This window comes from Kribbella sp. C-35 (assembly GCF_046549195.1).
Taxonomy (GTDB): Bacteria; Actinomycetota; Actinomycetes; order Propionibacteriales; family Kribbellaceae; genus Kribbella.
On record NZ_JAJPWG010000007.1, the window covers coordinates 170,665 to 228,335 of the forward strand.

At 67.8% G+C, this 57,671-nt stretch carries 45 protein-coding genes (2 of these 45 only partly in view); 29 read left to right on the forward strand and 16 right to left on the reverse strand.

Annotation, left to right across the window (positions count from 1 at the left end; all coding sequences use genetic code 11):
- Together ACLJOO_RS38390 and ACLJOO_RS38395 are read left to right on the forward strand one after the other, a co-directional pair.
- Positions 1 to 230: the final stretch of a pectinesterase family protein gene (locus ACLJOO_RS38390; protein ID WP_410792723.1), read on the forward strand. The gene continues 2,203 nt to the left of window position 1, outside the view; only the last 230 of its 2,433 coding nucleotides appear in the window; its start codon lies beyond the left edge, outside the window; the stop codon is at positions 228 to 230.
- 6 nt (positions 231 to 236) lie between these two features.
- Positions 237 to 1,460: a hypothetical protein gene (locus tag ACLJOO_RS38395; protein ID WP_410792725.1), complete on the forward strand. Its 1,224-nt coding sequence runs from the start codon at positions 237 to 239 to the stop codon at positions 1,458 to 1,460.
- 3 nt (positions 1,461 to 1,463) lie between these two features.
- On the opposite strand, the gene ACLJOO_RS38400 is transcribed toward ACLJOO_RS38395, so the two are convergent.
- From ACLJOO_RS38400 to ACLJOO_RS38410, 3 genes are read right to left on the reverse strand one after another with little or no spacing between them, the layout of a single operon-like run.
- Complete coding sequence (locus ACLJOO_RS38400) at positions 1,464 to 2,738, reverse strand: glycoside hydrolase family 28 protein (protein WP_410792727.1); 1,275 nt, start codon at positions 2,736 to 2,738, stop codon at positions 1,464 to 1,466.
- Positions 2,735 to 4,126, reverse strand: coding sequence for a glycoside hydrolase family 28 protein (locus ACLJOO_RS38405; protein ID WP_410792729.1), 1,392 nt, complete (start codon positions 4,124 to 4,126; stop codon positions 2,735 to 2,737). The genes ACLJOO_RS38400 and ACLJOO_RS38405 overlap by 4 nt, the downstream gene beginning before the upstream one ends.
- 11 nt (positions 4,127 to 4,137) lie before the next feature.
- The gene (locus tag ACLJOO_RS38410; protein ID WP_410792730.1) at positions 4,138 to 5,538 is read right to left on the reverse strand and encodes a glycoside hydrolase family 28 protein; all 1,401 of its coding nucleotides are present in this window, start codon (positions 5,536 to 5,538) and stop codon (positions 4,138 to 4,140) included.
- 157 nt (positions 5,539 to 5,695) lie between these two features.
- Here ACLJOO_RS38410 and ACLJOO_RS38415 point away from each other — a divergent pair, with 157 nt between their 5' ends.
- From ACLJOO_RS38415 to ACLJOO_RS38440, 6 genes are all read left to right on the forward strand, one after another.
- Positions 5,696 to 7,081 carry a glycoside hydrolase family 28 protein gene (locus ACLJOO_RS38415; protein WP_410792732.1) on the forward strand — a complete coding sequence of 462 codons (1,386 nt, stop codon included), beginning with the start codon at positions 5,696 to 5,698 and terminating at the stop codon, positions 7,079 to 7,081.
- A gap of 26 nt (positions 7,082 to 7,107) precedes the next feature.
- Positions 7,108 to 8,109 (forward strand): LacI family DNA-binding transcriptional regulator, encoded by a 1,002-nt coding sequence (locus tag ACLJOO_RS38420; RefSeq protein ID WP_410792734.1) that lies wholly within the window; start codon positions 7,108 to 7,110, stop codon positions 8,107 to 8,109.
- A 127-nt stretch (positions 8,110 to 8,236) separates the two neighbouring features.
- Entirely contained in the window at positions 8,237 to 10,234 is a 1,998-nt protein-coding gene (locus ACLJOO_RS38425; RefSeq protein WP_410792736.1) for a beta-galactosidase, read from the forward strand.
- Positions 10,231 to 13,215, forward strand: coding sequence for a glycoside hydrolase family 2 TIM barrel-domain containing protein (locus ACLJOO_RS38430; RefSeq protein ID WP_410792738.1), 2,985 nt, complete (start codon positions 10,231 to 10,233; stop codon positions 13,213 to 13,215). Before ACLJOO_RS38425 ends, ACLJOO_RS38430 begins: the two co-directional genes overlap by 4 nt.
- Before the next feature lie 77 nt (positions 13,216 to 13,292).
- Positions 13,293 to 15,119, forward strand: a complete 1,827-nt coding sequence (locus ACLJOO_RS38435) for a DUF222 domain-containing protein (RefSeq protein ID WP_410792740.1) — start codon at positions 13,293 to 13,295, stop codon at positions 15,117 to 15,119.
- Positions 15,120 to 15,544: 425 nt separating this feature from the next.
- Positions 15,545 to 16,126, forward strand: a complete 582-nt coding sequence (locus ACLJOO_RS38440; protein WP_410792742.1) for a GNAT family N-acetyltransferase — start codon at positions 15,545 to 15,547, stop codon at positions 16,124 to 16,126.
- A 21-nt stretch (positions 16,127 to 16,147) separates the two neighbouring features.
- On the opposite strand, the gene ACLJOO_RS38445 is transcribed toward ACLJOO_RS38440, so the two are convergent.
- From ACLJOO_RS38445 to ACLJOO_RS38465, 5 genes are read right to left on the reverse strand one after another with little or no spacing between them, the layout of a single operon-like run.
- Positions 16,148 to 16,615, reverse strand: coding sequence for an HIT family protein (locus ACLJOO_RS38445; RefSeq protein ID WP_410792744.1), 468 nt, complete (start codon positions 16,613 to 16,615; stop codon positions 16,148 to 16,150).
- Positions 16,616 to 16,617: 2 nt separating this feature from the next.
- Positions 16,618 to 19,368: a glycosyl hydrolase family 95 catalytic domain-containing protein gene (locus ACLJOO_RS38450; protein WP_410792746.1), complete on the reverse strand. Its 2,751-nt coding sequence runs from the start codon at positions 19,366 to 19,368 to the stop codon at positions 16,618 to 16,620.
- Positions 19,365 to 21,794 carry a glycosyl hydrolase family 95 catalytic domain-containing protein gene (locus ACLJOO_RS38455; protein ID WP_410792748.1) on the reverse strand — a complete coding sequence of 810 codons (2,430 nt, stop codon included), beginning with the start codon at positions 21,792 to 21,794 and terminating at the stop codon, positions 19,365 to 19,367. Before ACLJOO_RS38455 ends, ACLJOO_RS38450 begins: the two co-directional genes overlap by 4 nt.
- Positions 21,764 to 22,555: an amidohydrolase family protein gene (locus ACLJOO_RS38460; RefSeq protein ID WP_410792750.1), complete on the reverse strand. Its 792-nt coding sequence runs from the start codon at positions 22,553 to 22,555 to the stop codon at positions 21,764 to 21,766. The genes ACLJOO_RS38455 and ACLJOO_RS38460 overlap by 31 nt, the downstream gene beginning before the upstream one ends.
- On the reverse strand, positions 22,548 to 23,663 hold the full coding sequence (locus tag ACLJOO_RS38465; RefSeq protein WP_410792752.1) for an FCD domain-containing protein: 1,116 nt from the start codon (positions 23,661 to 23,663) through the stop codon (positions 22,548 to 22,550). The genes ACLJOO_RS38460 and ACLJOO_RS38465 overlap by 8 nt, the downstream gene beginning before the upstream one ends.
- Before the next feature lie 177 nt (positions 23,664 to 23,840).
- On the opposite strand from ACLJOO_RS38465, the gene ACLJOO_RS38470 reads away from it, so the two are divergent.
- The 14 genes from ACLJOO_RS38470 to ACLJOO_RS38535 all read left to right on the forward strand — a co-directional run bounded on the left by ACLJOO_RS38470 (position 23,841) and on the right by ACLJOO_RS38535 (position 40,634).
- Entirely contained in the window at positions 23,841 to 25,145 is a 1,305-nt protein-coding gene (locus tag ACLJOO_RS38470; RefSeq protein WP_410792753.1) for an ABC transporter substrate-binding protein, read from the forward strand.
- Positions 25,146 to 25,168: 23 nt separating this feature from the next.
- Positions 25,169 to 26,011 carry a carbohydrate ABC transporter permease gene (locus tag ACLJOO_RS38475; protein ID WP_410792754.1) on the forward strand — a complete coding sequence of 281 codons (843 nt, stop codon included), beginning with the start codon at positions 25,169 to 25,171 and terminating at the stop codon, positions 26,009 to 26,011.
- A complete protein-coding gene (locus ACLJOO_RS38480; RefSeq protein WP_410792755.1) occupies positions 26,008 to 26,886 on the forward strand; it encodes a carbohydrate ABC transporter permease in 879 nt (292 codons plus the stop codon). The genes ACLJOO_RS38475 and ACLJOO_RS38480 overlap by 4 nt, the downstream gene beginning before the upstream one ends.
- On the forward strand, positions 26,883 to 28,802 hold the full coding sequence (locus tag ACLJOO_RS38485) for a hypothetical protein (protein ID WP_410792756.1): 1,920 nt from the start codon (positions 26,883 to 26,885) through the stop codon (positions 28,800 to 28,802). The genes ACLJOO_RS38480 and ACLJOO_RS38485 overlap by 4 nt, the downstream gene beginning before the upstream one ends.
- Before the next feature lie 8 nt (positions 28,803 to 28,810).
- Positions 28,811 to 29,605 carry a hypothetical protein gene (locus tag ACLJOO_RS38490; protein WP_410792757.1) on the forward strand — a complete coding sequence of 265 codons (795 nt, stop codon included), beginning with the start codon at positions 28,811 to 28,813 and terminating at the stop codon, positions 29,603 to 29,605.
- 28 nt (positions 29,606 to 29,633) lie between these two features.
- Positions 29,634 to 31,493, forward strand: coding sequence for a right-handed parallel beta-helix repeat-containing protein (locus tag ACLJOO_RS38495; protein WP_410792758.1), 1,860 nt, complete (start codon positions 29,634 to 29,636; stop codon positions 31,491 to 31,493).
- A gap of 5 nt (positions 31,494 to 31,498) precedes the next feature.
- Positions 31,499 to 33,331: a right-handed parallel beta-helix repeat-containing protein gene (locus ACLJOO_RS38500; RefSeq protein WP_410792759.1), complete on the forward strand. Its 1,833-nt coding sequence runs from the start codon at positions 31,499 to 31,501 to the stop codon at positions 33,329 to 33,331.
- 6 nt (positions 33,332 to 33,337) lie between these two features.
- On the forward strand, positions 33,338 to 34,084 hold the full coding sequence (locus ACLJOO_RS38505; protein WP_410792761.1) for an SDR family NAD(P)-dependent oxidoreductase: 747 nt from the start codon (positions 33,338 to 33,340) through the stop codon (positions 34,082 to 34,084).
- Positions 34,081 to 35,265 carry a CaiB/BaiF CoA transferase family protein gene (locus ACLJOO_RS38510; RefSeq protein WP_410792763.1) on the forward strand — a complete coding sequence of 395 codons (1,185 nt, stop codon included), beginning with the start codon at positions 34,081 to 34,083 and terminating at the stop codon, positions 35,263 to 35,265. Before ACLJOO_RS38505 ends, ACLJOO_RS38510 begins: the two co-directional genes overlap by 4 nt.
- Positions 35,262 to 36,038: an enoyl-CoA hydratase/isomerase family protein gene (locus ACLJOO_RS38515; RefSeq protein WP_410792765.1), complete on the forward strand. Its 777-nt coding sequence runs from the start codon at positions 35,262 to 35,264 to the stop codon at positions 36,036 to 36,038. The genes ACLJOO_RS38510 and ACLJOO_RS38515 overlap by 4 nt, the downstream gene beginning before the upstream one ends.
- A 3-nt stretch (positions 36,039 to 36,041) precedes the next feature.
- Positions 36,042 to 36,980 carry an MBL fold metallo-hydrolase gene (locus ACLJOO_RS38520; RefSeq protein WP_410792767.1) on the forward strand — a complete coding sequence of 313 codons (939 nt, stop codon included), beginning with the start codon at positions 36,042 to 36,044 and terminating at the stop codon, positions 36,978 to 36,980.
- A gap of 119 nt (positions 36,981 to 37,099) precedes the next feature.
- On the forward strand, positions 37,100 to 38,125 hold the full coding sequence (locus tag ACLJOO_RS38525; protein ID WP_410792769.1) for an ABC transporter permease: 1,026 nt from the start codon (positions 37,100 to 37,102) through the stop codon (positions 38,123 to 38,125).
- The gene (locus ACLJOO_RS38530) at positions 38,122 to 39,018 is read left to right on the forward strand and encodes a carbohydrate ABC transporter permease (RefSeq protein ID WP_410792771.1); all 897 of its coding nucleotides are present in this window, start codon (positions 38,122 to 38,124) and stop codon (positions 39,016 to 39,018) included. Before ACLJOO_RS38525 ends, ACLJOO_RS38530 begins: the two co-directional genes overlap by 4 nt.
- Positions 39,015 to 40,634, forward strand: coding sequence for a hypothetical protein (locus tag ACLJOO_RS38535; protein WP_410792772.1), 1,620 nt, complete (start codon positions 39,015 to 39,017; stop codon positions 40,632 to 40,634). The genes ACLJOO_RS38530 and ACLJOO_RS38535 overlap by 4 nt, the downstream gene beginning before the upstream one ends.
- Before the next feature lie 86 nt (positions 40,635 to 40,720).
- On the opposite strand, the gene ACLJOO_RS38540 is transcribed toward ACLJOO_RS38535, so the two are convergent.
- The gene (locus tag ACLJOO_RS38540) at positions 40,721 to 41,956 is read right to left on the reverse strand and encodes an SGNH/GDSL hydrolase family protein (RefSeq protein ID WP_410792774.1); all 1,236 of its coding nucleotides are present in this window, start codon (positions 41,954 to 41,956) and stop codon (positions 40,721 to 40,723) included.
- A 131-nt stretch (positions 41,957 to 42,087) separates the two neighbouring features.
- On the opposite strand from ACLJOO_RS38540, the gene ACLJOO_RS38545 reads away from it, so the two are divergent.
- On the forward strand, positions 42,088 to 44,589 hold the full coding sequence (locus tag ACLJOO_RS38545; RefSeq protein WP_410792776.1) for a DEAD/DEAH box helicase: 2,502 nt from the start codon (positions 42,088 to 42,090) through the stop codon (positions 44,587 to 44,589).
- Here ACLJOO_RS38545 and fabV read toward each other — a convergent pair.
- Both fabV and murA read right to left on the reverse strand, forming a co-directional pair.
- Positions 44,576 to 45,748, reverse strand: coding sequence for an enoyl-[acyl-carrier-protein] reductase FabV (gene fabV / locus ACLJOO_RS38550; protein WP_410792777.1), 1,173 nt, complete (start codon positions 45,746 to 45,748; stop codon positions 44,576 to 44,578). The genes ACLJOO_RS38545 and fabV overlap by 14 nt on opposite strands.
- Positions 45,749 to 45,761: 13 nt before the next feature.
- Positions 45,762 to 47,048: a UDP-N-acetylglucosamine 1-carboxyvinyltransferase gene (gene murA / locus ACLJOO_RS38555; protein WP_131291374.1), complete on the reverse strand. Its 1,287-nt coding sequence runs from the start codon at positions 47,046 to 47,048 to the stop codon at positions 45,762 to 45,764.
- Between the two features lie 49 nt (positions 47,049 to 47,097).
- On the opposite strand from murA, the gene ACLJOO_RS38560 reads away from it, so the two are divergent.
- Positions 47,098 to 47,679, forward strand: coding sequence for a cob(I)yrinic acid a,c-diamide adenosyltransferase (locus ACLJOO_RS38560; RefSeq protein WP_410792778.1), 582 nt, complete (start codon positions 47,098 to 47,100; stop codon positions 47,677 to 47,679).
- On the opposite strand, the gene sppA is transcribed toward ACLJOO_RS38560, so the two are convergent.
- The 4 genes from sppA to ACLJOO_RS38580 are packed head-to-tail and all read right to left on the reverse strand — an operon-like array spanning position 47,676 to position 51,318.
- Positions 47,676 to 49,328 carry a signal peptide peptidase SppA gene (sppA, locus tag ACLJOO_RS38565; RefSeq protein ID WP_410792780.1) on the reverse strand — a complete coding sequence of 551 codons (1,653 nt, stop codon included), beginning with the start codon at positions 49,326 to 49,328 and terminating at the stop codon, positions 47,676 to 47,678. The two genes, ACLJOO_RS38560 and sppA, sit on opposite strands and share 4 nt — an antisense overlap.
- A gap of 32 nt (positions 49,329 to 49,360) precedes the next feature.
- Positions 49,361 to 50,341, reverse strand: a complete 981-nt coding sequence (locus tag ACLJOO_RS38570; protein ID WP_410792782.1) for a CU044_5270 family protein — start codon at positions 50,339 to 50,341, stop codon at positions 49,361 to 49,363.
- Positions 50,338 to 50,943: an RNA polymerase sigma factor gene (locus ACLJOO_RS38575; RefSeq protein WP_410792784.1), complete on the reverse strand. Its 606-nt coding sequence runs from the start codon at positions 50,941 to 50,943 to the stop codon at positions 50,338 to 50,340. The genes ACLJOO_RS38570 and ACLJOO_RS38575 overlap by 4 nt, the downstream gene beginning before the upstream one ends.
- Positions 50,944 to 50,985: 42 nt before the next feature.
- Positions 50,986 to 51,318, reverse strand: coding sequence for a hypothetical protein (locus tag ACLJOO_RS38580; RefSeq protein WP_410792786.1), 333 nt, complete (start codon positions 51,316 to 51,318; stop codon positions 50,986 to 50,988).
- A 142-nt stretch (positions 51,319 to 51,460) separates the two neighbouring features.
- On the opposite strand from ACLJOO_RS38580, the gene ACLJOO_RS38585 reads away from it, so the two are divergent.
- The 5 genes from ACLJOO_RS38585 to ACLJOO_RS38605 all read left to right on the forward strand — a co-directional run bounded on the left by ACLJOO_RS38585 (position 51,461) and on the right by ACLJOO_RS38605 (position 56,444).
- Positions 51,461 to 51,784 (forward strand): STAS domain-containing protein, encoded by a 324-nt coding sequence (locus ACLJOO_RS38585; RefSeq protein ID WP_410792787.1) that lies wholly within the window; start codon positions 51,461 to 51,463, stop codon positions 51,782 to 51,784.
- Positions 51,785 to 51,859: 75 nt separating this feature from the next.
- Positions 51,860 to 53,839 (forward strand): protein meaA, encoded by a 1,980-nt coding sequence (locus ACLJOO_RS38590; RefSeq protein WP_410792789.1) that lies wholly within the window; start codon positions 51,860 to 51,862, stop codon positions 53,837 to 53,839.
- A gap of 10 nt (positions 53,840 to 53,849) precedes the next feature.
- A complete protein-coding gene (locus ACLJOO_RS38595) occupies positions 53,850 to 54,668 on the forward strand; it encodes an aldo/keto reductase (RefSeq protein WP_410792790.1) in 819 nt (272 codons plus the stop codon).
- Between the two features lie 4 nt (positions 54,669 to 54,672).
- A complete protein-coding gene (locus tag ACLJOO_RS38600; RefSeq protein WP_410792791.1) occupies positions 54,673 to 55,644 on the forward strand; it encodes a Dyp-type peroxidase in 972 nt (323 codons plus the stop codon).
- Entirely contained in the window at positions 55,641 to 56,444 is an 804-nt protein-coding gene (locus ACLJOO_RS38605; protein ID WP_410792792.1) for a family 1 encapsulin nanocompartment shell protein, read from the forward strand. Before ACLJOO_RS38600 ends, ACLJOO_RS38605 begins: the two co-directional genes overlap by 4 nt.
- Here the strand turns inward: ACLJOO_RS38605 and ACLJOO_RS38610 are convergent, their stop codons facing one another.
- A protein-coding gene (locus ACLJOO_RS38610; protein WP_410792794.1) for a glycosyltransferase crosses the window boundary here: on the reverse strand, positions 56,445 to 57,671 show its end. It continues 1,572 nt past the right edge of the window; 1,227 of the gene's 2,799 nt are visible here — the last part of the coding sequence; its start codon lies off the right edge, out of view; it ends in the stop codon at positions 56,445 to 56,447.

Sequence of the window (57,671 nt, forward strand, 5' to 3'; positions counted from 1 at the left end):
GCCACGTGAAGAAGACCGGCTGGCAGATCACCAGCCCCAACGACTGCGCAGCCGCCGGCCAGGTCCGGTTCTGGGAGTACCACAGCACCGACCTGGCCGGTCAGCCGCTCGACACCACCGCACGACTGGCGTGCTCCCGGCAGCTCGGCGACGAGGAGGCAGCGCGGCTGCGCGACCCGTCGTTCGTGTTCGGCGGATGGCACCCGGTTGTTCCCCGCCTCGAAAGGTGATCCAAGATGAAGAACGTCAACCGTCGGACCGTGCTCGGAGGTGCTCTCGCAGTGAGCGCGACAGGCTGGCCTCTCAATGCGTCCGCGGCGGAACAGCCGGCGGGCGGTGTGCAGCCGCATCCGGCGCCGCGGCCCGTTGCGCCGGTGAACGCTGAGATCGCGGCTGCCCACGCGGCGACGTACAAGACGCTTCCGCAGGTCGTCGTCGGAGTGGACGTCGAGGAACTGATGAAGATCCACACCGTCGCCGACGCGGACGCACTGCGCCCGCAGTTGGTCGCACAGGTGTGGAAGGACACCGGCGTGCTGCCGAGCGGGTTGCCGACGGTACGGCGGAACGTCGGAGTGCCACCGGAGCTGCCCGAGTTCACCGGCGTACGGCGCTACGACAAGCTCGACGTGGCGATGCCGTTCGGGTACGTCGCCACAGTGTTCGTACTCGAGCCGGCGCAGAGCACGCACCGGCGGGTCGGGTTCTACCACAACGGGCACGGCGAGGGTCTGGACACGATGCAGCGCGTCGCACAGGGCCTACTCGACCACGGGTACACCGTGCTGCTGTTCGCGATGCCGTTCTACCACTGGAACCCGAAGACGCTGCAGGACCCGGCCGACCCCACCAAGCAGCTGCAGCCGTCGCACAACGATCTGCCGCAGTGGGCCTCGGACACGTACTCGCCGCTCGCACTGTTCCTCACACCGTTGGCTGTGGCGATGAACTACGTGCAGGCGACGTACCGTCCGTCGTCGGTGCAGATGATCGGGCTGTCCGGCGGGGGCTGGGCGACGAGTGTGTACCCGGCGCTGGACACGCGGATCACCCGGTCGTACCCGACGGCCGGCTCGCTGCCGTTCTTCGTCCGGCCGGGGTCGCCGAAGCCGAGCCCGACGCGCGGCGACTGGGAGCAGCGGCTGGACGTGCAGCCCGGGTTCTACGGGCTGGCCGACTTCCCGGACTTCTACGCGCTCGCTTCGGTCGGGCGGCACCGGCGACAGATCCAGATCCTCAACCGGTTCGACGAGTGCTGCTTCAACGGTGTCGGGCACCGGTCGTACGAGGCTGCGGTGCGGCAGCGGATCGCGGTGATCGGGACCGATGCGGTGAGCAACGAGTCGAACGGCCACTGGGAGGTGCTGGAGGACGCGACCCACGGCGACCACACGATCAGCCCGTACGCGCTGTCGGTCATCCTGTGGGACCTGGACACCCACTGCGCGCATCTCCCGTAAGGGTCAGCGCACTTGGTGGACATCCTTCACTGACTTCCCGTTGATGGTGACGTTCTCGAAGGACAGAGCCGCGTGGTGGATCGTGCTCGGCTGGTCGACGATGAAGGTGCAGTCGACCAGCCGGAAGTCCTCGATCCGGGAGTTCCGGTAGCCGCGGAGCAGCAGCGCGTTGCGCGCGCGCTCGACCGTCACCCCGCGCAGTTCCACGTTCCGGACGTACGGCGTGAGCGGGCCGGCGTCACCCTCACCGCGGTGGAAGTTGCACTGGACAACTTCCTTCAAGACCTCGGAGACCGTGATGTCGCGCAGGTACACGTTCTCCACGAAGCCGCCGCGGACCGCATTCGTCTTGATGTACAAGGCGAAGTACGGGCCACCGATCCGGCAGTTGCGGACGTACACGTTGCGGATACCGCCGGTGAGGTCCGAGCCGAGCGTGATCGCGCCGTACTTGACCCGCAGCTCGCAGTCCTCGATCAGCACGTCCTCGGTGGGTACGTCGACCCACAGGCCGTCCGCCTCGCGACCGGACTTGAGCGCGATGCAGTCGTCGCCGGCGTCGATGACACAGCCGGAGACGACGACCGAGCGGCACGACTCGAGGTCGATGCCGTCGTTGTTCGGTCCCTGCGAGTCGATGACCAGGTCGCGGATCGTCACGTTGCGGCAGAGCACCGGGTGGATCTGCCAGAACGGTGAACGGACGACGGTCACGCCCTCGATCAGCACGTTGCTGCAGTTGTACGGCTGCACGAACGACGACCGCAGCCGGTCGCCGGCATCACGGTCCGCCAGCGGTACGCCGTACCAGCTCTGCTCGCGGAGTCGTTTGAAGTCCTCGTCGCACTCGTGGAACCACTGCCACCACGTGTCCCACGATCCCTGCCCGTCGAGCGTCCCGGTGCCGGTGATCGCGATGTCGGTGCAGCCGTTCGCGTAGATCATCGGGGAGTGGTTGAGCACTTCGAGACCTTCGTACCGGGTCTCCACGACGGGCAGGTAGTCGGCCGGATCGGTGCTGAAGAGCAGCGTGGCGCCCTCGCTGACGTGCAGTTCGACGTACGACAGCAGGTGGATCTTCTTGGTATGCCATTTGCCTGGCGGTACGACGACGCGCCCGCCACCGGACTCGTGGCAGGCCTGGATGGCGGCCGCGATCCCCGCACCGGCGTCGCATTCCACCGCGCCGTACGAGGTGATCGGGAAATCGACAGCAGGAAAGACAGGCGGTCGGACGTCGGCCAGGATGCGGTCGGCTTCAGCCCAGCCGGCGGTCACGTGAGCTGCGCCGGATCGGTGATGAGCTGACCATTGACGTGGAAGTTCTGGAACGTCAGCTCGGTGTCCTGGATCGAGCTCGCGGCGTCGATGCTGGTGTACGTGCAGTCGATCAGCCGGAAGTCCTGGATCGGCGACCGCGGGTACCCGAAGATCGAGAACGCATTCCGGGCGTGCCCGACGGTGACGTTGCGCAGTTCGACGTTCCGCACCCGCGGCGTGAGCGGGCCGACGTCGCCCTCGCTGCGGTAGAAGTTGCAGGAGACGACTTCCTTGGTCAGGTTCGAGATGTCGAGGTCGCGCAGGTAGATGTTCTCGGCGAAGCCGCCGCGGACCGAGTTCGTCTTGATGTACAGGCCGAAGTACAGGTTCGGGCTGCCGATCGTGCAGTTGCGGACGAACACGTTGCGGACGCCGCCGGTCATCTCGCTGCCGATCGTGATCGCGCCGTACCGGATGTTCAGCGTGCAGTTCTCGATCAGGATGTTCTCCGACGGCACGTTCACCCGCAGACCGTCGGCGCCGCGGCCGGACTTGATCGCGATGCAGTCGTCACCGCAGTCGAGCACGCAGTCCTGGATGTGCACGTACTGCGAGCTCTCCGGGTCGATGCCGTCGTTGTTCGGGCCGCGGCTGTCGATGTGGATGCCGCGCACGGTGATGTTGCGCGACAGCACCGGGTGCACCTCCCAGAACGGCGACCGCAGGATCGTGACGCCCTCGATCAGTACGTTGCGGCAGGATTGGGTCTCGATGAACGCGGCGCGCAGGTGGTGGCCGTCACCGAACACGCGGTCCTCGACCGGTACGCCGTCCGTCGCCATCTGATGTAGCGCCTGGGCGTCCGGCCCGGACGGGGTGACCCAGGACCACCAGTTGTCCCAGGACGCGCCGCCGTCGAGCGTGCCGTTGCCGGTGACGGCGATGTTCTCGCAGTTGCGGGCGTAGATGAGCGGCGAGTAGTTCATGCACTCGGCGCCTTCGAAGCGGGTGAGCACGACCGGGAGGTACTGCGCGGGGTCGGTGCTGAAGAGCAGCGTCGCGCCGTCGGAGACGTGCAGGTTGACGTTGGACTTGAGGTGGATCGCGCCGGTGAGGAAGGTGCCGGCCGGTACGACGACGCGCCCGCCGCCGGAGCGGTGACAGGCGTCGATCGCCTTCGCAATCGCGTCGGTGGCGAGGGTAGTGCCGTCGGCAACCGCCCCGAACGCGGTGATGGAGAAGTCACGAGCCTGAAACCGCGGCGGCTGCGTGTTCCGAAGAATCTCGCCGACGTGACCCCAGCCAGGGCCGGGATCCAATGGACTTGCCTCGGCAACAGATGGCATGAGAGAAGACGCGAGCGTGGTGCCTGCCGTCAGTTTGAGGAAGGTCTTTCGGGTGAGCATCTGAGGCTCCTTCAGTTGTCGACGCGGGCGCCGTTGATCCAGACCTGGTTCAGGCGCAGGCCTTCGACGTTCTCGATCACGTTGTCCTCGGTGATCGCGTCGAAGCGGCACTGGTGCAGGCGGATGTCCCGCAGCGGGTCGTCGGTGAGGCCGAGCAGGTTCAGAGCGCGCGGCGCGGACGCCACGGTGAGCTGGCTGATCGTGATGCCGTGCACGTCCGGCGGGTACGCTCCGGTCGTCACGTTGGCGTAGTTGAGCACGATCTCGATCGCCGAGTCGGCAGCCTGCCCGACCGTCACCCGGCGTACGTCGATATTGGTGATCGTCCCGCCGCGGTCCGGGTTGCTCTTGATCCGGATCGCGCGCTCGAGGTGCGGGCTGCTCATCCGGCAGTCGCGGACGAAGATGTCCATCACGCCGCCGCTGGTCTCGCTGCCGGCCGTCACGCCGCCGTTCCCGTCGGCCATCTCGCAGTTCCGCACGACGGCGTACCGGGCCGGCACGTTCACCCGCCGCCCGTCGGCGTCCTTGCCGGACTTGAACGCGATGCAGTCGTCACCGGTACTGATCGTGCAGTTCTCGATCAGTACGTCGGTGCACGACTCCGGGTCGATGCCGTCGTTGTTCGGGCCGTTCGGGCTGTCGACGGTGACGCCGCGGATCGTGACGTTGCGGCAGAGGACCGGGTGGATGTTCCACATCGGCGAGTCCTTGACCGTGATGCCGTCGAGCAGCACGTTCTCGCAGCGGTTGAACTGCAGCAGATTCGGCCGGAGGTTGTGACCCGCGCCGAACACCCGCTCCTCGACCGGAACGCCCGCCGCGGCCATCTGGATCAGCAGCGTCTTGTCCGGTCCCTCGTTCGGCGGCGGCCCGCCGGTCCAGTCCCACCAGTGCGTCGCGTCGGCGCGGCCGTCGAGCACTCCCTGACCGGTGACCGCGATGTCACGCTGACCGTACGCGTAGACGAAGGCCGAGTAGTTGTAGCACTCCGTCCCTTCGTAGCGCGTCGCGACGACCGGGAGGTACGCCGCCGGGTCCTGGCTGAACGCCAGTCGCGCACCGGCCGCCAGGTGCAGGTCGACGCGGCTGAGCAGGTGTACGGCGCCGGTCCGGTAGTCACCCGCCGGTACGACGACGTGTCCGCCGCCGCGCCGGTGACAGGTCTCGATCGCTGCGCGGAGTGCCGCCGTACAGTCGGTCGCATCGTCGCCGACGGCGCCGAAGTCGGTCACGTCGTACCAGCGGTCCGGGAAGCGAGGCGGGCGGATCCTGCCCAGGATGGTGGCGATCTGCGCGTCCGGTGCTGTTTCGGCGGCGGCCGGGGCGGTACTGCCGCCGAGAAGAGTTCCACCGGCGAGAGCAGCTCCACCGGCGAGCAGGACGGTACGGCGACTAACGGGGGCGGTCATCCGCGGCTCCTTGCGTGCAAACGATTGCAACCGATCGTGCCCGTCACGCGTTGGGCTGTCAACGGGTGGCTGTGGACAAAGACTTGACCGCCCCGAAATCTCTTGGATACTTGCGGGCAAAGCTTTACCTCATCCGGCCCTGAGGAAGGTCCTCGCCATGCGCCCCACCCGTCGTCAGCTGCTCGGCGTCTCGCTCGGAGGAGTGGTTGCTGCAGGCATCGGGCTGCCCGCGGCCGCTGCTGATCGCGAGGCTCTCGTCAGATCGCGGATCCGCCCGCCGAGGTTCCGGGACGCCTGGTTCCCGATCACGGCGTACGGCGCGACGCCCGACGACGCGACCGCAGGGATCGCGGCGGCGATCTCCGCCTGCCATCACGCCGGCGGCGGGCATGTCGTCGTACCGCCGGGGGTGTGGCAGACCGGTGCGATCAACCTGCTGAGTCACGTCGACCTGCATCTGGAGGAAGGCGCGACGCTACGATTCAGCAACGACCCCGCGGCGTACCTGCCCGTCGTGCGGACGCGGTGGCAGAGCGTCGAGGTGTACAACTACTCGTCGCTGATCCGCGCCGAGGGGCAGACCGATATCGGCATCACGGGCAAGGGCGTCCTCGACGGCGCCGGCGACAACGAACACTGGTGGTACCTGATCGGCAGCGGCCAGTACGGCTGGCACACCGGCCTGCCGAACCAACGCGCCGACTGGGGCGAGCTCGAACGGATGAACAACGAGCAGGTCCCGGTCGAGCAGCGCGTCTTCGGTGCCGGGCATTACCTCCGCCCGAGCTTCATCCAGCCGTTCCGCTGTACGAACGTGCTGATCGAGGGCGTGACCGTCAAGGACTCCCCGATGTGGACGATCCATCCGCTCGAGTGCCGCAACGTGACCGTCCGGGGCGTCACGGTCAGCAACCTGGGCCCGAACGGCGACGGCTGCAATCCGGAGTCCTGCACCGACGTACTGATCCGCGACTGCACGTTCGCGACCCACGACGACTGCATCGCGATCAAGTCCGGCCGGGACGCCGACGGCCGCCGGCTCGGGCTGCCGTCGCGCGGGATCATCGTCGAGGACTGCACGTTCCTCAGCGGCGGCGCCGCGGTGGCTGTCGGTAGCGAGCTGAGCGGTGGCGTCGAGGACGTGTTCGTACGGCGTTTGCACGCGCCGGCCGACCCGGCCGCGGACGAGGCGTACCTGCAATGGCTGCTCTGTGTGAAGTCGACCTCGACCCGCGGCGGCTATGTGCACAATGTCGATGTCCGCGACGTGGATTCGCGAGCCTGGATGTATCGTCCTTTGGAGGTTACTTTCAGCTACCAGGGAGGTGGCGACCAGTCGCTGTTCCCGGACGTGCGCGACATCCGCTTCGACCGGGTCCGGGTGGCCCGCGCCGAGCGGGCGTACCGCATCGTGGGAGCGGAGACGAAGCACATCACCTCGGTGGCGATCACCGACAGCCGGTTCGACGAGGTCGCGGCGGACGCTGTCGTACAGTACGCCGACGACGTGACGATCCGGAATGTGCGGATCGGCCAGACTTAAGGGTCACCAGGGCTGAAGGGAAGACAGTGGCGGAACGGGTTCGGTTGATCGATGTGGCACGCGAGGCCGGCACCTCGGTCTCGACGGTGTCGCGGGCGCTGAACGGTTCCGACCTGATCTCGCCCGAGGTGGTCGAGCATGTGCGCGCGGTGGCCGGCCAGCTGGGATATCGCGCCGACAAGCGGGCGCAGGAGTTCAAGCTCGGCCGCCCGCTGACGGTCGGCGTGACGGTGCCGGACCTGACGAACCCGTTCTTCTCCGAGGTCCTGAAGGGTCTCAACGCCGCCGCGCGCGCCGGCGGGTACCGGCTGCTGATCGGCGAGAGCAGCGAGGACCCGGCCGAGGAGCTGCGACTCGTCGACGAGCTCGTCGACTACTCCGGCGCGCTGGTGCTCTGCAGCTCGCGACTGACCCGCGCCGGGCTGGAGAAGGCGCTGGCGCAGCCGGTGCCCGTGGTCTGCATCAACCGCACCGTGAAGAACGCCGGCGTGGTCGCGATCGACTATCGAGCTGCTTCGCGATTGCTGCTCGAGCATCTCACTGGTCTCGGCCATCGCCGGGTGCTGTACGTCGGCGGTCCGGCGGCGTCCTGGTCGGACGGAGAGCGCCGCCGGACGTTGCGTCGTACGGCGCGTGCGCTTGATGTGACTTTGGACGAGATCGACGGGGGCTGGTCCGGCAACCACGGGTACGACGCCGGCCCGACCGTGCTGCACAGCCGGGCGACCGCGGTGATCACGTTCAACGACTTGGTCGGGATCGGCCTGCTGAGCTGGATGTACGACAACAGCGTCGAGGTGCCGTCCGAGCTGTCGGTCGCGTCGTACGACGACATTCCGATCGCGGCGTACTCGCGGCCGCCCTTGACCTCGCTGCGCAACGAGCGCGCCAAGCTGGGCGAACTGGCCTGGGAACAGCTCACCAAGCGGCTCGCCGGCGCCGACTGGCCCGCGCCGGACCTGCTCACACCGGACCTCGTAGTACGCGCCAGCACCGGCCCGGCCAGGCGCCGAGCCCGCATCCGCTGACCTGAACCCCTGCGCACAACTCCTCGCGCGCACCCCCTGCGCCCACCTCCCGCCCGCACCTCCCGGGGTTGAACTCCCCGTGTGCAAACGATTGCACGAGTGTTGTGGTGTCGGTTAGCGTTGGTGCATGTTGCCGCCGCGTGTCGTGCTGGGGACGGCCTACTACCCGGAGTACCTGCCGCGTTCGCTCGGTGATCGGGTGCCGACCGACCTGGATCTGATGGTTGCGGCCGGCATCACCGCCATCCGGGTCGGTGAGTCGGTCTGGTCGACCTGGGAACCACGGGACGGCGTCTTCGACCTCGAATGGATCCGCCCGGTACTCGACGGCGCTCGCGACCGCGGGATCGGCGTGATCCTCGGGACACCGACGTACGCCGTACCGCCGTGGCTGCAACGCGCGCACCCGGAGATCGCGGCCGAGCGGCAGACCGGCGTACCGGTGCCGTGGGGGATCCGGCAGGAGATCGACTACGGGCAGCCCGCGTTCCTGTTCCATGCGGAGCGGGTGGTGCGGCGGATCGTGGAGCGGTATCGCGATCATCCGGCGGTGATCGGGTACCAGGTCGACAACGAGCCTGGTGTGCTGCTGGCCCACAACGCGTCCGCGTTCTCGGACTTTGTGGCTCGACTGCGTCGGAAGTACGGCGATGTCGAGGCGCTGAACGAGGCGTGGGGCTTGACGTACTGGTCGCATCGGTTGAGCGACTGGTCGGAGCTGTGGCGGCCGGACGGGAACAGTACGCCGTCGTACGACTTGGCCTGGCGGCGGTTCCAGGCGGCGCGGACTTCTGAGTTCATCGGGTGGCAGGCTTCGTTGCTGCGGGGGTTGCGGCGGCCGGGGCAGTTCGTGACGACATGTCTCGCGTACGACCGGCCGGCGGTGGCCGACGTCCCGTTGACGTCGCAGCTGGACGTTGCAGCGGGCAACATTTATGTCGATGTGCAGGATGGATTGGCGCGGCCTGCTTCGGTGTCGCCGCTCGATCCTGGGTGGATCGCGCGGAGTGTCGCCGAGCTGTTCCTGGCGGCGGATCGGGTGTACGGGTCGCGCGGGGAGCCGTTCCTGGTGACCGAGACGAACGCGACGTCGATCGGCGGTTCGCACCAGAACCGCCCGCCGTACGACGGGCAGCTCCGGCAGCTCGCGTGGGCGATGGTGTCGCGTGGTGCGCGGATGGTCGAGTACTGGCACTGGCACTCGATCCACCACGGGGCGGAGACGTTCTGGGGCGGGATTCTCGGGCACGGGCTGGAGCCGGGTCGGGTATACCGCGAGATCGCTGCGATCGGTGCTGAGCTGGCGGCGGCCGGGTCGTCTGTGGTGGATCTGACGCCTGATGTGGACGTCGCGGTGCTCTGGTCGAACGAGAGCGACTGGGCGATGCAGTGCCAGCCGCCGTTGGCCGCGCAGGGCGGTATACCGGACAAGGCGTCGTACCGGACGATCGTGGAGGCCTTCTACTCGGGGATTCTGGACGCCGGGTTGCGGCCTGGGGTGGTGCCGGTCGAGCGGCTGGAGGCCGCGTTGTCGGCTCCGGTGGTTGTTGCGGCTGGGCTTTACGTCGCGTCGGACGCGGTGCTGGATCGGTTGGTCTCGTATGCGCGGGACGGTGGGCATCTGATCGTTGGCCCGCGGACCGGGTATGCGGATCTGGAGGCTCGGCCGCGTGCCGAGGTTGCACCGCCGCGGTTGCGGGAGGCGGCCGGAATGGCATACCAGGAGTTCGAGAACCTGGAGTCGGCGATGCCGCTTCGTGGGTTGGCCGGGCATGCGACGCGGTGGGCGGAGACGTTGCTCGTCGACGATGCCGACGTACTGGCGTCGTACGAGCATCCGTCTGGGCCGCGGCCGATCGTCACCAGCAAGCGGTTCGGAGCTGGGCGGGTGACGTACGTCGGCACGGTGCCGGATCGTGCTTTAGCCGCGGCGCTCTTTGGGGAGTCGCGGTTGTGGGCTCCGTCGGTGACCGCGCTGTCCGCGGTGAACGCGGCGGGGGAGCGCCTGTGGTTCGTCCACAACTGGTCGGGAACACCGGTGACCGTCGAGCCGCCGGTTCCGGTGGAGTTGGGGCAGATTGAGTTGGAGCCGTGGGATGTTCGGGTGCTCAAGGAGGCGCAGTGAGGTACTTCGAGGATCTGACGCCGAGCACCGGGGCGCGCGAACCGCGGGCCTGGCTGCGGTCGTCCCGGCCGCGGATCAGCCTGAACGGGCGCTGGAACTTCAAGCTCTGGGAGAGCGCGCCGAATGGTATGCCAAAGGTCGAGGTGGACTGGGGCGAGCTGACCGTCCCCGGGCACTGGGTGCTCCAGGGACACGACCGGCCGCGGTATACCAACACCGCGTTCCCGTTCCCGATCGATCCGCCGTACGCGCCGGACGCGAACCCGACGGGCGACCATGTCCGTACGTTCGAGCTGCCGGACGACTGGCCGATCGACGGCGCGGTACTGCGGTTCGAGGGCGTCGACTCGTGCTTCAAGGTGTGGTTGAACGACGTCGAGGTCGGGTCCGCGAAGGGGAGTCGGCTGCCGAGCGAGTTCACGGTCGGGCACCTGCTGCGGCCGGGGCGGAACACGCTGGCTGTGCGGGTACACCAGTGGTCGTCGGGTTCGTACCTCGAGGACCAGGACATGTGGTGGTTGCCGGGTATCTTCCGGGACGTGACCCTGCTCGCGCGCCCGTTGATCGACGACGTTTTCGTACACGCGTCGTACGACCACCTGACCGGCGCCGGCACACTGCGAGTCGACGTCACGTCGTACACGGTGCTGGACTCAGTGCGGGACAGTTCGCGGGACACGGCGCTGGACGCGGTGCTGAACTCTGTGGGGGGCTTTGCGCCGGACGCGGTCGTGCGGGTGCCGGAGCTCGGGATTGTCGCTGAGCCGGGTGTACCGGTGACGATCAGTGCGGTCGAGCCGTGGTCGGCCGAGCTGCCGCGGCTGTACGACGCGACGGTCGAGGTGCCGGGGGAGACGGTTGAACTGCGGATCGGGTTCCGGACCGTGGCGATGGTCGACGGGCTGTTCACCGCGAACGGGCGGCCGTTGTTCTTCCGCGGCGTGAACCGGCACGAGCACGACGAGCGGCGAGGCCGAGCGATGACGGTCGACGGGATGCGCGAGGACCTCGTGCTGATGAAGCAGCACAACATCAACGCCGTACGGACCGCGCACTACCCACCCCACCCAGCGTTCCTGGACCTGTGCGACGAACTCGGCCTGTGGGTGATCGACGAGTGCGACATCGAGACGCATGGCTTCATCTACACCGACTGGCGCGGCAACCCGGCTGACGACCCGGACTGGGCGCCGATGATGCTCGACCGGATGCGCCGGATGGTCGAGCGCGACAAGAACCATCCGAGCGTGGTGATCTGGTCGCTGGCCAACGAGAGCCACCGCGGTCGGAACCTCGGCGAGCTGGCGGCATGGACGCGGCAGCGGGATCCGGAGCGGGCGGTGTTCTACGAGCGGGACCGGACGTACGAGTTCTCGGACTTCTACAGCCTGATGTACCCGCCGTTGGAGGATCTCGAAGCGATCGGGACGCGTACGGAGGACGTACCGGAGGAGACCGCGGACCATCCTTCGCTCGAGGCGCGGCGGCGGGCGCTACCGTTCATCCTGGCCGAGTACGCGCATGCCATGGGCAACGGTCCGGGCGGGCTGGCCGAGTACCAGCGCATCCTGGAGCACTACCCGCGCCTGCAGGGCGGCTTCCTCTGGGAGTGGATCGACCACGGCCTACTGTTACCCGGCGCAACCGACCACGTCTACGGCGGCGACTTCGGCGAACGCCTCCACGGCACCAACTTCTGCATCGACGGCCTCCTCTTCCCCGACCGAACCCCGTCCCCAGGCCTCACCGAATACAAGAAGGTCCTGGAACCAGTACGCATCACGGGCCCAGACCCCCTAACCATCCACAACCACCGAACCCACACAGACACCACCGACCTCCACTTCCACTGGACCCTCAACCAAAACGGCCAAGAACAAGCCACCGGCCACCTCCCCCTCCCACCAATCCCCCCAGGCCAATCCCTCACCATCCCCCTCCCACCCACCGCGCCCGCCACCACCCCGGGGGGTGGTCTCGTCGCTTCATCTTCTGATGGAGAGCGGGTGCTGACCGTGCGTGCGGTGCTGGCCAAGGACGAAGCGTGGGCTACTGCTGGGCATGAGGTCGCCTGGGCGCAGTTCGTGCTCGACCAACCCGACCAGACACCTGCTCTCGCAGAGGCTCCTGTCGTGGACAGCGGAGAGCTGCTGACACTCGGCGGAGGTGAGTTCGACCGCACCACCGGCAAGCTGACCCGACTGTTCGGACAGGTGGTCGACGGACCGGAGCTGGACCTCTGGCGTGCCCCCACCGACAACGACAACGGGCAGGGCGGCCGGAACGGCGTAACCCAGGAGTGGCGCGCCGCCGGCCTCGACCGCCTGCTACACCGAGTCGACGCCGTAGAAGTACAAGACAACGAGCTAATCGTGCGTACGAGAGTCGCCCCCGAGGGCCTCGGCGTCAGCGTGCGTACGACGTACCACTGGACCGCCAACGAACACAGCCTCCAACTGACCGTCGACGTACAGCCGGAGGGTGAGTGGGCCGGCGCAGCGGTCACACCACGCTGCAGCAGCTGGCCGCGCGTCGGCGTACGGCTGACGCTGCCCAAGGAGCTTGAGAACGTGCAGTGGTACGGCGGCGGCCCGGGCGAGGCGTACGCCGACAGTCGCGACGCCGCCCGAGTGGGCCGGTACGCACGCACCGTAGACGAGCTACAGACACCGTACGTCGTACCGCAGGAGAACGGCTCCCGCATCGACGTACGCTGGGCCGAACTGACCGATGCCAACGGCAACGGCTTCCGAGTGACCGGTACGCCGCACTTCCAGCTCACCGCGCGCCGCTGGACCACCGAAGCCCTGGAACGCGCCCGCCACCGCTCAGACCTCACGCCCCACGACCACATCTACCTGAACCTCGACCTAGCCCAGAACGGCCTAGGCTCAGCCTCCTGCGGCCCACCCGCCACCCACCAACACACCCTCGACGTAGCGCCCTACACGTTCACCCTCAGATTCCACCCATACAGTTGAGAGCTGCACCGAATCTCCTGGAAAATAAGGGGTTCTGGCTTTGAAAACTGTCGGTGGGGGTGTCTAGGCTTTGATGCATGGAGAAGCCGCCTGAGTTGATGAGCGACGCCGAACTGGCGCACGCCCTCGACCAGTGCGACGCGGATCTGGCCCGGGTCGAGACGCGTCGGCTGCGGATCGTCGCGGCAATGGACAAGTCCGGGTACGCCGAACGGGTTGGCGCTCGTGACGTGGTCCAGTACATGGAGTACCGCTACCGCCTCGATCACTCTCGCGCCTTCCGCGATGTCCGCCTGTCCCGCGCTCTGCCCAAGTACCCGGCGGTCGCCGCGGCCCTGCCCGGTTTCGTCGACGCCGGTGAGGCGTCCGAACTCGAATCGGATCCCGACTCCGGCGAATTGCTCGACGACAGCCGGCCCGAGGTGCTGTTGCGCCCGGCCCAGGCCGAAGCGATCGTGACCGCGCTGGAAAAGGTGCCGACGACGGTGCCGGTCGCTGACGTCGAGTTCGCCGAACAGGAACTGGTCCGCCTAGCGCGCCACCTGGCACCGACCGATCTGCGCAAGGCCGCCGACCAGTCCCGCGACATCCTCGACACCGACGGCCCCGAACCCGAAGAACACAAGGCCTACGCCCGCGAATCCCTCACCCTCAAAACCGCGGACCGAGGTGTGAAGTTCACCGGCTACCTCGCCAACGAAAACGCCGAACTCCTCCGCACCCTGATCACCACCGGCGCCCGCCCCCACAAAACCATCGACGGCGACCCCGACCCGCGCTCGCGAGAGAAGCGTCAGGCGGATGCTCTCACCACCACCCTGACCCTCGCCGCCACAGCCCTCGACGCAGGCATCCTCTCGCCCACGATGCCCCGCCCCACCAATCCACCAGCCAGCTCCCCGGCCGGTTCAACGGCAGCTGGCTCTACGGCGGCTGGCTCTACGGCGGACGGGACGGCCGACGCGGAGCGCGGCTCGGATGATGCCCCGGTCGACGAGCCGGTAGCTGGCCAGGGCGGTGGTGCGGACGGTGCTGCGGTAGCAAGCCAACAGCCCGGTGTGGATGGTGGTGTGGTGGATGGCGTGGGTCGTGGTGCTGCGAGGGGCGTGGGTGGTGATGTGGTGCCTGGGTTCGGGGCGAAGGCGAATATCACCGTGACGATCGACCTGCAGGATCTGAAGGCGGCGACTGCGGACGCGATCGGGCAGACCGTGTACAGCAACGGACTGTCTGCGGCGACCATCCGGCGGCTGGCGTGTGATGCGAAGGTCATCCCGATCGTGCTCGGCTCCAACTCTGAGCCCTTGGATGTCGGCCGGTGCGAACGCCTGGTGACCCGTGCGATGCGGCGCGCCCTGAACACCCGCGACCGCGGCTGCGTCGTGTGCGGAGCCCCACCAATCATGTGCGACGCGCACCATCTGATCTCGTGGATCGACGGCGGTGAAACGAAGATCTCCAACCTGGTGCTGCTGTGCCGTCGTCACCACTCCGACCTGCACAACGGCCACTGGAACATCACCATCACGAACAACAAAGTCCACGTAGCCCGCCCGCACTGGGCCGACCCACCACCCCGTCCACGCAGACCATCGGATGACGCATCCCGGGCAGACGAGCCGCCGGGTGAGCGCCCCGCGCGCCCAGACGCATCCGTCGGACACCGGGTCGGCGAAGTTCCGCCGGCTGTGATGGGCACCGGTAGCTCAAGGCCCCAGACGTCGGGCCCGGCAGTCGATCCGTGGGGTGGGACAGCCGTGCCTGCGGCCGCCGCACCGGGTGGAAGCCCGAGGCGTTGGCAAGCCGACGAACTGACGCGTGCGGAAGCAGCCCGGTTCGCGGTATGGGGTGAGCGCGCCACCAACGAATCAGGCGCCGGCCCACCATCCTTCGCCACCATCTGATCTCACCGGGTCCGCGTGATCCCCGATGCTGGCCGGGCCAGCAGCCCCGGGACGTTCGGTGCCCCGGAGGTGCGCGGTGCCCGGGGTGGGCGATGTCCGGGGTGGGCGATGTCCGGGGGTGGGCGATGTCCGGCGTGTGCCGGGGGGTGGGCGGTGTCCGGGATGCGCGGGATGCGCGGTGCCTCGGATGCGCGGTGCCTGGGGTGCTTGGTGCGTGTGGGTGGGGTTGGGGAGGTGCTGCGCCAAGCGGGGCTGTGTGTGCCCGGGTCGCAATGGGAGTGGGCCGCATGCGCCGTCGTGGAGCGGAGAGCGACTGGCCCACCTGCACCGGGCCTGAACAGGCTTGCGGGTGGCGGCCGACGTCCTGCGAGGGCCGGGCCGGGATGGGAATATCCGGTGGTCTGGCTGACCTCTGAGGACGCAAGATGGTGCGCGTGACTCTGGCGACCCCCACACTGCACACCGCTCGCCTGCGACTGCGGCCCTTCACCGACGCCGACGCGGGCCCCCTCTTCGCGATGCACAGCAGCACCTCTGTGATGCGCTACTGGGACTCCCCGCCGTGGACCGAACTGGCCCGCGCCGAGCGCTTCCTTGCGATGTGCCGGACGATGGCGGACGAAGGGACCGGGGCGCGGGTGGCCATCGACCGTGCTTCTGACGGGGCCTTCGTCGGCTGGTGTGGACTGACCAGCTGGAACCCGGACTACCGCAGTGCGTCGTTGGGCTACTGCCTCGACGAGTCGATGTGGGGCCACGGCTTCGCGACGGAGGCCGCGCACGCGTTGCTGCAGTGGGCATTCGACACACTGGACCTGAATCGTGTTCAGGCCGAGGCCGATACGCGCAACGTGGCATCGGCCCGGGTTCTGGAGAAGGTCGGATTCGTCCGTGAAGGGACGTTGCGGGAAGACTGCGTCGTCAACGGCGACGTGTCCGACTCGTGGGTGTTCGGGTTGCTCAGGCGAGAGTGGCAGCCGTCGGCCGTGGCGATTCCAGCCTCCTGACAGCTCCGAACCACCTCATTGTCAGGGGTGGGGGTTGAGGTGTGTTCGCAGGCGGTGGATGTAGGGGGCTCGTTCGGCGGGAGTGGCGGGAGTGTCCAGGTGGCGGGTGTTGTAGAGGTTGTCGTTGGGGTACCGGGGGAAGACGTGGACGTGGTAGTGCCAGGCGTCCTGGTAGCCGGCGGGTTCGTTGTGTTGGCGGGTCGAGGTTCCTTCGCAGTTGTAGGTGCTGCGGATGGCGATGGCTATCTCGCGGACGAGGTCGTGGACGGCGTGGCCGGATTCGGGAGTGAGGTCGTACAGGTTCTCGTGGTGGGCAGTCGGGACCACGAGGACGTGGCCTTTGTTGTTGGGCCACCAGCGGGAGGCGACGAAGGCGAGTGCGTGCTCACGGCGCAGCACGATGTCGTGCTGCGCCGTGAGGTCGTCCTCGCCGCCGGCGGCCAGTCGGCAGAACGGGCAGTCGTAGCCGTCAGGCGCGTGGTTGAACATGCTCAGCGTGGTACCACGAACGTGATGTAGGTCGAGTTTCCCTTGCCGGAAACACCGGAGTTCGGGCCCAAAAGAACCTCCCCGGCGGGTACGTCGCGTTTGAAGAGGATCAGGCGCTGGTCGGTGGTCCCCACTGTCTCACCAGTGCGAGTGAACGAGGACAGCCACGACGGCCACCACACGTTCTCGCCGCGAGGATCGAAGGCGACGTACACGGTCGCCGGCCGGGTCAACCTCAGCGTCAGGTAGTCAGGTGGAGTGGTCGCCTTCGAGTCGTCGTTGGAGCCCTGTACCAAGGCCTGCCCGCTCAACGCCCCAGGCAGCTCAGTGACCGTGTAGCTGCGATCAACGTAGACCGGTGCACCGACTTGAGCCTTGACGAGGTTGGTCAGCTTCTCCGGCGACTGCACCGACACCAGGTCGCTCTGCAGCGGCGGTTCGCTCTGCTGGACGCCCAGCACCCGGTTGCCGACCGTCTTGACCTCAGACGCCGGCTGACCGGTCAGTGGGGCGAAGGCGAAGGACGAGAGCGGTACGGCGACGCGCTCGAGCGTGTACGACGCACCAGGAGCCGTCTGCAAGGTGATGGGGTCGAGAGAGGTCACACCGACGACAACCCGTCCATGCGAGTCGACCACGCGGACCTGCTGACCCGGCCAAGGGTTGCGCAGCTTCAACGTGTCGCGGCTGCCGGACTGGATGCCGACCGCGTTCGGTACGCCGTCGTGGACCTCGGTGCTGATCCGGTGCCCGCCCTCGATCTGCACCGACCCTGCGACGTCCCAGTCACGCGGCCACGCGGGCGCGACGTGCACGACCCCGTCGTACGACTGGACCAGTGCCTCCTGCAGACCGGTGGTGAGTACGCCGCCCCACTCGTTGTAGAAGCTGTGGTTCCGGACTGCTTCCTGGCCGGTGCGGTGCACTGTGAAGCCGTTCGGGTAGATCTGGAAGTCAGCGATCCCCTTCAGCAGCAGGCGTTTCACCTCGTCCGACAGCCCGAGCCGCGCGGCCCAGGTGCTGTCCATGCCCCAGTCCTTGTCCTGCGGGTACACGCGTTGCCGGTACGTCGCCTGCATCAACGCCGACGTCTCGTCGAACACGCCCCACGGCCAGAGCGCCTCCATCTCCGGGTTCTGCGTGTTGTGCGACTCCTCGTCGGTACCGGACCACGCCAGCACCTCCTCACCACCGCGCTGCACGGTCCGGAACGGCGGGAGCTTGCCGACCGCATCCTTCAACCGACCCGCCAACTCGGTGTCCCCATGCGATACAGCCAGATCGGCGACGATCGGGAAGATCACCCGCATCGCAGCCATGTCAGGCACCGGGTCGCTGGTGTCCCACTGCACCTCCAGAGCGTTCACGTGCTCCAGGTGCAGGTAGCCGTCCGCACCAGTGGTCATGGCCGACAGGTAGAACCGCGCCACGTCCCGCATCAGCGGATAGCTCCGGTTCAGCAGTGCCTTGTCGCCGGTGTACCGGTACTGCTGCCAGATGTTGTTCACCAGCTCCGGCCCACTGGTCAGGATCCGCCTTGTCCAGCTGGGCTCCTGCATGTTGTCGCAGCCGTCGCCAGTGCCGTCGTACCGCATGAACTCGGGCAGGCAGAGGCCCTCGCCGCCGATCCAGTGTGTTCGTGTCCACTCGCGCATGAGCTCGGCGCGGTCCAGATAGAACTTGAAGTACGGCGAGTTGAGCTCACCGATCCCCGCGCCGAGGTTGGCGGACACCAGCATCCGCAGGTTGAAGTGCCAGTACGAGTCCTGCGCCCAGTCCGCCTGGTCTCCCGAGGACGAGAACATCCGCACCACCGCACCATGCGTGCTCGGTACGTCGCCACGCATCGACGCGGCCATCGTGTACAGCTGCAGCGTCCGCAGGTTCTCGACGTACTCACCCGACCCGTCCGCAGACGTGATCCGCATCGGGGCCGCCTTCGCCCAGAACGCGTGCCACCAGGCAAGGTGGTGACTGGGCGACTCGACCACGGCACGTCGCGCGGCTGCCCGTAGCTCTCCACCGCGGTACGACGGTACGCCGACCACGAGCCGGAAACTGCCGTCCGCACGTGGCCGGAACGTCAGCCGCACCGTCAGTGGGTCCACCACCGACGCGGTGACGCCCTGCGCCTGTGCAGTCAGCGCAGCAACCGCACCGGTGATGCTGCCGGACGCCTCGTCGTGGAACGTCTCCGCGAGCGCAGCAATCCCATTCGCAGCACTGACCGCCGGCGTACGACCGGCCCACAACTTCAGATCAGCGGTCTGCACCAGCGAAGGATCCGCACCGGTCACCTCCAGAACGAACTGGTCGGAGTCAGCACGCACATAGGAGCGCGCAGTCATACCGCCACCGCTCTGCACGACCTGACCGTCGTACAGCGCCAGCCGCCCGCTGTAGTCGTCAGAACGCATCAGAGCGTCCAGACCGGGTACGACGAGGCGCCCGGCGGACTTGAGGTCCGGGAACGTGTCCACGCGGTTGAGCTGTGCGCTGTAGCCCTTCTCGGCCCAGACCGAAGCACCGAGCACACCGTTCCCCAGCGGCATCGCCTGGTAGTAGCGCCAGGCAGGACCCTCTTGGACGAGATCGGACCGCGACACCAGTCCTGCTGTGTCGCCCTGCAGCGCACCGTCACGCCAGGCGGTCGTCTCCTGCTCGGAAGGCGTACTACTAGCAGCTGGCACAGAGGTGGCGCCGACAGTGAGCAGCGCAGCCAGCAACGGCAGCGTCAGTCGAAAACCAGTCACGGGCGCACCTCGACGAAGTAGTCGACACCGCGGCTGGTGCGGAACTCCACAACGCCATCCTCAGGGCGAGCGAACGCCACCGGGCCAGCGGACGACTTCACGTCCATGACAGCGCCGGTCCGCAGCCGTAGCCGGTTGCCGAGCAGGGAGCGGATCTTTGCCTTGGTCAACTTCCCGTCGGACCACGAGAACTCCAGGTCGAAGCCGCCGCGGGCACGCATGCCCCGCACGCTCCCGGTCGGGAACGCCGTCGGCAGGCACGGGAGCAGTGCCACCTCACCGGAGTGGCTCTGCATGATCATCTCGGTGATCCCGGAGACGCCGCCGAAGTTCCCGTCGATCTGGAACGGCGGGTGCAGGTCGAACATGTTCGGCGCGGTCCGGCCAGGTGCGAGCAGCTGCGTCAGGTGCTTGTACGCGTTGTCCGGCTCGAGCAGCCGGGCGCGGAGGTTGAGCTTCCACGCCAGCGACCAGCCGGCGGTCACGGCCGGCCCGCGCAGCTCCAGCGACTTGCGGGCCGCGTCGGCGAGTTCCGGCGTACTGCGTGGTGTCACCTGGTCGCTCGGGAACACGGCCCATAGGTGTGAGACATGTCGACTCGACTCCAGGGCGGCCTCCTCCCAGTCGATCAGCCACTCCTGGATCTGGCCGAGGTACCCGATCTGGATCGGCGCCAGCTTCGACCGCGCGTCCGCGGCAGCCGCGGCCATCCCACCATCGACACCCAGCACCGCAGCGGCCTGTCCGAACACCTTGAACAGGTCGTGCAGGATCTCGGTGTCCATCGTCGGGCCCGCGCACATGCTCACGCCGACGTTGTCGTAGTCGTGGTGCTTGACCTCGGGGGAGTGCGACGGGCTGGTCACCAGCCAGCCCGTCTTGGCGTCGGTCTGCAACTGGTCGAGGAAGAACTCCACCGAGCCGCGCAGGACCGGGTAGTACTTCCGCAGCATCTCCAGGTCGCCGGTGTACTCGTACCGCTCCCAGAACAGCAGCGACAGCCACGCACCGCCGGTCGGCCAGACCCCGTAGTACGCGAAGTCGACCGGTGCGGTCCCGCGCCACCCGTCCGTGTTGTGGTGCGCTACCCAGCCAGGGGCGTCGTACATGGCGGCCGCAGTACGGGCGCCGGACTCGGACAGCTCGCCGATCATCTGGAACAGCGGGTCCCAGCACTCCGCAAGGTTGGCCGGACCGGCCGGCCAGTAGTTCATCTCGGCGTTGATGTTGAGCGTGAACTTGGACTGCCACTCAGGCAGCATCTTGTAGCTCCAGATGCCCTGCAGGTTCGCGGGCTGGCCCGGCGTGCGGGAGCTGGAGATCAGCAGGTACCGGCCGAACTGGTAGTACAGCGCCGCCAGCTGCGGGTCGCCGCCGTTGCGGAACGCCGTGACCCGCTGGTCGGTCGGCAGCGCGATCGAGTCCGACGTACCGAGGTCCAGATCGAGGCGGCCGAAGAGCCGCTGGTAGTCCTCCACGTGCTGGTGCCGCAGCGCGCCGTACGCCGGGCGCCCGACCGCGGCCAGTGGTGCTACGGCGCGAGCGATCTGGTCCGCGCCGACGTCGAGGTAGTTGCGGTAGCTGGTGCCGACCGAGAACAGCAGCGTCACCTCGTCGGCACCTGCGACCGAGAGCTTGCCGTCAGCAACCGTAGTGGATCCACCTACAGCAAACGCCCGTAGCAGTGCGCAGAACTTGACCGAACCGGTCAACCCTTCGGCGTCGCCGCTGATGCCGTTGAGTGCCAGCGTCTGCTTGTCGTACGCCGCAGGTGCCGCAGCCTGCTCCGTGCTGTACGTCGCGTCGAACGTGAGCGCCCCGCGCTGGCTGGCCGTCAGCCGCATCACCAGCACCTGTGCGGGATGGCTGACGAACACCTCCCGGGTGTAGCGCACCCCTGCGTGCTCGTAGCTGACCGACGTGATCGCCGTGGTCAGGTCGAGCTCCCGCCGGTACGCCGTGACCGCGGTCGCGTCGATGCCCGGAAAGTCCAGCGAAAGGTAGCCGACCGGCTGGTACTGCATCTGCTCGTGCGGGAGTCCCATGAAGTGCGCGTCGGCGAGGTTCTGCGCGTCGAGGTACTTCTCCTCGGCGATCAGCCGGCGGATCTCCGGAAGGACGTCCTTGCCGACCGGGTCGTCGTACTGGTGCGGACCACCGGCCCAGATCGAGTCCTCGTTCAGCTGCAGCTGCTCGGTCGCGGTTCCGCCGTACACCATGGCGCCGAGGCGGCCGTTGCCGATGGCAAGTGCCTGGAGCCACTCGGTGGCGGGCTGGGTATACCAGAGCTTGAGCGGGTTGGTGTCGCTGCCCGGAACGGCTGCGGCACTGGCGGTCAGGGGAGTGGTGAGCGAGCCGGCGACGACTGCGGTGCCGGCTGCGGCGCCGGCGGTCTTCAGGACCTGCCGGCGGGTGTATTCGGACATTGGGCGGTCTCCCTGGGGCGGTAGATGCGCTGGGCGGTGCCACGGAACACGTCGTTGTGCGTGGCGAGTGGCAGCAGTGCGGTGGTACGGCGGATCACCTCGGCGCGGGTGGCGGCCAGCGTGCACACGGGCCAGTCCGAGCCGAACAGCAACCGTTCACTGCCGAAGAGTTCGAGGGCGACGTCGACCAGTGCGCGGAGGTCGTCGGTCGCGAGGTGGGCGGTGCCGGAGAGCTTGACGGTCACGTTCGGGCACTCGGCGAGGGCCTGCATCCCGGCACACCACTCGGTTGTCGCAGCTGTTGGGTTGCCGAGGTGGTCGAGAACGAGACGGGCATCCGGTACGGCGGAAGCTAGTCGAGCGGCGCCGATCAGGGCGGAGGGGCGGAGCAGGAGGTCGATAGCGAGGCCGGCGTCGGCGGCGGCCCGCACGCCGCGCACATGCGCGGGAGCTGTCAGCAGGTCAGGGTCGGTCTGGTCGACCGGTGGACTGCGCACACCAACCAGCCGCGGGTCGTCCGGCAGGCGGTCCGGAAAGTCGAGCAGGTCGAACCAGCCGACCACACCAACCACACCCGGGTTCCGCCGAGCCAGAGCCAGCAGATCACCCACCTCAGCCGGATCAGCATCAGCCTGAACAAGCATCAGTTGGCCGTCAGCTACACCAGAGAGAGTGAAATCGCGGCGGAGTGGGTCGTCGGGAGCCAGCCAGGGGAGGCGGCGGCGGGTCAGGTCCCAGACGTGGACGTGGGCGTCAATCATGGTGGCCGGCTGGTCTGGTGATGGAGCTTTCTCCTCGGGCGTGGGCGGCGAAGAGGCGGGCTGAGTCTTCGGGGTCGGTGCCGGCGAGGACCTCGATCAGGTCCAGGTGGCGGCGGGCCATCAGGCCCCAGTCGCCGGCGTACATGGCGTTCGAGACGACCTGCAGGCTCCACAGCGCCGGCTCGAGCGTCCGCCATACGCGGAGCAGCATGGAGTTGCCGCTGGTTGCCAGCACCTGCCGGTGGAAGCGCAGGTCAGCCTCACGGAATGCACCGATGTCGTGGTGGCCGGCTGCCTCGATCATCCGCTGCACCTCGATCCGGAGCAGGTCCAGCTCCTCCGGCGGTGCGTGACCGGTCGCCCGGCGCGCGGCCGCGGACTCGAGCAGTACGCGGACCTCCCGCGCCTCCCGGGCCTCGACCTGCGAGATCTCGGTGACGAAGTTCCCCAGCCGCGGCCGGTACGTGACGAGACCTTCGTGCGCCAACCGCCGTACCGCCTCCCGGGCCGGGGTCTGGCTGGTGCCGAGCACCCGGGCGATCTCGGACTCGACCACGCGCATCCCGGGCGCCAGCTCGCCGGACAGTATCCAGCCGCGGATCGCCTCGTACACCCGGTCCGACAGCAACTCTGTGTCACCGGACAACGGCGGAGCCGGACGACTGGTCGCCACGGCGATTCCAGCACCGGAGCGGTAGTGCTGGACCTCCTCCCGGCGCCGCCGCGAGACCGTCGACTGCGAGACGCCGTACGCCGCGGCCAGCTCGCGGGTCGAAGGGCGCTGTCCGGAATCGGCCATCGATGTTGTCGCAACGGCACCTAATTGCACCCGGTCGACCATCCGCGGCCGTCCGCTGCGCATCCCGTCGTCGAGGCCGGCCATCCCCATCCGGAGGAACCGGCGGCGCCACTTGCCGACCGTGCCCGGGGTGACCTCGAGCAGGTCCGCGACCGCCTTGTTCGAGCGTCCCTCGGCGCTGGCCAGCACGATCCGGGCCCGCAGCCGCATCGCGGCGCTGGTCCGCTGGGCAGCCGCGAGCTGGCTGAGCGCGGTCCGCTCGGCCACCGACAGGGTCAGCGGCGACTTCGGTCTTCCGGCATCGGGCATGGCTGCATGGTGACCCCGTTCACAACGTTCTGCCAACCCTATATGGCACGGACTTCTGACTCATAACGTCCACTTTGCCGTTTAAACGTTGACACTTGAGCGTCCCGCTCTGCATCGTCACTCGATAACGACGCCCGGCCGCCCCCGACGCCGGGACGATCCGAGGAGGACCCGGAAATGGCTCGTTCGCAACGGCGCAAACCAGGACACACACCAGGACGCACTCCAGGGCGCACGCTGGGCCTGCTGACATCCGTCGTGATCCTGGTGGGCGCGGCGGGCTGCGGCGGCGGCTTCAGCGACGACAAGGGTGCTGCTGGTGACAGCACCGGCGAAGTGCGGATGCTGGTCAACATCACTCCCAACCTGACCAAGAGCTACTGGGAGGGCCTGGTCAAGCCCTTCGAGGACGCCAACCCGGGCGTCGACGTGAAGATCGAGGCACCGACCGGTTCGGGTGTGAAGGACACGCTGCCGCAGCTGCTCGCGGCCGGCAACGCGCCGGATGTCGTCGAGACGCTGATGGCCGACAAGGTGCTGGCGCCGCAGATGCTCGACCTGACCGACCAGGCGTGGACGAAGGACACCCCGCTGGTGGAGCAGGCCTCGCTGGACGGCAAGGTGTACACGGTCGGTGTCGGCCAGCAGGCCCAGTCGCTGGTGTTCTACAACAAGGACGCCTTCGCCAAGGCCGGCATCAGCGCCCCGCCGAAGGACCTGGACGAGCTGACCGCGGCCATGGGCAAGCTCAAGGCGGCCGGGTACCTGCCGCTGCAGACCGCCGGCGACTACGTGACCGGTCTGCAGTTGCTGCAGCTCAGCGACCCGTCGATCGCCACCAAGTACCCGGACTGGTACCAGCAGATCAGCTCCAAGCAGGCCAAGGCCGGCGAGACGCTGCTGCCGCTGTTGGAGCGCTACGAGTCCTGGATCAAGAGCGGGTACGTCGACAAGAACGCACTCGGTCTGAAGGACGTCGGTGCGCAGACCAACTTCCTGTCCGGCAAGGCCGGCATGTACATCATGGGCAGCTGGTTCGTCCGCACCGCCGACGACGCGAAGCCGAAGTTCGACCTCGGCGTGTTCGCGGCCCCGACCGAGAAAGGGCAGCCGTCACCCGGTCCGCAGGGTGTCACGATGGCCGCGCCGTACATGGTGCTGAAGTCGACCAAGCAGCGTGACCTCTCGGTGAAGCTGGTGCAGTGGCTGGTCACGGACAAGACCGCCGTCCAGAGCCAGCTCGCGCAGGACGGCAACTTCCGCAAGGGCTACACCGACAAGCTGTCGCCGCTCGGCAAGCAGGTGCAGGACATCCTCGACCAGGCGCCGAAGCAGGTCGCCCAGGGTGAGGGGTACGGCGCCAACACGCTGCCGCAGGGCTTCAACGGCGAATGGAACAAGGCGGTCCAGAGCCTCTACACGGGGAAGAATGCGAAGGACGTCGCTACCCGCATCGACAGCTGGATGGGCTCGAAGTCGTGAGAGCCCGTCTGACGACTCTCAGTATGGTCGGACCCGCCCTGGTGCTGTTCGTCGTCATGCTGGTCGTCCCGGTCGGTCTGTCGCTCTACCTCAGCCTGACCGACTGGGACGGCTACAGCGCGAACCCGGCGTTCGTCGGCCTGAAGAACTACGTCAGCCTGACGCACAGCGCCGAGGCGATCCGGGCGGGCTGGGTGACGCTGCTGATCGCGGCTGTCGGCACTGTCCTGCTCAGCGTGTTCGGACTCGGGCTCGCCCTGCTGGTGAACGGTGCGTCCCGGCTGAACGCGTTCTTCCGCATCGTGCTGTTCTACCCGCACGTGCTGAGCGCACTGGTCGTCGGCTTCCTGTGGAGCGCCGTGCTGGGTACGTCGGGTGTCGTCAACGGCTGGCTCACGTCGAAGGGCGCCGAGGTACTGCCGTTCCTCTCCGACCCGAAGTGGGCTCTCGCGAGTCTGATCGCCGTACTGGTGTGGGCCGGGTTCGGTGTGAACGTAGTGCTCTACCTGGCCGGGCTGCAGACGGTGTCGAAGGACCTGCTGGAGGCGGCGCGCATCGACGGTGCCTCGAAGCGGCAGACGTTCTGCAACGTCACGCTGCCCGCACTGGCACCTGTGGTGACGGTGAACCTCGTGCTGTCGCTCGTGACGCTACTGAAGACGTACGACCTCGTGGTGTCGCTGACAGGTGGTGGCCCGGCCGGGTCCACCCAGACCGCGGCGTACCTGATCCTGTGGGACTCGTTCCACAACAACGCGCTCGGGTTCGGCTCGGCGCAGAGCGTCGTACTGATGGTCATCACCGCAGGTCTCGCCCTGACTGTCGCCCGGCTACGAGCGCGTGCTGACCGAGGGGTGCAGGCATGAGCGCGCTCCGGATGCCACGGGTGGCCAGCGTGCAGTTCAAACCCTTCAAAGCAACGGGCTGGGGACGGATCGCGTTCCTGGTCGTGACCAGCGTGCTGATGCTGGTGCCGATGTACCTGCTGATCGTCAGCGCGTTCAAGTCGCAGCAGGACATCCTGGCGCACCCGTTCTCGCTGTCGCCCGACCAGCTGACCACGGAGTACCTGCGGAAGGCCGCGACGAACCCCGACTTCAACATCCTCAAGGGGTACGCCGTCACGATCCTGTTCGTGGTGTCGGTGAACGTGCTGTCCGTGGCGCTGGCCGGCCCGGTGTCGTACGTGATCGCGCGGCGCGGCGAACGCCGGTACCGGATGCTCCTGCTGCTGTTCGTGGCCGGGACGTTCATCCCCAGCCAGGTGCTGGTGATCCCGGTCGTCTACACGCTGAAGTTCCTCGGGCTGATGGGCACGATCCCCGGGTTCGTCCTCTTCGAGACCACGCTCACGCTGCCGTTCTCGATCTTCCTGTACGCCGGCTACATCATGACGATCCCGGCCAGCCTTGACGAGGCGGCCGCGGTCGACGGGGCCGGTCAGCACCGGGTGTTCTGGTCGATCGTGTTCCCGCTGATGAAACCGGCCGTGGTGACGATGGTCATCCTGAACACCTTCTCGGTGTGGAACGACTTCGTGAACCCGCAGATCATCCTCGGCCCGGGCAGCGGTCTCTACACCGTGACGACCGGCGTGTACGCCGCGGTGAGCCAGTACTCCACCGACTACACGGTGGTGTTCCCGACGCTGCTGCTCGCAGTGGCTCCGTTGCTGGTGGTCTTCGTGCTGCTCCAGCGGCACGTGATCAGCGGCCTGACCGCGGGAGCGACCAAGGGATGACGACAACAACCGTTCTTGCCGAGACCCCGGTCGGCGCGCCGCCGGCCTGGGCGATCATGCAGCGGCGCCTGTTCGACGTGATGGACGAGGGCTGGTGGCTGTTCCGCGAACGCTACTGCCTCCCCGACGGCAGTCTGCGGTACGCCGGTCCGGTGCAGAGCCGCGACGGTGCGGACGACTTCTACGAGGCCTTCGTGAACTGGCCGGTGCTCTACCAGCTCGGTGGCGCGGACGACCTGATCGACGTGTCGAAGTGGCACTGGGAGGGCGTCACCCGGCAGCTGACCGACCTGGGATTCCTGGTCGACGAGTTCGAGCGTGGGTACGACTGGTTCCACATCGGCGAGTCGATGATCTTCTTCTACTCGCTGTGCGCGGCCGACCCGACGGACGAGGTGTTCCGGGAACGCGCGTACCGGTTCGCCGAGCTGTATCTCCCCGGTTCGCCGGCCGCCAACTACGACCCGGCGACCCGCACCATCCGCGCACCGCACAACGGCGCCGGCGGTCCGCGGTGGGGCATCAACGACGAGTGGCGGACGTTCGGCGCGAACCAGGAGCGGATGCGGATCTTCGGGTTGCCGCTGTCCGGCGTACCCGGGATCAGCGGTTGGGACGATCTGAAGGACCCGGTGAACGCGGACCTGATGGGTGCGGAGATGATCCGCCGACTCGGTGCTGGTGACACCGCAGTCAACCTGGCCGCGACGACGCTGACCGCGAACGCCTGGCTGTACGACCACAGTGACCGGTTCGCCGCGTGGACCCTGGAGTACCTGGACGCGTGGGAGGAGCGGGCCAAGGCGAACGGCGGTCTGCTGCCCGACAACGTCGGCCCGAACGGCATCGTCGGCGAGCTCCACGACGGCCGCTGGTACGGCGGCAAGTACGGCTGGAACTGGCCGCACGGTGTCTACAGTGTCGGCTCGGCCGCCTGCGTCGCAGCGTTGAACGGCGTCGTACTCACGGGTGACTCGAAGCGGCTGGACTTCGCACGGCAGTTGCTGGACCACCTGTACGAACGTGGCGTCAGCGGTGCCGTCGACGAGACCGACATGAGCATCCGGGACCGGTGGCAGGCAGAGCTGGGCGACGACTGCGCCAACCCGACGTTGCTGATCCCGAACCGGCACAGCGACGACGGGTGGTTCGACTACCAGCCGCCGCAGCTGGGACTGCCGATGTGGTTGTGGCAGGCAGCCTTTGAAACCCCCGACCGCGACCGGCTGAGCAAGCTGCGTGAGCGCAGCGGCTACGACTGGCGGACGGTCCGCGACTTCCGCAACAAGGAGGACGCCGGTCACGAAGCGCCTTGGCTCGCCTACCTCGCCGGAGACAACCCCGGCTACCCGGAGGCGATGCTGGGTGTCGCACTGTCGCAGGTGCAGCGCCGGATGGACCTGATGGCCGTGGACACCGTCGACCCGGCCGAGATGAACATCCACCACTGGCAGCGGCACAACCCGGTCGCCACCGAGGCACTGCTGCAGCTGACCACAGGTACGCCGCAGCTGCTCTACAACGGCGGTCTGCTGCCACTGCGCTTGCTGTACCTCGACGCGGACCGCGGCCGTCCCGGTCTGCCACCTGACGTCGCCGCACTGGTCGACACGGTCGAGCCGGACCGCACCGGGCTGCAGCTGGTGAACCTGTCCGCGACGCAGACCCGCCGAGTCGTCGTACAGGCCGGGAGCTTCGGCACGGACCGGATCGACGAGGCGACCGTGTCGACCGCGACGGGTGAGTACCCCGGCCCGTCCCCGGCGTACACCTCGACCCCGCCGACCGCCGGCAGCCGCACTGTCGTTGTCGGCGGCAACAGACTCGAAGTGACGATGCCGCCTGGCCGGACCATCCGGCTGGATCTGCGGCTGACCAGAAACATCTATCGCGCCGCCCATCTGGCGCTTGACTGAGGAGACATATGAGCAGCACGGAACAAGCTCCGGTGACGCCGGTCTGGGACCTGCCGGTGCGCGGCGACACCCCGCCGGCACCGGACCCCGGCCTGGTGGCGCGGCTGTCCGAGATCGGGTCGGCCACCGCCTGCGCCCGGTTGCACAACCAGGGCATCCGCCGGACCTTCGTCGACGGTCCGACCAGCATGTTCCCCGGCAAGAAGGTGGTCGGCCGGGCGCTGACCCTGCAGTTCATGCCACAGCGTGAGGACATCGCCGACGGGCAGACCCAGGAGTACATCGAGCGCAGTACGGCGCTGTGGGCCGTGCTCGACGAGATCCAGCCCGGCGACGTCCTGGTGGTCCAGGCGTACGGCAGCCACACCACGGGCTGCTTCGGCGACATGCTGGTCCGCTACTTCAAGCTCCGCGGCGGGGCCGGCATCGTCGTCGACGGCCGGATCCGCGACGTACCGCGGGTGTCGCAGCTCGACGTCCCGATCTGGTCCACCGGAGCCACCCCGCACTACGCGTCCCAGTCCGAGCTGTTCCCGTGGGCGTACAACGTCCCGGTGGCGGTCGGCGGCGTACTGACGCTGCCGGGGGACCTGGTGCTCGCCGACGACGACGGTGCCGTCGTCGTACCCCGTCGGCGTGCGGAGTCCGTCATCCAGGCGGCCGCCGAGCACGACGAGTGGGAGAAGTTCAGCCGGCGCCGCATCGACGAAGGCGCCCCGTTGCGTGACTACTACCCCCTGACCGAGAAGACCCGTCTCGAGTACGAGCGCTGGCGCAGCCAGAACGGCAACGCCGGCGACTGATCCCTCCGAGGAGAGGACCCCGCCCAAAATGTCCAGAAGAACCAGGCGTACGGCGCTCAGCGTCGGCGCCGGGGTGGTCGCGGCTGCCCTGGTGACCGTCGCGGCCCTCCAATTCAACGCCCAAACTGCCGGTGCGGTCGACTGCAGCAACTTCTGGGTCGCCCCCGATGGCAACGACTCCGCGAAGGGCACCGAGAACAGCCCGTGGAAGAGCGTGACCCGGGCCCGTGACGAGATCCGGAACAAGCACCTCAACGACCGGATGAACTGCGACATCACCGTCAACCTCAAGGCCGGTAACTACCCGGTCGCGTCCACGATCGACCTGAACGAGCAGGACTCCGGCAAGAACGGCCACCGGGTCGTGTACCGCAGCGTCGACGGCCCCGGCAAAGCGCAGCTCCAGGGCGCCGAGGAGGTCACCGGCTGGACGCCGACCGAGAACGGCATCTACAAGGCCAAGTTCGACGCGTCCAAACCGTTCTACACGCTGTTCGAGGACGGCAAGCGAGCCACGAACGCCCGCTACCCGAACCGGGGCAGTGACGACACGTGGTCGCCGTACATGACGTCGATCCTCTACGAAGAGGACAAGATGGACGTCCACAACTGGCTGTGGGGCAAGCCTGGTGACTGGGACCCCAGCTGGGACATGAGCCAGGCGTCGGTGACGATCTGGTCCGGTGGCTCCTGGTCGTGGTTCACCGACACCATTCCGCTGCTGGACACCAACTTCAAGAAGACGCAGACCACGCTGAAGTACTGGACCCGGTACGCGATGGTCAACAGCCGCGGCGGCTCCCGCTACTACTTCCAGAACTCGCTGAGCTTCCTGGACCAGCCGGGTGAGTACTACGTCGACAACAAGGCCGGTGAGGTCTACTACAAGCCACGCGCCGGCAGCATGGACGGCGTCAAGGTACTGCGGCCGACCGTGAAGACCGTGCTGAACCTGGCCGGCAAGTCACCGCAGGACCGGCTGCACGACGTCACGTTCGACGGCATCGGTGTGCAGTACTCCGACTTCGTCAGCTGGTACCGCAACGGCTGGGTGGCCGGCGGCGACGCGGGTGTCGAGCACAAGTACCCGGAGTACGACCGGCAGATCGAGATGCCGCGGAACCGGTTCGGCGCGATCACGCTGACCAACACGAGCAACATCGACCTGAGCCGGCTGCACCTGTCCGACTCCGGGTTCACCGGCATCTACCTGCTGTTCGCCAACGACCACACCAGGATCACCGACAGCCTGCTGGAGAACATCGGTGCCGACGGCATCAAGGTCGAGGGCGGCTGGCCGGGTGAAGGCGACCTGAGCAACCACCACACGATCTCCAACGTGTTCATCGACCACATCGGCGAGCTGGTCCCGGGCGACTCGGCAGGCGTCGAGCTGATGGACACCGGCAACAACACGATCCAGAACGTCGAGGTGAAGCACAGTGCCCGCTACGGCATCAGCCTGGAGTCGCGGCCGGAGGTGAAGGACGGCGACCAGTACGCCAGCGGCAACACGTTCAAGTACATCAAGCTCGAGGAGATGGGCCTGGACAGCGGCGACATGGGCGCGTTCTACACGTACGGCGTCGACAACCAGGAGCCGCACCCGGTGCAGAACACCGTCGACCAGCTGGTGATCGGTGACGTCATCCCGGACCCGTCGATGCCGGACGCCGGCGGAACCCGTGGCGTGCACATGGACGCCGGCGGGTGTGGGTTCGCGTTCAGCAACGTGCAGGTCGGCCACGTGACGGACCAGAAGTACCAGTCGTACCAGTGCAACCAGGTGACGAACGCCGACTGGGTCGAGGGCTTCGACGCGTCGAAGATGGAGTACGACAAGATCGGCGTACTGGCCAGCTTCCCGTACGACGTGACGGGCCGGTGAACCGGATGAAGCTGCTTGGCGGAGCGGTCATCGGTGTAGCGCTGGCGGTCATCGGCGCCGGCTCGGCCCTGGGCGCCGGGCCGCAGCAGGACGCCGCCGCGTGTGACGGGTTCTGGGTGTCGCCCGACGGCAACGACTCTGCCGCGGGGACGCAGCGGAAGCCCTGGAAGACCGTCGAGCATGCACGGGACGCCTTACGGATCAGGGCGCACGCTGGCTGCAACACGGTGGTGAACTTGAAGGCCGGGACATACCAGGTCGACAAGACGATCACCTTCGATGACCGCGACTCCGGCGTCACGTACCGGAGCGCGGACGGGCCGGGCAAGGCCGTCTTCGAAGCGGGGCGGGAGGTGACCGGCTGGACGCCGTACAAGGACGGCATCTTCAAGGCGCCGGTCGACATCAGCCAGCCGTTCTACAGCCTGTACGCCGACGGCAAGCGCGCTACGACGGCCCGCTACCCGAACCGGGAGTCCGACGACAAGTGGGCGCCGTACCTGCGGTCGATCCTGTTCGACCCGACCAAGGAAGCGGTGCGCGACCAGCTCGGGTTCAACACCGGTGACATCGACCCGTCCTGGGATCTTCGGCTCGGTACGTCGTGGCCCGCGCAGGTGACGGTGTGGTCGGGTGGTTCGTGGTCGTGGTTCACCGACACGATCCCGATGCTCGACATCAACTTCACGAAGAAGCGGACCACGCTGGTGTACCCGGCGCGGTACGGCTTCATCAACTCCGGCGGCGGCTCGCGGTACTACGTGCAGAACTCGCTCAGCCTGCTCGACCAGGCGGGCGAGTACTACCTGGACTACCCGGCGAAGACGCTCTACTACAAGCCGGCCGGCGGTACCATGGACGGCGTCACCGTCTACCGGCCGACACAGACGCAGGTGTTTTCGATCGAGGGCGCGTCCCCGAACCGGCGGGTGGAGAACCTGACACTCGACGGCCTGACGATCCAGCACACCGACTTCATGGACTGGTACCGGTACGGCTGGAACGGGACGGGTGACTCGGGCGTCAAGCACAAGTACCCGAAGTACGACACCCAGATCGAGCTGCCCCGGAACCGGTGGGGTGCGATCACGCTCACCAACACGCGCGGGGTGAAGCTGACCGGGCTGCACATCCAGCAGACCGGGTTCACCGCGATCGAGTTGCTGTTCGCGAACGAGAAGACCACGGTGTCGGACAGTCTGCTCGAGCATCTCGGCAACGACGGCATCAAGATCGAGGGCGGCTGGCCTGGCGAGGGTGATGTTGCCCATGACAACACGTTCACCAACAACTACATCCATCACCTCGGCGAGCTGGTGCCCGGTGACTCGGCCGGCGTCGAGATCATGAACAGCGGCGGCAATCTCGTGAGCCATACGGTGGTCGAGCATGGCGCCCGGTACGGCATCAGCATCGAGTCGCGGCCGGAGATCCCGAACGCGGACAACTACACCGGCGGCAACACGGTCAAGTTCGTCCGGCTGTCGCATCTGGCACAGGACAGCGGCGACACCGGTCCGTTCTACGCGTACGGCGTCCGCAACGAGCCGCCGTACACGCCGGACGCCTCCGTGTCGCAGCTGATCATCGACGACGCGAACGCCGATCCGTCGATGCCGGACGCGAAGCCGTACGGCGTGCACATGGACTTCGGCGGCTGCGGGTTCGCGTTCTCGGACATCCAGGTCACGAACACCGAGAGCGACCCGTACCACGGGCCGTCGGCCGGGCCGTGTGACACGTTCGCGAACGTGAGCTGGGAAGCCGGGTTCGACGACTCCAAGATGCAGTACGACCGGATCGGCGTACTGCCGTCCTTTCCCTACGAGAAGCCCTGAGAGTTCATGGACACCGAAAGGTTTGCTGGCAAGGTCGCGCTGATCACCGGAGGAGCCTCCGGGATCGGCGCGGCCACCGCCCGCCGGATCGCCGCCGAGGGCGGCACGGTCATCATCTGCGACCGCAACCGAGCAGCCGCAGAGGAGCTTGCCGCGGAGATCGGTGGATACGCGTTCGAGTTGGACGTCACTGACCTGGAACGGACGCTTGCGGTGGTTGATGAGGTAGGCGTCGTGGATGTGTTGGTGAGTGCAGCGGGCGTGGACGTGTGCGACACGGTGCCGAAGACGAGCCCCGACGAGTGGCGGACGATTCTGGATGTCGATCTGACCGGTGTCTACAACTCGTGCCGGGCTGTCCTGCCGCGGTTCGTCGCGCAGGGTGGCGGGGCAATCGTGACGATCTCGTCGGCGATCGGGACGGTGGGGGAGCGGAACAGGTCGGCGTACTGCGCGGCGAAGGCCGGTGTGGAGAACCTGACCCGCGCGATGGCCCTCGACCACGGCCCGGCCGGCGTCCGCGCGAACTGCGTGGCGCCCGGCCTCATCGACACACCGCTGATCCGCAACGGCAAGGTCAGCGGCGCGGACGATCCGGGCGCGATGCAGGCGATGGTCGACCGGCATCACGCGCTCGGCCGGATCGGGCAGCCGGCCGAAGTGGCGGCAGCGATCGCGTTCCTCGCCAGCGACGACGCGTCGTTCATCACCGGCGCGATCCTGCCGGTCGACGCGGGCTGGACGGCGCAATGAACATCCTGGGCGGATACCGAGTACTCGACGTGTCGGTGGCGATGGCCGGACCGCTGGCGGCGATGCGGCTCGGCGACCTCGGCGCGGACGTGGTCAAGGTCGAACCGGTCACCGGCGAATGGCAACGGCACACGGCCGCCGGCGGCGCGACCGGCAACAAGGTCAACGCGTCCTTCCTGTCGCTGAACCGCAACAAGCGCAGTCTGGCCGTCGACCTCAAGTCCGACGCCGGCCGCGAGCTCCTGTATGAGCTGGTGCGCACAGCGGACGTGTTCCTGCAGAACTACCGGCCCGGAGTGGCTGCACGCCTCGGCCTCGACTACGACACCCTGCGCGCACTGAAGCCCTCGCTGGTCTACGTGTCGATTTCTGGGTACGGCGAGAGCGGTCCGTACGCCGAGTGGCCAGGACAGGACCTCCTGGTGCAGGCGATGAGCGGTGCGCTGTTCAGCGCCGGCCGACCGGACGAACCGCCCGTCGCTGCGCCGTACTTCCTGGCCGACGCGGTCACGGCGTACAGCGCGTTCGAGGGTGTGCTGGCCGCTCTGCTGCATCGGGAGCGGACTGGTGAGGGACAGCTCGTCCAGGTGAACATGCTGGACGCGGTGATCGCGCTACAGATGCAGGAGCTGTCGGTGCACACCGTTGGCGGCGTACCGCAGACGCGGTCCGAGGAGGTGCACGCGCACAGCTACATCCGTGCGCCGTACGGAATCTTCACCACCGCGGACGGGTACATCTCACTGGCATTTGCGAACCTGCCTGTGCTGGCGGAGGTACTGGACGCGCCACAGCTGGCTGGACTCGACGCAGAGCGGGACGGGTTCGCACGGCGCGACGAGATCGCCGCTGCGGTGTCTACGGCGCTCCGACGTGAGTCGACCGAGCACTGGATGCTCAAGCTGCGTGAGCGGGGCGTGTGGTGCGGTCCGGTGCTCTCGTACGACGACGTGCGCACGGACCCGCAGGTGCTGCACAACGAGTCGTTCGTGACGTACGAGCACCCGACCGAGGGCACTGTGACGACACCCGGGTTCCCGTACCGCTTCAGCCGCACGCCTCCCGACGTACATCGCCCTGCTCCGCTGGTCGGTGAGCACACCGATGAGCTCCTGGCAGAGCTCGGTGTGTCACCGGCGAAACGACAGGCGTTGCTGGAGCAAGGCGCGGTATCCCAGTGACGGCGGACGGGCAGGTCCGCTTCGAGCAGGACGGGTACGTCGGCGTGCTCACGCTGGACCGTCCCGCGAAGCTCAACGCGGCGACCCGGTCGATGAGCGCCGCGCTGCTCGAGCTCATCCCACGCATCGACGACGACCCGTCGATCCGCGCGGTCGTGGTGACCGGAGCGGGCGAGCGGGCTTTCTCGGTCGGCAGCGACATCGGCGAGCTCGACCGGTACGACGGCCCGTGGCACTTCCGGAACCGGCGGGACTACTGCGACGCGCTGCGCTCGTTGCGGACGCCGGTGATCGCGGCGGTCAACGGATACGCGTACGGCGGCGGACTGGAACTGGCGCTGTCGTGCGACATCCGGCTGGCCTCGGCGATCGCGAGCTTCGCGGCAGCGGAGATCAAGCTCGGGTGGATCGGCGGCGGGGGAGTGACGGCACTCCTCGCGGCATCGGTGCCGGCGAGCGATGCGGCGATGATGCTGCTCACCGGCGACCCCATCGACGCGGTCGAGGCGCTCCGCATCGGGCTGATCAGTGAGATCGTGGACCCAGAGGACCTGTTGCCGACCGCAACCGAGTTGGCGCATCGGATCGCCGCACGCCCACCGGTCGCGGCCGCCGCGGCGAAGGCGAACCTGCGCGCGGCCTGGTCCATGGGGCTGGAGGCCGCCATTCAGTACGAGCGCGAACTGCAGGCCGTTGCCCTCGGCACCCGTGACGCTGCCGAAGGACGAGCGGCCTTCGCGGAACGACGTACCGGAATCTTCGAGGGACGGTGAACCATGCCTGCTGAGATCGCACCGGGAATCCACCGGCTGGCGACCGACTACCCGCACGTGTGCGGATTGCCGCTCTGGCTGCACGTGATCGACGCCGGCTCCGAGCTGGTGCTGCTCGACGCCGGCATCGCGTCCACACCCGAATCGTCGACAGCGCCCGAGCTCGCCGGCCTGGGGCTCGGGCTGTCCGATCTCACCCTGGTCGTCAACAGCCACGCGCATCCCGATCACATGGGCGGCAACGCCGTACTGCGGAAGCACAGCGGAGCAAGGTTTGCGGCGCCCGCGTTGGAGGCTGGGTGGCTCGAGGACAACGAGCGGCTGCTGACCGAACTGTGGGGCTCGGATCCCGACGCGCTAGATCTGTCGGAGACCGAGCGGACCGAACTGCTGGACATGCTGGACGAGCGGGTCCGGATCGACGTCCTGCTGCGCGACGGGGATCGCCTTCCCGGTGAGCGGCCGTTGCAGGTGATCACGACCAGCGGCCACAGTCCCGGGCACATCGCCATACTCGACGAGACCTCGCGGACCCTGTTCACCTTCGACGACGTGCAGGGCCGCGGACGTCCCTTTCTCGACAGCGAACTTTGGTTGGCGCCGCTCTACACCGACGTCATGCGGTATACCAACGGGCTGACGCGACTGTTGGAACTCGACTTCGACGCGCTCGTGCCGTCTCACGGCGACGCGATGGACGCGACCGCCGGCCGGAAGCTGATCGAGGAGAGCCTCGAATGGGTCGCCGGCGTCGACGAGCTCACTGCCGGGCTGCTACGGAGCAAGGGTTCGCTGACTGTCCGTGACCTGGCCGATGCCATCGGCACCGAGTTGGGTGCGTACGGCGGTATCAATCTGCAGACCGTCCGGATGGCCCGGGCGCACCTCGAACACCTGGCCCGTCGCGGCGGCGCCGAAACCCGCTGGCACCACCCTGCCTGACCGGTTTCCGACAGACACTCCGAACAAAGCTGCGTGACACCCCAAGACGCGACACAGTCGGACAAAGGAGAACGGAAAGCGTTCTCCAATCGTGGGGGGCTACGACCTGGGAGTGTCGCGTGGCTCAAACAGAACGAATCCCCAGCCGACAGACCACGGCCGGAAAACCGACAGGCTCCGGACCGCCGGGCGCCGTCACGGAGAGTAGATCCGCGGCGCACGCGGCGAGCAAGCCGTTGTCCTGGTGGGCGCGCGCCCGGCGGGACAAGATCTTGCTGCTGATGGCCCTGCCCGGGCTGACGCTGCTGCTGGTCTTCCACTACCTGCCGCTGCTCGGGAACCTGATCGCATTCCAGGAGTACCTGCCGTTCGTGCCGCTCGGCCGCAGCGCGTGGGTCGGGCTGGAGAACTTCGCGGTGATCTTCAACGGCGACGCGGAGTTCCTGAACGCACTCAAGAACACGCTGCTGATCACGCTGGTCCAGGTGATCTTCGTGTTCCCGGCGCCGATCGCGCTGGCGCTGCTGCTGAACAGCCTGCTGTCCGAGCGGATCAAGCGGGTCGTGCAGTCGGTGCTGTACCTGCCGCACTTCCTGTCCTGGGTGATCGTGATCGCGATCTTCCAGCAGGTCCTCGGCGGCAGCGGACTGATCAACAACTTCCTGCGCTCGCACGGGATGAGCGCGATCGACTTCCTCGGTAACCCGGACGGCTTCATCGCGCTGCTCACCAGCCAGGTGATCTGGAAGGACACCGGGTGGGGCACGATCCTGTTCCTGGCCGCGCTGACGCAGATCGATCCGGGGCTGTACGAGGCCGCGCGCGTCGACGGCGCGTCCCGCTGGCGGCAGTTGTGGCACGTCACGGTGCCCGGGATCCGCGGACTGATCATCCTGCTGCTGATCCTGCGGCTCGGCGACTCGCTGACCGTCGGGTTCGAGCAGATCGTCCTGCAGCAGAACCTGGTCGGGAGACCGGCGAGCGAAGTCCTCGACACGTACGTCTACAACAACGGCGTACTGGCCGGCCAATGGGGTGTTTCCGCCGCGGTCGGTTTGGTGAAGGGTCTGGTCGGCGTCGCCCTGGTGATCGGCGCCAACAAGATCGCCCACATCTTCGGTGAGGCGGGGGTGTACAAGAAATGAGCACCATTCAGAGAGGGATCGACGACGGTCCGGGGACCACGACCCGGGCGGTGAAAGGCGTCGTACTGCTCATCTGCTGCGCGGTCGTGATCATCCCGTTCATCGGCGTGATCTCGACCAGCATCGCGAGCCAGCAGCATGTCACGAACTCTGGTGGGTTCGTGCTGTGGCCCGACGGGCTGAATCTGGACGCGTACAAGGCGATCTTCAACGGCGGCGTCGTACAGCGGGCGCTGCTGGTCAGCGTCGTGATCGCCACCTTCGGCACGCTGATCAGTCTGGCCGGCTCCACGATGCTCGCGTACGCGCTCAGCCGGCCGGGGTCGTTCGGGCAGCGGCCGATCCTGCTGATCGTGCTGTTCAGCCTGTTGTTCAGCCCGGGCCTGATCCCGAACTACCTGGTGGTGAAGGAGTTCGGGCTGCTCGACTCGTTGCTGGCGCTGATCCTGCCGACGGCGATCAGCGGGTTCAACGTGATCGTGCTGCGCTCGTTCTTCATGGGCATCCCGGACTCGGTGCTGGACTCGGCCCGGATCGACGGCGCCGGCGACTTCCGGATCTTCTGGTCGATCGTGCTGCCGCTGTCGAAGGCGGTGCTGGCGGTCGTCGGGCTGTTCTACGCGGTCGGGTACTGGAACGCGTTCTTCAACGCGATGCTCTACATCAACGACACCGCGAAATGGCCGTTGCAGCTGGTCTTAAGGACGTACGTCATCAACAACACCGAGCTGAGCGGTGGTGATCTCGGCGGCGCCTCGGCCGACCAGCTGCCGCCGCAGGAGTCGATCCAGATGGCGATCCTGGTGGTGTCGCTGGTGCCGATCCTGATCGTGTACCCGTTCCTGCAACGGCACTTCGCCAAGGGCATGCTGACCGGGGCGGTGAAGGGATGACCGGGATCAGCAGAAGGACCCTCCTCGGTGGATCGCTGGCTGCCGCGGCGGTCGGCCTGAGCGGCTGCTCCACCGTGACCAGGTCGACCGATATCGCGGCGTTGAACAAGCCGGTCGCGCTCCCGACGTACAAACGCTTCGACGGCCCGAAGCCGGACCTGCCCCGCAGCCACCCGCTGATGCCGGACTGCTTCTACCGCTTCCCGGAGCATCCGGCCCGGGTCACCGACGGCGTACCGGCTGACGGCAGCGACCTGTCCGGGTCGGTGCCGACGTCGAACCCGATTCCGCCGACCGCCGATCGCAACCCGTACTGGCAGGAGCTGAACCGGAGAATCGGTTCGCCGCTGTCGCTGACGATCACCTCGGCCACCGGCACCGATTTCACCAACAAGTTCGCGACCTCGGTGGCCGGAGACACGCTGGGCGATCTGTTCAACGTCGACGGCAAGTTCCCGTATCTGCCCCAGTTCCTCGAAGCCCGGGCCCAGGACCTGACCGAGTACCTGTCCGGCGACGCGATCCTGGAGTACCCGTTCCTGGCCAACCTGTCACCGGACTCCTGGCGCGGCTGCGTGTTCTCCGGCGGTATCCGGGCGGTCCCGATCCAGCGCGGCGTCATGTCGTCCACCTTGCTGCTGGCCCGGCAGGACCTCCTCGATCAGTTCGGCGTCGAACTCGGCTCACCCGGCGTGGACGAGTTGAACGCGCTGGCCAAGGCGGTGACGGACCAGAAGAAGAACCGGTGGGCGTTCGCGGTCCCGCCCGACGCGGCGCTGAAAGCGATGCTGGGGTTGCCGAACCTCTGGGAGGTTCGCGACGGCCGCCTCGTGCACAGCCGGGAGCTCCCGGAGCACAAGGAGATGATCGCGATCACCGCGAAGATGCAGGCCGACGGGCTGATCCATCCCGACGGGGTGGCGAAGAACAACCAGAAGGTCTGGTTCAGTCAGGGCTCCGCGGTGATGACCCAGGACACCTACTCGTCCATCCAGAGCTTCTACCGGCGCGCCGTGACGAAGAACTTCGCCATCTCGCTGCCGGTTGTCCGGGACAGCGCCGGGAAGGTCGGCCGATTCCTGCTGGGTTCGCCGAACAACTCGATCTCGGCGATCAGGCCCAGCTCGCCGGAGCGGACCAAGATGCTGTTGCGGGTGCTGAACTGGATGGCCGCGCCGTTCGGCACCGAGGAGTACCTGTTCCGGAAGTTCGGCCTGGCTGGGCGTCACTACACGCTGAAGGGCACCGACCCGGTCCTGACCGAGGCCGGCAGCAGTGAGGTCTGTCTGGGCGAGTTCCCGATCCAGTACCTCGCCGACGGTGGATATCCGGTCTACTTCCCGGGTCATCCCGAGGCGGTCGATGTCGCGTACAACCACCTCAAGACGATCCTGCCGACCGCGATCCTGCAGCCGACGTACGGGCTCTACTCGTCGACCGACTCGACGAAGGGCAAGGTCGCCGACAAGGACTTCGACTCGCTCACCAAGGAGATCCAACTCGGCCGCTCCGATCTGTCGGACTGGGACAAGGCGGTCGCCAACTGGCGCAAGTCGACCGGCGACGCGATCCGCCACGAGTACGAAGAAGCACTGTCCGCCAAGGGCCGGAAGTAGCCCGAGGCAACGACTGAACCGGGCACGCGCGCCGGGGTCTGTGAGCAAGCAATCGCCTGTTCACAGACCCCGGCGGTTGTCCCCGGTTACGTGCAGCGCAGGGTGTCGAGGTTGGGGGCGTCGCCCATCGCCTGGTTGCCGGCGTCGTTCGGGTGCAGGCCGTCGCCGCCGTCGTACGCCGCTGCAAGCCGGGACGGGTCCGCCGGGTCGCGCGTGGCCGCGTCGAAGTCGGCTACGCCGTCGAACTCGCCGCTCGTGCGGATGAACGTGTTCACCGCCTGCCGGATCGCCTCCTTCTCGGGCGTGTACACGAACGAGCTACCCATCGGCGTCAACGTTCCGCCGACGATGCAGCGTCCGGACGCGTGGACCCGGGCGATCAACTGCCGGTACCCGGCGAGCAGCTGCTCCGTCGTCGCGCCGGCGTAGATGTCGTTGATCCCCTCCAGCACCAGCACCGTCCGTACGCCGGGCTTCGTCAACACGTCCTTGTCCAGCCGGGCCAGTGCGCTCGCCCCCGCACTGCCCGCCTTGGCGACCCCGCCGAGCACGCGGTTCCCCGAGATGCCCTCGTTCGAGATCGCCAGCCGTCGCGGTTCCGGCAGCTTCGCGTACCGGGCCGCCAGGATGTCCGGCCAGCGCCGGTTCGTGTCGATCGTCGTACCGACCGAGGAGGTGATCGAGTCGCCCAGTGTCGCGACGGTCTCCACCGGCCGCGGCACCTCGACGATCGCGGCGTTCAGGAAGTACCACGCCGAGGACTCCGTCTGGTACGCCGTACTCGACTCGTCGGCCGCGTGATCGCCGGACGTCGACTTGTAGCTGTGCTGCATCGCCCGGTTGTGCGCGGTGATCACGCCCGTCGTCCCGACCACATGCAGGCTGACCGTCAGGCTCGTCAGCGCCGGCACCACACCTGGCAGCGGGTCGCTGATCGCCATCGCACCCGGCGGGATCGTCACCGTCGTACTGCCACTGAACGTCAACCGGCGGCTCGACCCCGGCACCACGGACGCGCCGCTGTCCTGCCGCCCGACGTACACCGAGTCCGACACCAGCGGCTGGTCGCCGTTCGCGTTGGAGATCCGGATCCGCAGGTCCTTCCCGCCCACCGACGTCCGCAGCACGTTCCGCACCGTCATGTCACTCAACGACCCACCGGCAATGTCGTCCGCCGCACCCCAGGTCGTCACCAGAGCACCTCCGCCACCTCCTCCGGTCGTCGCCGCCTCGTCAGGTGCGGCCGCCACCAGACCCGCCGCACCCACCGCCGTCACCAGCAAACTCGCGCCCATCCGGCGCCACGAAAGGTTCATGGCCATCAAGTCACCCCCGAATAGACATGTGTGCAATCGTTTGCACAGATTTCGTCGCCGAACGGTCAGCACCGCGAGCCGAACGGTAGATATCCCGGGCAGCCGGTGGATTGGCCGGTCAGGGACAATGGGTAGTGATGACGCTGACCGAGATGTTGCCGGAGACCACCGAGCCTGATGACCTGTTCGACGCCCTGCAGAGCTGGGTGGGGGAGCAGGGGATCTCGCTGTACCCGGCTCAGGAAGAGGCGTTGATCGAGGTGATGACGGGATCGAACGTGATCCTGTCGACGCCGACCGGCTCCGGGAAGAGCCTGGTGGCGACCGGCGCGCACTTCGCGGCGCTCGCGAACGGGCAGCGGACGTACTACACGGCGCCGATCAAGGCGCTGGTGTCGGAGAAGTTCTTCGCGTTGTGCGACGTGTTCGGCGCGGAGAAGGTCGGCATGCTGACCGGTGACGCCTCCGTCAACGCGGGCGCCCCGATCATCTGCTGTACGGCGGAGGTCCTGGCGAACATCGCCCTGCGCGAAGGGGCGGACGCGGACGTCGGTCAGGTGGTGATGGACGAGTTCCACTTCTACTCCGAGCCGGATCGCGGCTGGGCCTGGCAGGTGCCGCTGCTCGAGCTCCCGAAGGCGCAGTTCGTGCTGATGTCCGCGACCCTCGGCGACGTCGAGCGGTTCAAGATCGACTTGTCCCGCCGCACCGGCCGTCCGACCGCGATCGTCGCTTCCGGCGAGCGCCCGGTCCCGCTGATCTACAAGTACGTCACGACGCCGCTGCACGAGACGCTCACCGAGCTCCTGGTGACGCACCAGGCCCCGGTGTACGTCGTGCACTTCACGCAGGCCGCTGCTCTGGAACGCGCCCAGGCGCTGACCAGCATCAATGTCTGCACGAAGGAAGAGAAGGACAAGATCAAGGAGCTGATCGGGCACTTCCGCTTCAGCCCGGGCTTCGGCAGGACCCTGCAGCGGCTGATCATGCACGGGATCGGGGTGCACCACGCCGGCATGCTGCCGAAGTACCGGCGGCTGGTCGAGCAGCTCGCGCAGGCGGGGTTGCTGAAGGTCATCTGCGGCACGGACACCCTCGGCGTCGGGATCAACGTACCGATCCGCACCGTCCTGCTGACCGCTCTGAGCAAGTACGACGGACGTCGGCAGCGGATCCTCAAGGCACGCGAGTTCCATCAGATCGCCGGCCGCGCCGGCCGGGCCGGGTACGACACGTCCGGCACCGTCGTCGTCCAGGCGCCGGATCACGTCGTGGAGAATGTCCGGTTGCTCGCGAAGGCCGGCGACGACCCGAAGAAGCAGCGCCGGGTCCAGCGCAAGAAGCCGCCGGAGGGGTTCGTCACCTGGGGTGAGGACACCTTCGACCGGCTCGTCGCCGCCGACCCCGAGCCGCTGCAGTCGCGGATGCGGGTCAGTCACGCGATGCTGCTGAACGTGATCGCCCGCGACGGCGACGCGTTCGCGAGTATGCGGCACCTCCTGCAGGACAACCACGAGGACTCCCGGGCGCAGATCCGGCTGATCCGCCGCGCGATCCAGATCTACCGGACGCTGCTCACCGCCGGTGTGGTCGAGCGCCTGGACGAGCCGGACGAGAACGGCCGGTCGCTGCGGCTGACCGTGGACCTGCAGAAGGACTTCAGCCTGAATCAGCCGCTGTCGACCTTCGCGCTGGCCGCGCTGGATCTGCTCGACCCCGAGGATCCGGTGTACGCGCTGGACGTGGTGTCGGTGGTCGAGGCGACGCTGGAGGATCCGCGCGCGATCCTGCTGGCGCAGCTGCACCACGCCAAGGGCGAGGCCGTACAGGGGATGAAGGCCGACGGCATCGAGTACGAGGAGCGGATGGAGCTGCTCGAGGAGATCAGCTGGCCGAAACCGCTCGAAGAGTTGCTCGAGGCAACCTTGGAGATGTACCGGCAGACCCACCCGTGGGTCGCGGAGGCCGGGCTGTCGCCGAAGTCCGTCGTACGGGACATGTTCGAGCGGGCGATGACGTTCGGCGAGTTCATCCAGTACTACGGTCTCGCGCGCTCGGAGGGCATCGTCCTGCGCTACCTGAGCGACGCGTACAAGGCGCTGCGGCAGACCGTCCCGCCGGACAAGGTGAACGAGGATCTCACCGACCTGATCGAGTGGCTCGGTGAGGTGGTCCGCCAGACCGACTCCAGCCTGCTCGACGAGTGGGAGGAGCTCACCAACCCGACCGAGGAAGAGGTGGTCGCTCCGACCCCGGCCGGTCCGCGCCGGATCACCTTGAATACCAGGGCTTTCCGCGTCCTCGTCCGCAACGCCATGTTCCGCCGCGTCGAGCTACTCGCGCTGCACCGCTGGGCCGAGCTCGGGCAGCTCGACACCGCAGCCGGCTGGGACGCGGGCCGCTGGGCCGAGGCCGGTACGGCGTACTACGCCGAGCACGACGTCGTCGGCACCGGCCCCGAGGCGCGCGGCCCCGCCCTCTTCATGGTCGAGGAACACCCGGGCTACTGGGAAGTCCAGCAAATCATCGACGACCCCGAAGGCAACCACGACTGGCGCATCACGGCCAGCGTCGACCTAGGTGCCTCCGACGAAGCCGCCGAGCTGGTTCTTGAAATGGTGTCTTTCAAGCCTTTGTAGGCCACTCCACGTCGACCTCGGTCTCGGCGTCGTAGTCCACACCCGGTACGTCGAAGCCGTACAGGCGGCGTACCTCGGTCAGGAACCACGCGGCGTCGGCGACCTCGGCGATGTTGTCCCGGGTCGCTGCCTCCCACTGGGCGCGGACGGCGGACTGTACGTCGTCGTTGAGCTCCCAGCGGTCGAGGCGGATGCGGCCCTCGTCGTCCAGGTCGAGCGGGGACGCGCCGGTGAGCTGGTCCCACAGCGCGATCGACTGCTCCACGGGTGTCTGCAGACCGGTCACCTTGTGCAGGAGGCTGACGTACAGGCCGATGCCCGGGATCGCGGACGACGCCTGTGTGACGGCGGCGCCGTTGACCGAGGTCATCGCGGTCACCCCGTCCGCGGCCAGCTTCAGCGCGGTCTGCTCCAGGTCCGCCTTGGCCGCGCCGATCGAACCCTGGCGGTAGAGCGGTCCGGTCAGTTCGGAGCCGATGTAGGTGAGGGCGACGGTGTTGAAGCCGGGCTTGAGCAGGTCGCGGTCCTGGAGTGCGGTGATCCAGCGGGTCCAGTCCTCGCCGCCCATCACCTTCACCGTCTGCGCGATCTCGTCGTCGGTCGCGACCTCGATCCCGACCTCCTGCAGCACCGGCGCACCGTCGTCGAACGCGAGGCTCTTCGTGGTGTGCTCGGCGCCGATCGCCTTCAGCACCGACTGGTACGTCTCGCCGTTGCGCGGGTCCGTACGTCGCGGTGCGGCCACGCTGTAGACGAGGTGGTCGATCCCGCCGAGCTGCTCGGCGACCAGGTCGAGTACTTCGTCCTTCGTGGTGTCCGCGAACGCGTCCGCGTTCACGAAGCTCCACGAGCGGCCGAGTTCGGCGGCGAGCGCGGCGGTCTCCGCGGTGCGGTACCAACCGGCGGTCGCCGTACGTCGGGCCGTCGGAGCCTTCTCGAAGCAGATGCCGATGCCGTCGATCCCGTACCGCGCGAGGCCGGCGATCGTGGTCGCGAGCCCGTAGCCCGAGCTCGACCCGATCACGAGCGCCGTACGACGGTCCGGCGTACGCCCGTCGACCTCCGCCGCCATCTCCCGCACCACCCGCGCACACCCCGCAGGATGCGAATCGAGAAACAGGAATCCCCGCCCAACCGGCTTCACCACGCGCTCAGTCATGGGAGAGACCCTATTAGCTCCAGTACATCTCTGCGTCGTCAGGTTCGACGACGACGTCCGCGCCCAAGCGGCGGAGGTTGCCGGCGAAGTCGGTGTAACCGCGGTGGACGTGGTGGGCGGCTGAGACCAGCGTCTCGCCCTCGGCGGCGAGACCGGCCAGCACCAGGGCCGCGCCCGCGCGGATGTCCGAGGCGACCACAGGAGCGCCGGAAAGCCGCGGTACGCCGCGAACCACGGCGTGATGCCCGTCGGTCTGGATCTGCGCACCCAGCCGGGTCAGCTCCTGCGCGAACGTGAACCGGCCCTCGAACAGGTTCTCGGTGACCATCGCCGCGCCGTCGCTGATCGCGTTCAGCGCGATCACGAACGCCTGCAGGTCGGTGGCGAACCCGGGGTAGGGGAGCGTCACCACGTCCACGGGCTTCGGCCGGTCGTGCATCCGGACCCGGAAGCCGGGGTTCAGCACGGTGATCTCCGCGCCGGCCTTGTGCAGCTTGTCGAGCGGCAGTTCGAGGTGTTCCGCGTGCCCGTTGGTGATCGTCACGTCACCCTTGGTGATGGCGGCCGCGAACGCCCAGCTCCCGGACACGATCCGGTCCGGGACCACCACGTGGTCGACGGGGTGGAGCAGCCCGCTCACCCCGGTGATCTCGATCCGCGGCGAGCCGGCGCCGTCGATCTGCGCGCCCATCTCGACCAGCATCGCCGCGATGTCCTGGATCTCCGGCTCGCGGGCGGCGTTCTCGATGATCGTCGTACCGCGCGCGAGCACCGCCGCCATCATGATCGTCTCGGTGGCCCCGACGCTCGGGAAGTCCAGCCAGACCTCGGCGCCGTGCAGGCCCTGCGGGGCCTCGGCGATCACGAAGCCGTGCTCGATGTGCACCTTCGCGCCCATCGACTCCAGGCCCGCGACGTGCATGTTCAGGCCGCGGGAACCGATGTTGTCGCCGCCCGGCAGCGCGACCTCCGCCTGGCCACAGCGGGCCAGCAGCGGACCGAGCACCGAGATCGACGCCCGCAGCTTGCGGACCAGGTCGTAGTCGCACTGGTGCCCGATCGTGCCCGGTACGGCGATCGTCGCGAGCCGCTGCTCCGCGTCGACGGTCACCTCGCACCCGAGGGTGTCCAGCAGTTGCGCCATGAACGTGACGTCGAGAATGCCCGGCACCTGCCGCAGCGTCGTCGTACCCTCTGCCAGCAGCGCTGCCGCCATCAGCTTGAGCACACTGTTCTTCGCTCCGGCCACCTCGACAGCGCCGTCGAGCCGTGCCTCACCCGCGATCCGAAACCGTTCCACCGGTCGACTGTAGCGTTTGACCAGATCCGGCTTTGCGTAGAGTCCTGGCATGGCTGTGAACTTGACGCGGATCTACACCCGCACCGGAGACGCCGGCGAGACCCGCCTCGGCGACAACTCCGTCACCTCGAAGACGGATCCGCGGCTGGCGGCGTACGGCGAGGTCGACGAGGCGAACTCCGCGATCGGCGTGGCCATCGCGGCCGGGCATCTGAACACTGCGCTCGTGGTCCTGCTGACCCACGTCCAGAACGACCTGTTCGACGTCGGCGCGGACCTGTGCAACCCGATCACGCCCGACCCGGAATACCCGCCGCTGCGCATCACCCAGGACTACATCGACCGGCTCGAGGGCTGGTGCGACGACTACAACAGTCGTTTGACCAAGCTCCGCTCGTTCATCCTGCCCGGCGGCACCGAGGGCGCGGCGTACCTGAACGTCGCCCGTGCGGTCGTACGCCGCTCCGAGCGCGCCGGCTGGGCCGCGGTCGAGGCGCACGGACCGTCCGTGAACCTGCTCGCGATCACGTACCTGAACCGGCTGTCCGACCTGCTGTTCATCCTCGGCCGCGTCGCGAACCTGTCCTCCGGCGGCGACGTCCTCTGGGTCCCGGGTGGCGAACGGGGCTAGCTGATCTCCCAGCTGAACGGCATCCGCAGTACGCCCGCAGGGGGTAGACCAAGTGCGCTGTAGAGACCGGTGGTCAGGCCGTCGAGCGTCAACGGCGCCGCACTGACAGCCAGATCATCGGTCGTCGTGGGCGCCTTCAGCTGACTGAGCAGGTTGCGGTGCGGTACTGCGGTCACGGCGATCTCGTCGCGGTCCAGACCGGCCCGGTTGCACGCGAGCGTCAGTGCGTGCTGGAAACCGCCCAGCTCGTCGATCAGCTTGTGGTTGTGCGCATCGGCACCGGTCCAGACCCGTCCGCGGGCCAGTGACTCCAGCTGCTCCTCGGGCAGGCCACGGTCCTGTGCGGCCTTGGCCACGAAGTCCTTGTAGATGCGGTCGAGTGTCTCCTCCAACCGCGCCCACTGCTCGTCGGTGAACTCCTCCTGCGCCGAGTACATCTGTGCGTTCGCGCCCTCGGACACGGCCTCGCGGGAGATGCCGATCCGCCCCAGCGCATCGCGTACGACGCCCTTGCCGGTGAGGACTCCGATCGACCCGGTGATCGTGCCGGGCTGCGCGACGATGACGTCAGCCGGCATCGCGACGAAGTACCCACCGGATGCGGCCACACCGCCCATCGACGCGATCACAGGTCGTCCGGTCGAGCGCAGCCGCAGTACCTCGTTGCGGATCGCGTCTGAGGCGACGTACGAACCACCTGGGCTGTCGACGCGCAGCACTACTGCTTTCACGCGTTCGTTGTCCGCGACAGCACGCAGTGCGGCGCCGACGGTGTCGGAGCCAGAGCCAGGACCACCCATGGGGCTGTTGGAGTTGCGGCCGACCGAGATGCCACCTGTCACGCGGACAACCGCTACCAGCGGCTTCTGCGGCCACGGGAGGTTCTTGCGTACCTCGTCTAGTGTCCGCGGACCACGCCGGATGTACCGCTCTGCCAGCAGCCTGTCGTCGTACTGGAGCTGCTTCTCGAGCTCGTCGTACACGTCCGACCGGTAGCCGAGCCGATCGACCAGTCCGGCGTCCAGACCGACCTGTGCGGGCAGTGGCGCACTGTCGACGAGCTCTCGGACCCGTGCGCTGTCCAGACGCCGCCGTACGGCGATGCCCTCGACGATCTGCTCGTACGCCGACTCCGCGAGCCGCGACGCCATCTCGCGAGCAGGAGCGGTCATCTCCCGCTCGGTGAACGTGTCGGCAGCGGTCTTGTACTCACGCCGCTTACCGAACTGGGGGATCACACCAGCCTTGTCCAGCGCACCGCGGATGAAGACCGCCTGCACGGACACCCCTGTGATGGCCAGGTCGCCCGACGGCTGCAGCCAGATCTCGTCGAACGCTGTCGCCAGGTAGTACGGCACGGTGCCCTGTCCGGTCTCGCCGAACGACTCGGTCCACGCGACGGCCGCCTTACCCGACGTACGGAAGTCAGCCACGGCCTCACGCAGCTCCTGCACCTGGGCGAGTGAGAGCCGGTTGCCGCCGATGTGAGCCACCACGCCGACCACACCGTCGTCACGCGCCCCCTTCCGGAGCGCGCCCACCAGCTCGCGCAGCGTCGGTAGGTGGCGCGCACGGAACGCCGCCACCGGTGAAGTGGGCGGCGTCTCGAGTACGCCGCGGGTCAGGTCCAGCTCGAGCAGAGTCCCCATACCCCCGACCCTAGACCTTCACCAAAGGGCCGCTAGCGGATGGCAGTAGAGGGCGGTGTCGGCTTGTGGTCGGTCCAGCCGGACTCCAGCACGACCGTCGAGCCTGTCTTCGGTCCGCGGATCGTCGAGCTGAGCAGACGGCCGGTCGTCGGGTCGATGATGTAGGTCACCGCGGTGCCAAACATCCTGGTGGCGGTGCTGCCGGGCTTGCTGTGGCTCGGGGTGATGCTGACCTCGGTACCGGTACGGCCGATCGGGTCCTTCACGCTGGTGCGGACGTGAGTGCCCGGCAGGGCGGCCAGCACCCGCAGTGCGGCGCCTCGGAGCTTCGGCGGCGACGGCATCTCGAAAAGCAGACGGCCGGCCGCGGAGAAGACAGCGAAGTCCTGGTCGGCTGAGCTCAGTCCTGGAGTCATGAGGGCCCTGCGGAGCGCTGCTGGATCAGTTGGCAGCGTAGCGATCTGCTTGGCGCTCAGCGGCTTGTCACCGGTCAGGTAGTACCCGGGTGGGACATCGCGGAACGACATCTTGTTGACCACCGGAACTGAAACCTTCTCGTTCAGATCCACCCAGCCGAACCAGGACGCGACCCCTGGCTTCATAGGCATCCAGCTCTCGGTGATGGACCGCCGCGCGTACTTCCCCGTGGTGAACTGCAGGCTTCGCACCCGGAAGTACCTCCCGGACACCTTCTCGTCCTTCTCCTGCCGTACGGCGACCGCGATCAAGACCTCGGCAGCAGCCGTCAACCGCGGCGCACTAGTAGTCGCGGGCCCAACCGGCACCGCGCCCTCCTGTCCGTCCCGGCCCAGCACCAGCGCCCCGCCCAACCCCACAACGGCCACCAGCGCAGTAGCCGCAGTAACAGCAGTCCCCAGCCACCCTGCCCGTACGAAGCACCTGCGGGGCTTGCGGATCAGCTCCTCCACCTGACGGCGCGCAGCCGCGGCAGCCTCAGGCGTCGGAGGCTCCTGCTCCGGGAACGCCTTCCGCAGTACGTCGAACTCGTTCATGACAAGTCCTCCGCTGGATTGGTGACAGCTGCCCGCACCGCTCGGCGTGCACGCGACAGCCGTGAGCACACTGTCCCGTACGCGATCCCGAGCGCGTCAGCCACCTCGTCGTACGTCAGCTGTCCTAGCGCCACCAGCAACAGAACCTCCCGGTCCTTCGCGTTCAGCTTCGCCAAGGCGGCCGCCAGCTCACGAGACGCGCCTTGTGCCGTCACCTGCGCCGCCACTCGGTCCTCGTGAGCTCCTGCGGGCACTGGTGCCGGCAGCTTCGCCGCGGCCCGCCAGGCCCGTACCTCGTCCCGCCGATGCCGCCGAATCAGGTTGGTCGCGATCCCGTACAACCACGCCCGTACCACCCCGCTCCGCCGGTCGAACCGGTCCCGCTGCCGGAACGCGATCAGGAACGTCTCGGCCGCCAGGTCGTCAGCGACATCAGTCCCCAGCCGGCGGGCGACGTACCCGTGCACCTGACCGAAGTACCGGTCGAAGATCACCGCGAACCGCTCCGGCTCGCGCACCGACGCCTCCAGCACCCAACCGTCGTCCGTCGGTGCGGGTGCGACGTCGCGCCACGGAAACGCGAGTCCAGCTTCTGACGTCATGGTGGAGTGACGCCTGAGACCGCTCTCAGGAGGACAAGGTACTCAAGGAGTTTCCAGCAGGCCGCGGGCGGCGGCCTCGTCCTTCGGCCAGACGTAGACCGTCCAGCCGTCGGTGGTGCGGGCCGCGGTGGCCTTGATGCCGAAGTCCTTCAGGCGGCTCACCAGGACGCGGGCCTCGTTGTAGTTCGCCACGGTGCGGATGTCGATGAGCAGGCCGAAGGCGTCCCGGTCGGCCGGGCGGTGGTCGACCCGGCGAACGAGCGACCCGCCCTTCGCCTTCGAGAAAGCCCAGCGGCACAGCAGTACCATCAGACCGGCCAGGGCGATGGCCACCACCGGGAACAGGAAGTAATCTCCGGCGAACACGGACACCATTGTCTCGCGAATCAAAAGATCGTGAACTCTTGGCAACCTTCCGTGTCTCCAGGGAGTCTTTGTTAACACAGACGCTGCCATACATATTTTCTGGGCCGGCCGATTACCTCGGGGGCCGCCGGAAGAGCGGGAGGGCACGGACATGCTCGCACCGACCCACAGCAAGCCTGACAACGTCGTACACCTGACCGGCATCCTGGACGTGCGCACCGTAGGCGACGTCCGTCAAACTCTCAACGACCTGATCGACGCCTCCGACGGGGACGTGTTCGTCGACCTGGAGGAGGTCGACGCGGTCGACGCGACCGGTCTCGGACTGCTGGTCGCGACCCATCGCCGGACCCAGTCGCTCGGCCGGCAACTGGTCCTCTGGCACCCGATGCCGTCGGTGGTCCGCATCCTCGCGGTCACCCGCCTGCACCGCGTCCTCAACGTCGAGAGAACCCCGCTGCCCATCAGCGCTTGAGTGTGATCCACGCCCCTGGTGACACCAGTCACGAGGTGGCGACTCACAAGGGCACAGAGTCCTACTCTCGGGTACATGGCGACCGACAAGGATCGACCCTGGGTGATGCGGACGTACGCGGGCCACTCGTCCGCGGCGGAGTCCAACGCGCTCTTCCGGCGGAACCTCGCGAAGGGCCAGACCGGGTTGTCGGTCGCGTTCGACCTGCCGACCCAGACCGGGTACGACGCGGACCACCCGCTCGCGAAGGGTGAGGTCGGGAAGGTCGGCGTACCGGTCGCGCATCTGGGCGACGTACGGGCGTTGTTCGACCAGATCCCGCTCGCGCAGATGAACACGTCGATGACCATCAACGCCACCGCGATGTGGCTGCTCGCGCTCTACCAGGTGGCCGCGCAGGAGCAGGGCGCGTTACCGGACGAGCTGACCGGGACCACGCAGAACGACATCGTCAAGGAGTACCTGTCGCGCGGGACGTACGCGTTCCCTCCGGACGCGTCCCTGCGGCTGACGACCGACGTGATCGCGTACACGGTCGCCACCATGCCGAAGTGGAATCCGATCAACATCTGCAGTTACCACCTGCAGGAGGCCGGCGCGACGCCCGTGCAGGAGCTGGCGTTCGCGCTGTCGACGGCGATCGCCGTACTCGACCGGGTACGGGACGGCGGGCAGGTCCCGCCGGAGCGGTTCGGGGACGTGGTGCAGCGGATCTCGTTCTTCGTGAACGCCGGCGTGCGGTTCATCGAGGAGACGTGCAAGATGCGGGCCTTCGTCCAGCTGTGGGATTCGTTGACGCTGGAACGCTATGGGGTGACCGATCCCAAGGCGAGGCGGCTGCGGTACGGCGTCCAGGTGAACTCGCTCGGGTTGACGGAGGCGCAGCCGGAGAACAACGTGCAGCGGATCGTCCTCGAGATGCTCGGGGTCACGCTCTCGAAGAACGCGCGGGCGCGGGCGGTCCAACTGCCGGCGTGGAACGAGGCGCTCGGGTTGCCGCGACCGTGGGACCAGCAGTGGTCGTTGCGGATGCAGCAGGTACTGGCGTACGAGTCCGACCTGCTCGAGTACGACGACATTTTCGACGGGTCGCACGTCATCGAAGCGAAGGTCGACGCGCTGGTTGCCGGTGCGCAGGAGGAGATCGACCGCGTACAGGCGATGGGCGGTGCGGTCGCCGCCGTCGAGAGCGGGTACCTGAAGCAGGCGCTCGTCGGCTCGCACGCCGAGCGGCGGCAGCGGATCGAGTCCGGCGAGCAGATCGTCGTCGGCGTGAACAAGTTCGAGAACACCGAGCCGTCGCCGCTGACCGCCGACCTGGACACCGCGATCCAGACCGTCGACCCGGCGGCCGAATCGGCCGCGCTGCAGTCGCTGCAGAAGTGGCGGGCCGAGCGCGACGCGACCGCCGTCGACACCGCCCTGGCGAAGCTGCGCGCCGCCGCGAAGACGACCGACAACCTCATGCCAGTGACTTTGGAGTGCGCCCGGGCCGGCGTCACGACGGGGGAGTGGGCGGGAGTGTTGCGCGAGATGTACGGCGAGTACCGCGCGCCCACTGGGGTGTCCGGGTCGGTCGGTGTGTCCGCAGGTGGCGCCGAGATCGCCGCCGTACGTGCGAAGGTCGCGGCGACCTCCGAGGAGCTCGGCGGCCGGCTCCGCCTGCTCGTCGGCAAGCCCGGTCTGGACGGCCACTCGAACGGCGCCGAGCAGGTCGCGGTCCGCGCCCGCGACGTCGGCTTCGAGGTCATCTACCAAGGCATCCGCCTGACCCCCGAACAGATCGTCGCCGCGGCCGTCGCCGAGGACGTCCACTGCGTCGGCCTCTCGATCCTCTCCGGCTCCCACATGGAATTGGTCCCGCAGGTGGTCGAAGGCCTCCGCGAAGCAGGCCTCGAAGACGTCCCTGTCGTCGTCGGCGGCATCGTCCCCGAAGCCGACGCCAACTCGCTGCGGTCCGCCGGCGTCGCCGCCGTCTACACCCCCAAGGACTACGACCTCACCGGCATGATGTCCGACGTCGTCGACGTCATCCGTCAGGCCAACAAGTTGTAGGTTTGGGCGCATGACCGCTAATACTCGGCAGCTGTCCAATGGAACTGAGATCCCGGTGCTTGGGCTTGGGGTCTGGCAGGTGGATGACGGGGCGGAGTGCGAGCGCGCCGTCACCTGGGCGCTCGAGGCCGGCTACCGGCTGATCGACACCGCGCAGGCCTACCGGAACGAGGCCAGTGTCGGGAAGGCGATCCGGGAGAGCGGGATCCCGCGCGAAGAGATCTTCCTGACGACGAAGTTCTACCCGGGCGGGAAGGACGCACGGGTCGAGGCGGAGAAGAGCCTCGAGCGGCTCGGGACCGACTACCTCGACCTCTACCTGATCCATTGGCCGCAGGGCGGGCCGACCTGGGCCTGGCCGGCCATGGAAGCCGCCGTCGACGCGGGCCTCACCAAGGGCATCGGCATCTCCAACTTCAGCGCGGCCGAATTGCAGGAGCTGAACAAGATCGCCCGGATCCAGCCGGCCGCGAACCAGGTCCTGTTCAGCCCGTTCGAGTACCGCAAGGCGCTCGTCGAGGCCTGCGAGGAGGCGGACGTCGTCGTCCAGGCGTACAGCCCGCTCGGCACCGGCCGCCACCTCGGCGACCCGGTCATCGCCCGGATCGCCGAGGCCACCGGCCACACTCCGGCGCAGGTACTGATCCGCTGGGCGATCCAGAAGGGCCTCTCGGTCATCCCGAAGTCCATCCACCAGGACCGCATCGTCGAGAACTTCAACGTCTTCGACTTCGAGCTCGACGACGCGGCGGTCGCCGCCCTCGACGCCCTCGACACCACGAACCTGACCGCGGACGCCCTGTCCCAGAGCGGCAAGTGGTGGTCGTGAGCAGATGATTCAGGAGGTACTGCGAGAGCCCGCGAAGGCGGCGATCTTCCTCGTTCTCGACGTACGCCCTGGATCCGAGGACACCGCGCGGGACCTGCTGGCGGATGTCGCCGGACTGACCCGCGCGGTCGGCTTCCGCGTCCCCGACGACCGGCTCAGCTGTGTGGTCGGCATCGGCACGTCCCTGTGGCACCGGCTCTACCGCTTGCCGGTGCCGCGCGGCCTGCATCCGTTTCGCGGGTTGTCCGGCGCCAAGCACACCGCCCCGGCAACGCACGGAGACCTCCTGTTCCACGTCCGCGCCAGCAGCCTCGACCTGTGCTTCGAGCTCGTCCGCCAGGTGATGCGGCGGCTCGCCGGTCACGTCAACGTCCGCGACGAGGTCCAGGGCTTCAAGTACTTCGACGAACGCGACCTGCTCGGTTTCGTCGACGGCACCGAGAACCCGTCCGGCCACGCCGCGGTCGCCGCCATCACGATCGGCGACGAGGATCCGGCGTACGCCGGCGGCAGCTACGTGATCGTCCAGAAGTACCTGCACGACCTGGACGCCTGGCAGGCGCTGCCGGTCGCGGAGCAGGAGCGCGTGATCGGGCGGCAGAAACTCAGCGACATCGAGCTCGCCGACCAACCTGTGAACTCGCACGTTGCGGTGAACACGATCGTCGACGCGGACGGCACCGAGCGGCAGATCGTCCGCGAAAACATGGCCTTCGGCTCGCCCGGCGCCGACGAGTTCGGTACTTATTTCATCGGGTACGCCGGAACGCCGGAGGTGATCGAGCGGATGCTGCACCGGATGTTCGTCGGCGAACCGCCCGGCAACCACGACCGGATCCTTGACTTCTCGACCGCGGTCACCGGCAGCCTGTTCTTCGTGCCGACCGCGGAGTTCCTCGAGTCACCCACCCCAACCCAATCGGCCGCTTCGGACGGCTCGCTGGGAATCGGCAGCCTGAGAAGGAGTCGGACATGACCAACAACCTGCACCGTGAGCTGGCCCCGGTCTCGGATGCCGCGTGGGGCGAGATCGAGGAAGAGGCCCGGCGTACCTTCACGCGCGACATCGCCGGCCGTCGCGTCGTGGATCTGGTCGGCCCGGCCGGACCGGGGCTGTCGTCGGTCGGGACCGGGCACACCGAGTCGGTCGAGGCGCCTGGCGAGGGCGTGATCGCGCTCCGCCGGTTGTCGCAGCCGATCATCGAGCTGCGGGTCCCGTTCACCGTCTCGCGGCAGGCCGTCGACGACGTGGAGCGTGGCGCGAAGGACTCGGACTGGCAGCCGGTCAAGGACGCCGCGAAGCAGGTCGCGTACGCCGAGGACCACCTGGTCTTCCACGGCTCAGACGCCGCCGGGATCCTCGGCCTCGCCCCGAGCACCTCGAACCCGGTCCTCGCGCTCCCGTCTGAGCCGCGCGAGCTGCCGGACACTGTGGCGCAGGCACTGCGGGCGTTGCGGCTCGCCGGTGTCAACGGGCCGTACAGCCTCCTGCTCTCCGCCGACGCCTACACCGCCGTCGCGGAAACCACCGACCACGGCTACCCGATCCGCGACCACCTGGCCCGGTTGATCGGCGACGGCGAGATCATCTGGGCGCCGGCGCTCGAAGGCGCACTACTGGTGTCGACGCGTGGCGGCGACTACGAGCTGCACCTCGGTCAGGACCTGTCGATCGGGTACCTCTCACACGACGCCGAGACCGTCCAGCTGTACCTGCAGGAGTCCCTGACCTTCCTGGCCCTCACCGCAGAGTCCAGCGTCGTACTACGCCCCTGATCAGACCAACAAGCTCGTACTCTTCGCCATCTTCTCCCTGAAGGCGCGCCACTTCGTCTCCGGCAGTTCTTGTGGGCTGGGGAGGAGTTGGCGTACGACGGTGGCGCCGGGAGCCCAGGCGGCGTCGGGCAGCGTCCCCATGACGTCGGCGTACACCGACCGGAGGACCTCGGCCTGTGCGGCCCAGGAGAACCGGTGCTGCAGCTCGGGGTCGTCGGCGATGCGCTGGGCGATGCGGTCGCGGTCGGCGAGCACGGTCTGGACCGCCCGCACGAGGCCGTCGACATCGCCCGCGGGGTAGACCGCGCCGAGGTCGAGCTCCTTCACCAGGTCGGCCTGCGCCGGGGTGTCGCTGGTGATGATGGGCAGCCCCGCGCCGATGTACTCGCAGAACTTGTTCGTCACCGCGATGTCGTGGTTCGGCGCGTGCAGCAGAGGGCTGAGACCGATGGTGGCCGAGCGCAGGTACAGCGGCACGACCTCGGCAGCGACGAACGGCGCCAGGTGCACGCGGTCGCCCACACCCAGCTCGACGGCACGGGCCTCCAACTCCGCGGTGACGGAGTTGGGCCGCGCGACGATCGCGAGGTGTACGCCGGGGAGTTGGGTCAGCGCCTCGACAGCCGTCCCGACGCCGCGGGCACGGTTGACGCCGCCGCCGTACACCAGCAACGGAACGTCCTCGGTCAGCCGGAGCTGCTCGCGTAGGCCAATGACCTCGGCGTCCTCGGGCGGCTGGACCGGCGCGTTGAGGACGACGTCGGGCAGCTCGGCCAGCTTGTGGTCGCGCTTGAGCCAGCCGGCCAGCGGCTCGGACACGGTGATGACGCGGTCGGCGTCGCGGATGAACTCGCGCTCGAGATCGCTGTACGCCGCGACTCGCCGCGGAGCCACCACCGGCACGCCCGGGATGTACTCGTGGGCGTCGTAGATGATCTTGATCGTCCGCCCGTCCAGCGCCGCCCGGTGTGCCGCCCGCGCCGCGATACCGAGCATGAACACGTCGTGGACATGGATGACCTCGATCAGGAGGCGGTCGAGCAGCGGGCCCAGTGTCAGCTCCTGATCGACCAGCTCGGGCATCACCCGCCGCCAGCGCCCCGACGGCAGGTAACGGTAGAGGGCGAGCAGCCGCTCGCGCCGCTTACCGATGCCCAGGTCGGTGATGTCGTCCTTGGGCTTGGTACGCCGGACGAAGTACGCACGGGCCTGGAGTACGGCGCGGTG

What these genes read in the sequence shown, in the direction of transcription:
- ACLJOO_RS38395 (WP_410792725.1), top strand. Translation starts at nt 237, where the DNA reads ATGAAGAACGTCAACCGTCGGACCGTGCTCGGAGGTGCTCTCGCAGTG.
- ACLJOO_RS38405 (WP_410792729.1), bottom strand. Translation starts at nt 4,126, where the DNA reads ATGCTCACCCGAAAGACCTTCCTCAAACTGACGGCAGGCACCACGCTC.
- ACLJOO_RS38410 (WP_410792730.1), bottom strand. Translation starts at nt 5,538, where the DNA reads ATGACCGCCCCCGTTAGTCGCCGTACCGTCCTGCTCGCCGGTGGAGCT.
- ACLJOO_RS38415 (WP_410792732.1), top strand. Translation starts at nt 5,696, where the DNA reads ATGCGCCCCACCCGTCGTCAGCTGCTCGGCGTCTCGCTCGGAGGAGTG.
- ACLJOO_RS38425 (WP_410792736.1), top strand. Translation starts at nt 8,237, where the DNA reads ATGTTGCCGCCGCGTGTCGTGCTGGGGACGGCCTACTACCCGGAGTAC.
- ACLJOO_RS38435 (WP_410792740.1), top strand. Translation starts at nt 13,293, where the DNA reads ATGGAGAAGCCGCCTGAGTTGATGAGCGACGCCGAACTGGCGCACGCC.
- ACLJOO_RS38440 (WP_410792742.1), top strand. Translation starts at nt 15,545, where the DNA reads ATGGTGCGCGTGACTCTGGCGACCCCCACACTGCACACCGCTCGCCTG.
- ACLJOO_RS38445 (WP_410792744.1), bottom strand. Translation starts at nt 16,615, where the DNA reads ATGTTCAACCACGCGCCTGACGGCTACGACTGCCCGTTCTGCCGACTG.
- ACLJOO_RS38455 (WP_410792748.1), bottom strand. Translation starts at nt 21,794, where the DNA reads ATGTCCGAATACACCCGCCGGCAGGTCCTGAAGACCGCCGGCGCCGCA.
- ACLJOO_RS38460 (WP_410792750.1), bottom strand. Translation starts at nt 22,555, where the DNA reads ATGATTGACGCCCACGTCCACGTCTGGGACCTGACCCGCCGCCGCCTC.
- ACLJOO_RS38465 (WP_410792752.1), bottom strand. Translation starts at nt 23,663, where the DNA reads ATGCCCGATGCCGGAAGACCGAAGTCGCCGCTGACCCTGTCGGTGGCC.
- ACLJOO_RS38470 (WP_410792753.1), top strand. Translation starts at nt 23,841, where the DNA reads ATGGCTCGTTCGCAACGGCGCAAACCAGGACACACACCAGGACGCACT.
- ACLJOO_RS38475 (WP_410792754.1), top strand. Translation starts at nt 25,169, where the DNA reads ATGGTCGGACCCGCCCTGGTGCTGTTCGTCGTCATGCTGGTCGTCCCG.
- ACLJOO_RS38480 (WP_410792755.1), top strand. Translation starts at nt 26,008, where the DNA reads ATGAGCGCGCTCCGGATGCCACGGGTGGCCAGCGTGCAGTTCAAACCC.
- ACLJOO_RS38485 (WP_410792756.1), top strand. Translation starts at nt 26,883, where the DNA reads ATGACGACAACAACCGTTCTTGCCGAGACCCCGGTCGGCGCGCCGCCG.
- ACLJOO_RS38490 (WP_410792757.1), top strand. Translation starts at nt 28,811, where the DNA reads ATGAGCAGCACGGAACAAGCTCCGGTGACGCCGGTCTGGGACCTGCCG.
- ACLJOO_RS38495 (WP_410792758.1), top strand. Translation starts at nt 29,634, where the DNA reads ATGTCCAGAAGAACCAGGCGTACGGCGCTCAGCGTCGGCGCCGGGGTG.
- ACLJOO_RS38500 (WP_410792759.1), top strand. Translation starts at nt 31,499, where the DNA reads ATGAAGCTGCTTGGCGGAGCGGTCATCGGTGTAGCGCTGGCGGTCATC.
- ACLJOO_RS38505 (WP_410792761.1), top strand. Translation starts at nt 33,338, where the DNA reads ATGGACACCGAAAGGTTTGCTGGCAAGGTCGCGCTGATCACCGGAGGA.
- ACLJOO_RS38510 (WP_410792763.1), top strand. Translation starts at nt 34,081, where the DNA reads ATGAACATCCTGGGCGGATACCGAGTACTCGACGTGTCGGTGGCGATG.
- ACLJOO_RS38520 (WP_410792767.1), top strand. Translation starts at nt 36,042, where the DNA reads ATGCCTGCTGAGATCGCACCGGGAATCCACCGGCTGGCGACCGACTAC.
- ACLJOO_RS38530 (WP_410792771.1), top strand. Translation starts at nt 38,122, where the DNA reads ATGAGCACCATTCAGAGAGGGATCGACGACGGTCCGGGGACCACGACC.
- ACLJOO_RS38535 (WP_410792772.1), top strand. Translation starts at nt 39,015, where the DNA reads ATGACCGGGATCAGCAGAAGGACCCTCCTCGGTGGATCGCTGGCTGCC.
- ACLJOO_RS38540 (WP_410792774.1), bottom strand. Translation starts at nt 41,956, where the DNA reads ATGGCCATGAACCTTTCGTGGCGCCGGATGGGCGCGAGTTTGCTGGTG.
- ACLJOO_RS38545 (WP_410792776.1), top strand. Translation starts at nt 42,088, where the DNA reads ATGACGCTGACCGAGATGTTGCCGGAGACCACCGAGCCTGATGACCTG.
- fabV (WP_410792777.1), bottom strand. Translation starts at nt 45,748, where the DNA reads ATGACTGAGCGCGTGGTGAAGCCGGTTGGGCGGGGATTCCTGTTTCTC.
- ACLJOO_RS38560 (WP_410792778.1), top strand. Translation starts at nt 47,098, where the DNA reads ATGGCTGTGAACTTGACGCGGATCTACACCCGCACCGGAGACGCCGGC.
- sppA (WP_410792780.1), bottom strand. Translation starts at nt 49,328, where the DNA reads ATGGGGACTCTGCTCGAGCTGGACCTGACCCGCGGCGTACTCGAGACG.
- ACLJOO_RS38570 (WP_410792782.1), bottom strand. Translation starts at nt 50,341, where the DNA reads ATGAACGAGTTCGACGTACTGCGGAAGGCGTTCCCGGAGCAGGAGCCT.
- ACLJOO_RS38575 (WP_410792784.1), bottom strand. Translation starts at nt 50,943, where the DNA reads ATGACGTCAGAAGCTGGACTCGCGTTTCCGTGGCGCGACGTCGCACCC.
- ACLJOO_RS38580 (WP_410792786.1), bottom strand. Translation starts at nt 51,318, where the DNA reads ATGGTGTCCGTGTTCGCCGGAGATTACTTCCTGTTCCCGGTGGTGGCC.
- ACLJOO_RS38585 (WP_410792787.1), top strand. Translation starts at nt 51,461, where the DNA reads ATGCTCGCACCGACCCACAGCAAGCCTGACAACGTCGTACACCTGACC.
- ACLJOO_RS38590 (WP_410792789.1), top strand. Translation starts at nt 51,860, where the DNA reads ATGGCGACCGACAAGGATCGACCCTGGGTGATGCGGACGTACGCGGGC.
- ACLJOO_RS38595 (WP_410792790.1), top strand. Translation starts at nt 53,850, where the DNA reads ATGACCGCTAATACTCGGCAGCTGTCCAATGGAACTGAGATCCCGGTG.
- ACLJOO_RS38600 (WP_410792791.1), top strand. Translation starts at nt 54,673, where the DNA reads ATGATTCAGGAGGTACTGCGAGAGCCCGCGAAGGCGGCGATCTTCCTC.
- ACLJOO_RS38605 (WP_410792792.1), top strand. Translation starts at nt 55,641, where the DNA reads ATGACCAACAACCTGCACCGTGAGCTGGCCCCGGTCTCGGATGCCGCG.